This window comes from Pseudomonas sp. Marseille-Q1929, from assembly GCF_017316265.1.
GTDB lineage: Bacteria > Pseudomonadota > Gammaproteobacteria > Pseudomonadales > Pseudomonadaceae > Aquipseudomonas.
On record NZ_JAFLWU010000019.1, the window covers coordinates 1 to 56,485 of the forward strand.

At 58.6% G+C, this 56,485-nt stretch carries 55 protein-coding genes, 1 tRNA gene and 1 pseudogene (1 of these 57 cut by a window edge); 30 read left to right on the top strand and 27 right to left on the bottom strand.

Annotated features, from left to right (window positions below; translation table 11 throughout):
- Positions 1-160 precede the first annotated feature (160 nt).
- Both J1G37_RS19395 and J1G37_RS19400 read right to left on the bottom strand, forming a co-directional pair.
- Positions 161-1,381: a hypothetical protein gene (locus tag J1G37_RS19395; RefSeq protein WP_207044612.1), complete on the bottom strand. Its 1,221-nt coding sequence runs from the start codon at positions 1,379-1,381 to the stop codon at positions 161-163.
- A gap of 13 nt (positions 1,382-1,394) precedes the next feature.
- On the bottom strand, positions 1,395-1,844 hold the full coding sequence (locus tag J1G37_RS19400; RefSeq protein WP_207044615.1) for a YcgN family cysteine cluster protein: 450 nt from the start codon (positions 1,842-1,844) through the stop codon (positions 1,395-1,397).
- Positions 1,845-1,997: 153 nt separating this feature from the next.
- Here J1G37_RS19400 and J1G37_RS19405 point away from each other — a divergent pair, with 153 nt between their 5' ends.
- Positions 1,998-2,582: a nitroreductase family protein gene (locus tag J1G37_RS19405; RefSeq protein ID WP_207044617.1), complete on the top strand. Its 585-nt coding sequence runs from the start codon at positions 1,998-2,000 to the stop codon at positions 2,580-2,582.
- Between the two features lie 54 nt (positions 2,583-2,636).
- Here the strand turns inward: J1G37_RS19405 and J1G37_RS19410 are convergent, their stop codons facing one another.
- On the bottom strand, positions 2,637-5,573 hold the full coding sequence (locus J1G37_RS19410; protein ID WP_242551657.1) for a hypothetical protein: 2,937 nt from the start codon (positions 5,571-5,573) through the stop codon (positions 2,637-2,639).
- Positions 5,574-6,256: 683 nt separating this feature from the next.
- Here J1G37_RS19410 and J1G37_RS29040 point away from each other — a divergent pair.
- Positions 6,257-6,349, top strand: a pseudogene (locus J1G37_RS29040) (nitroreductase family protein); the annotation flags it as partial.
- A 30-nt stretch (positions 6,350-6,379) separates the two neighbouring features.
- On the opposite strand, the gene J1G37_RS19415 reads toward J1G37_RS29040, so the two are convergent.
- The 7 genes from J1G37_RS19415 to cynR all read right to left on the bottom strand — a co-directional run bounded on the left by J1G37_RS19415 (position 6,380) and on the right by cynR (position 16,728).
- Positions 6,380-10,813, bottom strand: a complete 4,434-nt coding sequence (locus tag J1G37_RS19415; RefSeq protein WP_207044619.1) for an SET domain-containing protein-lysine N-methyltransferase — start codon at positions 10,811-10,813, stop codon at positions 6,380-6,382.
- Between the two features lie 146 nt (positions 10,814-10,959).
- Positions 10,960-11,892 carry a D-2-hydroxyacid dehydrogenase gene (locus J1G37_RS19420; RefSeq protein ID WP_207044621.1) on the bottom strand — a complete coding sequence of 311 codons (933 nt, stop codon included), beginning with the start codon at positions 11,890-11,892 and terminating at the stop codon, positions 10,960-10,962.
- A 107-nt stretch (positions 11,893-11,999) separates the two neighbouring features.
- Entirely contained in the window at positions 12,000-12,293 is a 294-nt protein-coding gene (locus tag J1G37_RS19425) for a YcgL domain-containing protein (protein ID WP_017736294.1), read from the bottom strand.
- Positions 12,290-13,423 (bottom strand): ribonuclease D, encoded by a 1,134-nt coding sequence (gene rnd / locus J1G37_RS19430; protein WP_207044623.1) that lies wholly within the window; start codon positions 13,421-13,423, stop codon positions 12,290-12,292. The genes J1G37_RS19425 and rnd overlap by 4 nt, the downstream gene beginning before the upstream one ends.
- 123 nt (positions 13,424-13,546) lie before the next feature.
- Positions 13,547-14,146, bottom strand: coding sequence for a class I SAM-dependent methyltransferase (locus J1G37_RS19435; RefSeq protein ID WP_207044625.1), 600 nt, complete (start codon positions 14,144-14,146; stop codon positions 13,547-13,549).
- A 101-nt stretch (positions 14,147-14,247) separates the two neighbouring features.
- Positions 14,248-15,618: a glutamine synthetase family protein gene (locus tag J1G37_RS19440; RefSeq protein ID WP_207044627.1), complete on the bottom strand. Its 1,371-nt coding sequence runs from the start codon at positions 15,616-15,618 to the stop codon at positions 14,248-14,250.
- A gap of 246 nt (positions 15,619-15,864) precedes the next feature.
- On the bottom strand, positions 15,865-16,728 hold the full coding sequence (gene cynR / locus J1G37_RS19445) for a transcriptional regulator CynR (protein WP_207044813.1): 864 nt from the start codon (positions 16,726-16,728) through the stop codon (positions 15,865-15,867).
- 112 nt (positions 16,729-16,840) lie between these two features.
- Here cynR and J1G37_RS19450 point away from each other — a divergent pair, with 112 nt between their 5' ends.
- The 3 genes from J1G37_RS19450 to J1G37_RS19460 are packed head-to-tail and all read left to right on the top strand — an operon-like array spanning position 16,841 to position 18,866.
- Positions 16,841-17,473, top strand: a complete 633-nt coding sequence (locus J1G37_RS19450) for a carbonic anhydrase (protein WP_207044630.1) — start codon at positions 16,841-16,843, stop codon at positions 17,471-17,473.
- Positions 17,474-17,501: 28 nt separating this feature from the next.
- On the top strand, positions 17,502-17,972 hold the full coding sequence (cynS, locus tag J1G37_RS19455) for a cyanase (RefSeq protein ID WP_207044632.1): 471 nt from the start codon (positions 17,502-17,504) through the stop codon (positions 17,970-17,972).
- A gap of 54 nt (positions 17,973-18,026) precedes the next feature.
- On the top strand, positions 18,027-18,866 hold the full coding sequence (locus J1G37_RS19460; protein WP_207044634.1) for a cache domain-containing protein: 840 nt from the start codon (positions 18,027-18,029) through the stop codon (positions 18,864-18,866).
- Positions 18,867-19,007: 141 nt separating this feature from the next.
- Here the strand turns inward: J1G37_RS19460 and pobA are convergent, their stop codons facing one another.
- Positions 19,008-20,192: a 4-hydroxybenzoate 3-monooxygenase gene (pobA, locus tag J1G37_RS19465; RefSeq protein WP_207044814.1), complete on the bottom strand. Its 1,185-nt coding sequence runs from the start codon at positions 20,190-20,192 to the stop codon at positions 19,008-19,010.
- A gap of 189 nt (positions 20,193-20,381) precedes the next feature.
- Between pobA and J1G37_RS19470 the strand changes: the two genes are divergently transcribed.
- Entirely contained in the window at positions 20,382-21,260 is an 879-nt protein-coding gene (locus tag J1G37_RS19470; protein WP_207044636.1) for a helix-turn-helix domain-containing protein, read from the top strand.
- A gap of 132 nt (positions 21,261-21,392) precedes the next feature.
- Here J1G37_RS19470 and J1G37_RS19475 read toward each other — a convergent pair whose 3' ends face one another.
- On the bottom strand, positions 21,393-21,569 hold the full coding sequence (locus tag J1G37_RS19475) for a hypothetical protein (protein WP_177325328.1): 177 nt from the start codon (positions 21,567-21,569) through the stop codon (positions 21,393-21,395).
- 100 nt (positions 21,570-21,669) lie between these two features.
- The gene (locus tag J1G37_RS19480) at positions 21,670-22,575 is read right to left on the bottom strand and encodes a LysR family transcriptional regulator (RefSeq protein WP_124527999.1); all 906 of its coding nucleotides are present in this window, start codon (positions 22,573-22,575) and stop codon (positions 21,670-21,672) included.
- A 107-nt stretch (positions 22,576-22,682) separates the two neighbouring features.
- Here J1G37_RS19480 and J1G37_RS19485 point away from each other — a divergent pair, with 107 nt between their 5' ends.
- A complete protein-coding gene (locus J1G37_RS19485) occupies positions 22,683-23,549 on the top strand; it encodes an MBL fold metallo-hydrolase (protein WP_207044638.1) in 867 nt (288 codons plus the stop codon).
- A 34-nt stretch (positions 23,550-23,583) separates the two neighbouring features.
- A complete protein-coding gene (locus tag J1G37_RS19490; protein WP_207044640.1) occupies positions 23,584-24,198 on the top strand; it encodes an NAD(P)-dependent oxidoreductase in 615 nt (204 codons plus the stop codon).
- Positions 24,199-24,815: 617 nt separating this feature from the next.
- Here J1G37_RS19490 and J1G37_RS19495 read toward each other — a convergent pair.
- On the bottom strand, positions 24,816-25,688 hold the full coding sequence (locus tag J1G37_RS19495) for a LysR substrate-binding domain-containing protein (protein ID WP_207044642.1): 873 nt from the start codon (positions 25,686-25,688) through the stop codon (positions 24,816-24,818).
- A 111-nt stretch (positions 25,689-25,799) separates the two neighbouring features.
- Between J1G37_RS19495 and J1G37_RS19500 the strand changes: the two genes are divergently transcribed.
- From J1G37_RS19500 to J1G37_RS19515, 4 genes are all read left to right on the top strand, one after another.
- The gene (locus tag J1G37_RS19500) at positions 25,800-27,425 is read left to right on the top strand and encodes a 5-guanidino-2-oxopentanoate decarboxylase (protein ID WP_207044643.1); all 1,626 of its coding nucleotides are present in this window, start codon (positions 25,800-25,802) and stop codon (positions 27,423-27,425) included.
- A complete protein-coding gene (locus J1G37_RS19505; protein WP_207044644.1) occupies positions 27,422-28,852 on the top strand; it encodes an aldehyde dehydrogenase family protein in 1,431 nt (476 codons plus the stop codon). Before J1G37_RS19500 ends, J1G37_RS19505 begins: the two co-directional genes overlap by 4 nt.
- A 255-nt stretch (positions 28,853-29,107) precedes the next feature.
- Positions 29,108-30,295, top strand: coding sequence for a cyanate transporter (locus J1G37_RS19510; protein ID WP_207044646.1), 1,188 nt, complete (start codon positions 29,108-29,110; stop codon positions 30,293-30,295).
- 137 nt (positions 30,296-30,432) lie between these two features.
- Entirely contained in the window at positions 30,433-31,368 is a 936-nt protein-coding gene (locus tag J1G37_RS19515; protein WP_207044648.1) for a LysR family transcriptional regulator, read from the top strand.
- A gap of 4 nt (positions 31,369-31,372) precedes the next feature.
- Here the strand turns inward: J1G37_RS19515 and J1G37_RS19520 are convergent, their stop codons facing one another.
- Together J1G37_RS19520 and J1G37_RS19525 are read right to left on the bottom strand one after the other, a co-directional pair.
- Complete coding sequence (locus tag J1G37_RS19520; protein ID WP_207044650.1) at positions 31,373-31,735, bottom strand: 5-carboxymethyl-2-hydroxymuconate Delta-isomerase; 363 nt, start codon at positions 31,733-31,735, stop codon at positions 31,373-31,375.
- 55 nt (positions 31,736-31,790) lie between these two features.
- Entirely contained in the window at positions 31,791-32,714 is a 924-nt protein-coding gene (locus tag J1G37_RS19525) for a LysR substrate-binding domain-containing protein (RefSeq protein WP_124525826.1), read from the bottom strand.
- A 128-nt stretch (positions 32,715-32,842) separates the two neighbouring features.
- On the opposite strand from J1G37_RS19525, the gene J1G37_RS19530 reads away from it, so the two are divergent.
- Together J1G37_RS19530 and J1G37_RS19535 are read left to right on the top strand one after the other, a co-directional pair.
- Entirely contained in the window at positions 32,843-33,022 is a 180-nt protein-coding gene (locus J1G37_RS19530; protein ID WP_207044652.1) for a hypothetical protein, read from the top strand.
- A 40-nt stretch (positions 33,023-33,062) separates the two neighbouring features.
- A complete protein-coding gene (locus J1G37_RS19535) occupies positions 33,063-33,455 on the top strand; it encodes a VOC family protein (protein WP_207044654.1) in 393 nt (130 codons plus the stop codon).
- Positions 33,456-33,579: 124 nt separating this feature from the next.
- Here J1G37_RS19535 and J1G37_RS19540 read toward each other — a convergent pair whose 3' ends face one another.
- A complete protein-coding gene (locus J1G37_RS19540; RefSeq protein ID WP_177414022.1) occupies positions 33,580-33,723 on the bottom strand; it encodes a hypothetical protein in 144 nt (47 codons plus the stop codon).
- Positions 33,724-33,921: 198 nt separating this feature from the next.
- Between J1G37_RS19540 and J1G37_RS19545 the strand changes: the two genes are divergently transcribed.
- Both J1G37_RS19545 and J1G37_RS19550 read left to right on the top strand, forming a co-directional pair.
- Complete coding sequence (locus J1G37_RS19545) at positions 33,922-35,226, top strand: MFS transporter (RefSeq protein WP_207044657.1); 1,305 nt, start codon at positions 33,922-33,924, stop codon at positions 35,224-35,226.
- Entirely contained in the window at positions 35,226-35,984 is a 759-nt protein-coding gene (locus tag J1G37_RS19550) for a substrate-binding domain-containing protein (RefSeq protein WP_207044660.1), read from the top strand. The genes J1G37_RS19545 and J1G37_RS19550 overlap by 1 nt, the downstream gene beginning before the upstream one ends.
- Here J1G37_RS19550 and J1G37_RS19555 read toward each other — a convergent pair.
- Entirely contained in the window at positions 35,976-36,878 is a 903-nt protein-coding gene (locus J1G37_RS19555; protein WP_017736319.1) for a LysR family transcriptional regulator, read from the bottom strand. The genes J1G37_RS19550 and J1G37_RS19555 overlap by 9 nt on opposite strands.
- Before the next feature lie 129 nt (positions 36,879-37,007).
- Here J1G37_RS19555 and J1G37_RS19560 point away from each other — a divergent pair, with 129 nt between their 5' ends.
- From J1G37_RS19560 to J1G37_RS19600, 9 genes are all read left to right on the top strand, one after another.
- Positions 37,008-37,877, top strand: coding sequence for a hypothetical protein (locus J1G37_RS19560; RefSeq protein WP_242551658.1), 870 nt, complete (start codon positions 37,008-37,010; stop codon positions 37,875-37,877).
- A gap of 589 nt (positions 37,878-38,466) precedes the next feature.
- A complete protein-coding gene (locus tag J1G37_RS19565; RefSeq protein WP_207044662.1) occupies positions 38,467-39,693 on the top strand; it encodes an MFS transporter in 1,227 nt (408 codons plus the stop codon).
- A gap of 433 nt (positions 39,694-40,126) precedes the next feature.
- Positions 40,127-40,366 carry a type II toxin-antitoxin system RelB/DinJ family antitoxin gene (locus J1G37_RS19570; RefSeq protein WP_124525834.1) on the top strand — a complete coding sequence of 80 codons (240 nt, stop codon included), beginning with the start codon at positions 40,127-40,129 and terminating at the stop codon, positions 40,364-40,366.
- On the top strand, positions 40,356-40,643 hold the full coding sequence (locus J1G37_RS19575; RefSeq protein WP_207044665.1) for a type II toxin-antitoxin system RelE/ParE family toxin: 288 nt from the start codon (positions 40,356-40,358) through the stop codon (positions 40,641-40,643). The genes J1G37_RS19570 and J1G37_RS19575 overlap by 11 nt, the downstream gene beginning before the upstream one ends.
- A 218-nt stretch (positions 40,644-40,861) precedes the next feature.
- Positions 40,862-42,391 carry a tyrosine-type recombinase/integrase gene (locus J1G37_RS19580; RefSeq protein WP_207044669.1) on the top strand — a complete coding sequence of 510 codons (1,530 nt, stop codon included), beginning with the start codon at positions 40,862-40,864 and terminating at the stop codon, positions 42,389-42,391.
- A 1,958-nt stretch (positions 42,392-44,349) separates the two neighbouring features.
- Positions 44,350-45,744 carry a hypothetical protein gene (locus J1G37_RS19585; RefSeq protein ID WP_207044672.1) on the top strand — a complete coding sequence of 465 codons (1,395 nt, stop codon included), beginning with the start codon at positions 44,350-44,352 and terminating at the stop codon, positions 45,742-45,744.
- Positions 45,745-45,915: 171 nt separating this feature from the next.
- Positions 45,916-46,140, top strand: a complete 225-nt coding sequence (locus J1G37_RS19590) for a hypothetical protein (protein ID WP_101159643.1) — start codon at positions 45,916-45,918, stop codon at positions 46,138-46,140.
- Between the two features lie 12 nt (positions 46,141-46,152).
- Positions 46,153-46,614 (top strand): hypothetical protein, encoded by a 462-nt coding sequence (locus tag J1G37_RS19595; protein WP_207044677.1) that lies wholly within the window; start codon positions 46,153-46,155, stop codon positions 46,612-46,614.
- Positions 46,615-46,637: 23 nt separating this feature from the next.
- On the top strand, positions 46,638-46,886 hold the full coding sequence (locus tag J1G37_RS19600; protein ID WP_207044680.1) for a hypothetical protein: 249 nt from the start codon (positions 46,638-46,640) through the stop codon (positions 46,884-46,886).
- 780 nt (positions 46,887-47,666) lie between these two features.
- On the opposite strand, the gene J1G37_RS19605 is transcribed toward J1G37_RS19600, so the two are convergent.
- Together J1G37_RS19605 and J1G37_RS19610 are read right to left on the bottom strand one after the other, a co-directional pair.
- On the bottom strand, positions 47,667-48,626 hold the full coding sequence (locus J1G37_RS19605; protein ID WP_207044683.1) for a hypothetical protein: 960 nt from the start codon (positions 48,624-48,626) through the stop codon (positions 47,667-47,669).
- Positions 48,627-48,648: 22 nt separating this feature from the next.
- A complete protein-coding gene (locus J1G37_RS19610) occupies positions 48,649-48,852 on the bottom strand; it encodes a hypothetical protein (RefSeq protein WP_207044686.1) in 204 nt (67 codons plus the stop codon).
- A gap of 103 nt (positions 48,853-48,955) precedes the next feature.
- On the opposite strand from J1G37_RS19610, the gene J1G37_RS19615 reads away from it, so the two are divergent.
- Positions 48,956-49,174: a helix-turn-helix transcriptional regulator gene (locus J1G37_RS19615; RefSeq protein ID WP_207044689.1), complete on the top strand. Its 219-nt coding sequence runs from the start codon at positions 48,956-48,958 to the stop codon at positions 49,172-49,174.
- A 135-nt stretch (positions 49,175-49,309) separates the two neighbouring features.
- Positions 49,310-50,032 carry a recombinase family protein gene (locus tag J1G37_RS19620; protein WP_207044693.1) on the top strand — a complete coding sequence of 241 codons (723 nt, stop codon included), beginning with the start codon at positions 49,310-49,312 and terminating at the stop codon, positions 50,030-50,032.
- Between the two features lie 230 nt (positions 50,033-50,262).
- Here the strand turns inward: J1G37_RS19620 and J1G37_RS19625 are convergent, their stop codons facing one another.
- A complete protein-coding gene (locus J1G37_RS19625) occupies positions 50,263-50,652 on the bottom strand; it encodes a hypothetical protein (protein ID WP_207044696.1) in 390 nt (129 codons plus the stop codon).
- Between the two features lie 217 nt (positions 50,653-50,869).
- Here J1G37_RS19625 and J1G37_RS19630 point away from each other — a divergent pair, with 217 nt between their 5' ends.
- Complete coding sequence (locus tag J1G37_RS19630) at positions 50,870-51,064, top strand: YegP family protein (RefSeq protein ID WP_207044699.1); 195 nt, start codon at positions 50,870-50,872, stop codon at positions 51,062-51,064.
- Between the two features lie 82 nt (positions 51,065-51,146).
- Here J1G37_RS19630 and J1G37_RS19635 read toward each other — a convergent pair.
- From J1G37_RS19635 to dapA, 5 genes are all read right to left on the bottom strand, one after another.
- Positions 51,147-51,236: transfer RNA gene (locus J1G37_RS19635), tRNA-Ser, on the bottom strand.
- A gap of 84 nt (positions 51,237-51,320) precedes the next feature.
- Positions 51,321-52,034 (bottom strand): phosphoribosylaminoimidazolesuccinocarboxamide synthase, encoded by a 714-nt coding sequence (purC, locus tag J1G37_RS19640; protein WP_017736329.1) that lies wholly within the window; start codon positions 52,032-52,034, stop codon positions 51,321-51,323.
- A 27-nt stretch (positions 52,035-52,061) separates the two neighbouring features.
- Entirely contained in the window at positions 52,062-52,820 is a 759-nt protein-coding gene (locus tag J1G37_RS19645) for an MBL fold metallo-hydrolase (protein ID WP_207044702.1), read from the bottom strand.
- A 4-nt stretch (positions 52,821-52,824) separates the two neighbouring features.
- Entirely contained in the window at positions 52,825-53,940 is a 1,116-nt protein-coding gene (gene bamC, locus J1G37_RS19650; RefSeq protein ID WP_207044705.1) for an outer membrane protein assembly factor BamC, read from the bottom strand.
- Positions 53,941-53,957: 17 nt separating this feature from the next.
- Positions 53,958-54,836 (bottom strand): 4-hydroxy-tetrahydrodipicolinate synthase, encoded by an 879-nt coding sequence (dapA, locus tag J1G37_RS19655; protein WP_124525838.1) that lies wholly within the window; start codon positions 54,834-54,836, stop codon positions 53,958-53,960.
- A gap of 273 nt (positions 54,837-55,109) precedes the next feature.
- Between dapA and J1G37_RS19660 the strand changes: the two genes are divergently transcribed.
- Together J1G37_RS19660 and J1G37_RS19665 are read left to right on the top strand one after the other, a co-directional pair.
- Positions 55,110-55,670, top strand: coding sequence for a glycine cleavage system protein R (locus tag J1G37_RS19660; protein ID WP_017137336.1), 561 nt, complete (start codon positions 55,110-55,112; stop codon positions 55,668-55,670).
- 10 nt (positions 55,671-55,680) lie between these two features.
- Positions 55,681-56,154, top strand: coding sequence for a peroxiredoxin (locus tag J1G37_RS19665; protein ID WP_124525839.1), 474 nt, complete (start codon positions 55,681-55,683; stop codon positions 56,152-56,154).
- A 45-nt stretch (positions 56,155-56,199) separates the two neighbouring features.
- Here the strand turns inward: J1G37_RS19665 and J1G37_RS19670 are convergent, their stop codons facing one another.
- A protein-coding gene (locus J1G37_RS19670; protein WP_124525840.1) for an AI-2E family transporter crosses the window boundary here: on the bottom strand, positions 56,200-56,485 show its final stretch. The gene runs 785 nt beyond the window's last position; 286 of the gene's 1,071 nt are visible here — the last part of the coding sequence; the start codon falls outside the window, past its right edge; it ends in the stop codon at positions 56,200-56,202.

Genomic DNA, 56,485 nt, shown 5'->3' on the forward strand with positions numbered 1-56,485 from the left:
ATATGTGGCGCGATACAACAGCGTAAGGCGCCACAGCTACAACGGTTATCACTCACCGATAGCGGCGGAAAAGCTAGCAGCGTGAGAACCGAAAAGAATGTCCGAAATTACTGGACCAGTTCAAGCCCGCTCCCACATTGGGCTTGTGCAGGCCCTGAGATCAGTGCAATAACTTGGTATCCAGCACCACCGACCCTTCGCCGATCACGCTTTCTGCGAGCTGCACAAACTCCGCCGTCGTGATGCTATTGGCCCGCATCACCGCCTGCACCAAGTCATCCAGCGAGCGCTTGTTGTGGGTCTTCACGCGAATCTCGCGATCCAGCTCCTGCAACACCACCACCGCCCGCGACACCGTGGCGCCGCTGACGTGTTCGCCGCGCAGGGTGGTCACGTCCTTGCCTTCCTTGGTCAACCGCGCCTGGAGCGCCTGATAGCGCTCATCGGTAATCCCACCCGCACGCCGCACCAGCTCGATGGCGTAATACTCCGCCAGGCCTTCGCTGATCCAGTCGCTGGTGTCGTGATCGTTGAAGCGCCCAATCGCCTGCACCACTTCACGGATCAACGGGCTGCTGCCGTTTTCGCTGATCAGCGGCGTGCGGCTGTTGAGGTAGATCGAGTCGCGCGCCGAAAACGCCCCCCGGCGCATCGGGTCGCTGGCACCGACGATCAGCAACTTGGCCGGATGCCGTGGGAACGCGGCCTCCACCTGCGGCCAGACGAAGGTCAGCAGCGTCAGCACATCCATGCGGCGCATGGCCTGGCCCTTGGGCGAGGCCACGGTGACTTCGGTTTCGCCCAGGCGCACGCGGCGGCTGCCGAGGGTGCCGGCGAGCATCCAGCCGGTGGGCCGGTCGAACAGGCGTGAGACGTTGTCGATGCGGAACTTGTTTTTGCCAATGCGCGGCCAGGCCGTCTCGATGCTTTTCCAGCCGGCGGGCAATTCGAACACCAGCCGCGACACCAGCTCGACGCCGTCCTGCTGGTCGAGCCGCGCGGTGGGCACCAGGTCTTCGCCGCGAAACAGCGCCCAACTCGGCGTCATGCGCGCTTCGTAGAGGCCTGCCTTACGCGCGTGGGTGAGGCGTACGCGGTAGGTCAGGCTGGCCTTGTCGGCGCTGGGTTGCCACAGGCCACGGCTGTCGTTGACCTGCCACTGGCCGTCGGCCTTGAAGTCGCTGTAGTCGCCGTCGTGGCCCAGGTCAAAGTCCAGGCTGCGCACCGCCGAACCCTGGGACAGGCTCACCCGCACTTCGGCCTGATCGCTCTGGGGCAGCAACTTGACGTGATAATCCAGATCGACTTTCTTCGCGCACCAGCCCGGCCCGCTCAGCGCCAGCAACACCAGGGTGGCGGCCAGCTTGACTGCGATCGTCATGGCGACTCCTTTATCAGCCTGCGCGGAAGATCAGGTAATCCTCCCAGTCGTCTTCGGGCACGCTGCCTTCGGCGAGCATGCGCCCGGACTGGGAAATACGTTCGTGGTGCACCGCGTCGCGGTCGCCACAGACCAGGTGGTGCCACAGCGGCAGGTCCTTGCGCTCGCTGACCAGGCGGTAGCCGCAGGTTGGCGGCAGCCATTTGAACTGGTCTGCCTGGCCGGGCGTGAGCTGGATGCAATCGGGCACCGAGTCGCGGCGGTTGGGGTAGTCCGTGCACTGGCAGGTTTTCAGGTCGAGCAGTTTGCAGGCGATGCGCGTGTAATAGACGCTGTTGTCGTCTTCATCCTCAAGCTTTTGCAGGCAGCACAGGCCACAGCCGTCGCACAACGACTCCCACTCCTCCTGATCGAGGTGTTCAAGGGTTTTGCGTATCCAGAAAGGTTCGACTTTGGCGGCCATGGCTCTACATCAGTATCGGTAGGTGAAAAGGCCGCCAGTCTAGTGCCCAAGCCCCCGGGAACCAAGCGCTTACGACTGGCGGTGTAACAACACTTGTCAGTCTAGTGGCCGCGCAGTAGCTTTGAACGCCGAATTGACCCTCAGGAACCGCCCATGACACGTGTTGCCGATTACCCGATCCACACCCAGTTCACCGACCGCTGGTCGCCCCGCGCCTTTACCGGCGAGAGCATCCCGCAAGAAACCCTGCTGAGCTTCTTCGAAGCCGCGCGCTGGGCGCCGTCGGCCTACAACTCGCAGCCATGGCGGTTTCTCTACGCGCGCCGCGACACGCCGAACTGGGAACGTTTCCTCGGCCTGCTCAATGAATTCAACCGTGGCTGGGCGCAACACGCCTCGGCGCTGGTGATCATCGCCTCGAAGACCGACTTCACCGCCCCCGGCGCCAGCGAAGAAACCCCAGCGCTGTGGCACACCTTCGACACCGGTTCGGCCTGGGGCCACCTGGCGCTGCAAGCCAGCCTCAGCGGTTATCACACCCACGGCATGGCCGGCTTCGATCAGGAACTGACCCGCAAAGAACTGAAAATCCCGGAAGGTTATGCACTGCATGCCGCCGTGGCGGTGGGCAAGCTGGGGGACAAGTCGACCTTGCCGGAGTACCTGCAAGGTCGTGAAGTGCCAAGCCCGCGTCGGCCGTTGAGCGAGTTGGTGTCTGAAGGTGATTTCAGCCTCTAAGGGCCTCCCGACGGTGGATCAATCGTGAATCACCGTCGGCGCATCACCGGGGAGTTACGCTGATTTCAACAGCTTGTTGAAATCGTTATACAAGTCAGCTTTATACAGTTCGTAGTCATCCATAAGATCATCCGGCAGCGGGTCGCCGACAGTGAGGTCGCTACGCGAGTTAGGGCTGATATCCACCGGATAAATTTTCTTGTCTCGCGCAGAGTACAAAAAATTCCCCAGATGCAAATCACCCTGGAAGATATTTTTCTCCTCCAGGGATCTGAAGGCATCATCCAAAAGACTGCGTGCTTGCACCGGTAAGCTATCGGGTTGAACACTTGCAAGGCTGACACCATCGAGTTTTTTCATCTTGATATAGGCGTCGCCCATGCTGGTAAACGCCTCTGCAAAACCCTCGCCGTAGTATAAATTCAGGGCATCGGCCTGATTGATGACGGCATTGATATCAAATGACTCGACATCGGCGTCGAAGCATTTATACACACTGGCGCCATCGCGACTCTCATACAGTACAGCCTCCGCACCCGAACCAATCTCGCGTCCACAATCACTGTTCACTCGCGCTGGATGACCGCCCTTGGCGCCCAGACGTTGCCATTGGTCACCCTGGACATGCTGCACCAGCAACTCGGTTTGTCGATTGTTGTGATAAATCCGCGCCTGGGTCATCCCGTCTTCGCTGCGCGCGACTTGCCGAACCTCATATACGGCCTGCTGCCCCAGTTGATCGGTGTGGCGTATATACGATTGATGCCCGTTCGCCGCGGTATAAACGCTTTGGCTGTTACGCGACAGCCCGGTGATCGTCGATTCCGGCACTTTGAAGGCGCTATGCAGCGCATTGTCTAACTGAGCGCCCTGCGGAATTTCCTTCGCGCGGATCACCCCTTTCACTGCATGGGTGTTAGGCACAAACGCTGCAAGCGGACTGCCATAGGGCTGCAGTTTTTCCACATCCAGCGCATACCACTGGCCCTTGTGTAACACCGCCGCACCGTCAACGGTTTCTCCTGCCACCTTGAAGGTGCCTATTGCTGCGGCGCCATGTTGCTGGCTTGCAGCTTTGAGCAAGTCGTAGCTGGCGCTTGCCCCCTTGAGCCGGTTGACCCCATCAGTACTTTTGGAAATCAAGCGGCTGGCGCCTTTTTGGATAAGCCTGCCAACGCCCTGGGCCAGGTCACCGGCACCACTTAAGGGGTTGAATACCTCGATAACCGTCGCGCCGACAAATCGCATGGCCTTGGCGGCTCCGCGCACGCTGGAAATACCCTTTGAAAAAGCCTTGCCCGCCTGCGCCACCTTGCCCGCACCCAAGGTAACCAGGCCGATGAAATCCATGCCCAAGTCGAACAAACCGGCACCAATATCACCCTTGGAGAAGTTGACAATGGCCGACCGCAAGGGAATCAGGTTGAGGAAAAACTCGCCGGCCGCCTTGAGGCTGGCCGCCTCCTTGTCAAAGGACGTCACACCGCGGGCCTGGCCCGACAAGTCCTGGTTGCGCAAATCCAGGGATTCGGCAAACACCCTGCCGATGTATTCACTGCGCGCCGAACCGAAGGTCAGCTTGCCGGTGCTGGCGTTTGGCTGGGCCTTGGCCAGGTCCGGCTGTTCATCCTTGAAGGGCTTGAACAGCACGGTTTTATGGATGATGTCCCCGTGCTCCTCGCGCAGTTTTTTATCCGTGTAGGGCGGCGTGTAGCGTCTGATCAAGAAGTTTTGTTTTTCAACCGTGCCCGCCTTGGTATCGATCTCATAAATGTTCACCTCGCCCCCCAGCGTGGTTTTCACCCGCAGGGTGTGCCCCCTGCGCTTCAAGGTTTCCGACGGCGCAATGACCATGCCAAAGCCCATTTTGTACTCGTTGGTATGAAAGAACTCCAACTCACCGTACTCAAGGTTCTTGCGATCTTGCGGCGGTAACGTCGCCAGCAGGGCCTGGGTCAAGCCTTGATGGCCTTTTTTTGCCGCCGTGATCGCCTGCTCATAGTCGCTGGCAAAGGTTTCGGCGACCTCCAGCTTGCCGCTGTCACGCAACGTACAAAACGCTAAGGCAGGAATACGCGGGTCCGCAGACATCCAGTGTTCATGGTCACCCAGCTTTTTACCGTGCATGACAATGTCCAGCATGGAACGCGGGCCATCGACCCTGCCAGCCCTGCCGGGAATCCGAAACACCCCGACCACGCTCTCAACCTCAAATAGCGCGGGGTCAACGTCTGGAAAAGCCGCCTTGAGCGCGTCCAGCGCCATCTCCCGGCGGCTCGGGATAGGCGTCTTCGCCTGGCTGCTGGCCGTGGTCAAGGCGAGCATCTGCCGGTTGTACTCGACCCGCACGGTCTCCAGCTCGGTGTCCGTGGGCGTGGCGTGGGTGAGCAAGTCGTTCGCCACAGCCCAGTCCGCCATGGCTTTGTATTGAATGCCTTGGAGCACCGCGTTGCCGGTATTGAGCTCGGCGGCATACGCCAGCACTTCGGCATAGCTCATCGAGAGCGCACGGCCGGGCGTGTCCGCCTCGATCCTGGCGGCAGCAATCGCCAGTTGGGCCCAGGTGAGGCTGCCGTAGGTGACACTGCGCGGGATGCCTTTGACCAGAAACTCCGGGGCTGCTTTGGCCAGCAGCAGGCGCGCGCCCAGGCTGGCTGTTTGTGCCGTGACCCGGCCTTTATCCAGCAAGTGCTGGGCGAGGTTGTCGATGACCGCCTGCGCCCCTTGCCCTCTGTGTGCTTCACGCGCCAGGTCAAAGCCGGCGACGCTGCTCGGCGCCGGGGCCTCCAGCAACTCCGGGTCCAGGCCCAGGTGGATAGCCGCCAGCAGGTATTCATTGAGGCTACTGTTCGTCGCATAACCGCCCAGTTGCGTCTGTATCGCCTGCCCCAGCGCCTGGGCCTTGGCCGATCCGAGCAGTTTTTCGATGGCGACTGTGGGCTTTTTCAAGTCGGATTCCGACACCGCACTGCCACTGAGCAGATAACCCAAGGTGCCTTTTCGCTCATCCGCCAATGGCAGGCCAGGCAATTGCGCGGTGGTACCTTGCAACAGCGCCACCATCGAGCGCTGGTCCTCGGGGCTGGGCGGCACAGGCCAAGACAGCGCGCCGCTGAAATTCCCCAACGGATGGGCTTGCGCTTGTAGCAGAACCCGTTGATTCAGGCTGGCCAGCTCTGCAGGGTTGGTGGGCACACTCAGGCCCTTGCCTTGAATAAAGGCGTCGAGGCTTACCCGCTCGTTGGGCGCCAGACCATGTTCACGGGAATACGACGAATCTTCGCACACGCTCATCAACGTACTTTTCAAGCGGGTCGCCAGGACGACGTCCGCAGAGCGAGGATCGTCATTGAGCGTTTGAAGGATTGCCTGCAAGTGCTTGAGCAACGCTTGCCAATCGCAGCTGTCACCGAATGCAAGCTTCAACGCCGCCGGGTTGTCGAGAGTCTGCGTGGGGTTGGCTGAGTTTGATCGCGCCACTTGGCTTGTCGTCGGGGCGGGCTTGGTATGCAGCTCGGGGTTGGCGTTGGGGGTTATCGAAGGGATATAGGCGCGCGAAGGCGAAATGACCGTCATGAAGTTACCTGTCCATAGCTGAGAAAGTCGTCCTGCGAGGGCTCCTGTGGGTGCCCCCGTTTTCAATGAGTGTAAAAACCCAATGACGAGGTTCCAGCTTGATTGTCAGGGTTTGAGTCAGCGGCTGGTGCACCCACGGCATGGCGGGCTTCGATCAGGCGCTGAAAATCCCGCAAGGGGATGCACTGCATCCCGAAGGATGCAGCTTCAGCCCGTACGGTTCAGGCGTCGGGATCGGGCTTGATCGCGATGTTGGGAACTGGCTGGTAGAACGGGCCATAGTCCAGCAACAATTCATCACCGGCCTTGATGTCCTTGAGCGACACGTAGAACGTCAGGTTTTTACCGACCGAGATCGACGCCACGTTATTCGCCTGCCACGCCGGCCCATTACGCAGTTGCGAGGTGTTCACCAGACTTAAGGTATTGCCGCTGTTCAACGCACTCACCGTACGCTGACCCGAGCGAGTGCCGAACAGGTAAGTCAACACGGCCCGCGAACCGTGCTTGCGCTGCTCCTGAAACAACGACGCCTCCGATGCGTGGTATTTGCCCGAGTACGGGCCGAGCACTTCAAATTGGGCAATATCGCGCTTCGCCCACACCGAAGCCCCCCGCGCTGGCCCGCCATCGTCCAGCGGTGTGACCACTTCCAGCATTTCATCGAATTTCGACCCGTGGCTGCCTTCGGTGCGCAGCCAGTCCTTGATCGAGGCTTTGATACGGTCGCCGACTGACTTTTTCTGCGCCGTATCGAGCCCTTCCAACAGGCCGTTCCAGCTAGTAATCCGGATGTCCTCGATAGGTCCTTCCAGCGCTTGGGTCAGGCTGACCTTCGGGTCCAGCGGGTCTTGCAGGATTGGCAGCGAATTATCCACCTGATGAGGCGCGAGCGTGCGCAGCGGTGGTGCATCCGGCTCGATCTTGATGATCGGTGTGACAGATGAAGAGGGCCCAGGGATCTGTACGCCCGGCGTCGTACTTGATTGGGGGGTGGACAGGTCCAGCGGCTCCTTTTGTGGCGGGTTGATGGGGTCAGGCGCCGGCCGTTTGCGGGACGGGTTCGCGGTGGAAGGGCGCGGTTGTAGCGTGCTGATACGTTTTAACGCCTCCGGCTTCAACGAACCGTCAACGAACATCCACTGGCTCCAATCCACTGGATTGAGGTTGTGTTGGCGCCGATACAGCGCTGGCGTAACCCGGTTGTTCGGCTGCTGGACAAGCTGGCTCCACTCCTGCAAATGGTAGCCGTCGATCCGCGAATAGTCCCCTCCTGCAGCCCGGAACAAAAACGCCTCCCCAGGCCCCAACAGGTCTCCGTTTTGCTTCACATAGCCTTTGAAGTCCCGGATATCGAGATTATGGACGCTGGCAAAGCCTTCCATCGTGGTTGCATCACGCGCTTGCTGCGTCATCGCCTGCCAGTCGCGAATACGCGACGGTGTGATCGGGCTCAGTGGCACACCTGCGGCGCGGTCCCGCAGCAAGATGCCTGCCGCGCTCAGCCGCCCGTCAGCCTGCACGTAATGCGCCAAGGTGGGGGGATTAAGCCGATGCCGCCTGGCGAAACCCGCCACGGTGAGCTTGTGCTGTTCCCGGATGGGCAATGCCTCCCACGCCCGCAGGTGATCGGCATTGATATGGACGCCCCCCATCGCCCCCAGACGTTGCCACTGGTCTCCCTCGACATGCTGGAGCAACCACTCGGTTTGCCGGTTATTGTGATAAATCCGCGCCTGGGTCACGCCGTCTTCCGTGCGGGTCACCTGGCGCACTTCATACACCGCCGATTGGCCGGCACTGTCAATGTGGCGGATATGGGATGAGTGCCCATCCACGCCGACATACACGCCCTGGCTGTTACGGGATAAGCCGTGGATGGTCGCCTCAGGTACCTTGAATCGGCCAGACACTGCATTGCTCAGTTCACTCGCCGGCTCGATGGACGCCTTGCCGAGCACACCGTCCACGGCGTGGGTGTCAGCAATGAATCCTTCAAGCGGCCCGCCGTAAGGGCGCATCTGGTCCGCATCAAAGGCATACCATTGGCCTTTGTGCAAAACCGCCGCCCCTTCAACAGGTTCGCCCGCCACCTTCAAGATCCCGGTGGCCACTGCCTCGTGGCTCTTGCTCGCCGCTTTCAATACGTCATAACTGCCACTCGTGCCCCTGAGCTTGCGGACCGCTTCCTTGCCCTTGGCCAGCACCCGCCTGCCGCCTTGTTTGATCAGGCGGCCCGCACCTACCGTCAAATCCCCCATTCCACTCAACGGGTTGAACGCTTCGATCGCCGTCGTGCCAACGAACCGCGCGACCTTGGACACTCCGCGCAGGCTGCTGATGCCCTTCGAGAACGCTTTGCCAGCTTGCGCCGCCTTGCCCGCGCCCAAGGTAACCAGGCCGATGAAATCCATGCCCAAGTCGAACAAACCGGCACCAATATCACCCTTGGAGAAGTTGACGATGGCCGACCGCAGGGGAATCAGGTTGAGGAAAAACTCTCCGGCAGCCTTGAGGCTGTCTGACTCATCGTCGTAGGCCGTCTGCCCACGGGCCTGCGCCAATAAGTCTTCATTACGCAAATCCAGAGACTCGGCAAACACCCTGCCGATATATTCACTGCGCGCCGAACCGAAGGTCAGCTTGCCGGTGCTGGCGCTTGGCTGGGCCTTGGCCAGGTCCGGCTGTTCATCCTTGAAGGGCTTGAACAGCACGGTTTTATGGATGATGTCCCCGTGCTCCTCGCGCAGTTTTTTATCCGTGTAGGGCGGCGTGTAGCGTCTGATCAAGAAGTTTTGTTTTTCAACCGTGCCCGCCTTGGTATCGATCTCATAAATGTTCACCTCGCCCCCCAGCGTGGTTTTCACCCGCAGGGTGTGCCCCCTGCGCTTCAAGGTTTCCGACGGCGCAATGACCATGCCAAAGCCCATTTTGTACTCGTTGGTATGAAAGAACTCCAACTCACCGTACTCAAGGTTCTTGCGATCTTGCGGCGGTAACGTCGCCAGCAGGGCCTGGGTCAAGCCTTGATGGCCTTTTTTTGCCGCCGTGATCGCCTGCTCATAGTCGCTGGCAAAGGTTTCGGCGACCTCCAGCTTGCCGCTGTCACGCAACGTACAAAACGCTAAGGCAGGAATACGCGGGTCCGCAGACATCCAGTGTTCATGGTCACCCAGCTTTTTACCGTGCATGACAATGTCCAGCATGGAACGCGGGCCATCGACCCTGCCAGCCCTGCCGGGAATCCGAAACACCCCGACCACGCTCTCAACCTCAAATAGCGCGGGGTCGACGTCTGGAAAAGCCGCCTTTAGCGCATCCAACGCCATCTCCCGGCGACTGGGAATGGGCGTCTTCGCCAGGCTGCTGGCCGTGGTCAGGGCGAGCATCTGGCGGTTGTACTCGACCCGTACGGGCTCGAGCTCCGCATCCGTAGGCGTGGCGCTGCTCAGCAGGCCGTTCGCCACTGCCCAATCCGTCATGGCTTTTTTCTGGATGTCCTGGAGCAAGGGCTCCGGGGTATCGACCTCTTCGGCACTCGCCAGCGCTTGCGCGTAGCTCAGGTTGAGCGCGCGCCCCGGTGAATCGGCCTCTATCCGCGCAGTGGCAATCGTCAGTTGGGCCCAAGCGAGGCTGCCATACGTCACGCCTGGCGGGATGTCTTTGACCAGAAACTGCGGCGCGGCCTTCGCCAGCACCAGGCGAGCCCCCAACAGCGCCGTTTGTTCGGTGACCCGGCCCTTGTCCAACAAATGCCGGCGCAGCCCTTCAATCACCGTCGACGGCCGTTGCCCCCAATGTGCCGGTTGCGCCAAGTCGAACCCGGCGACATGGGTACGCTCGGGCGCCTGGCACGACTCCGGGTCCAGGCCCAATTGGATCGCGGCCAGCACGTACTCATTCAGGCTGCTGTCGGTGGCAAAACCACCCAACGCAGTCTGTATGGCCTGCCCTAGCGCTTGCGCCTTGGGCGAGCCGAGCAGTTTCTCGATGGCCAGGGACGGGGTGCGCAAGTCGGCATCGGACACCGCACTGCCACTGAGCAGATACCCCAGGGCACCTTTGTGCTCATCCACCAGCGGCAACCCTGGCAACCCGGAGCTGGCGCTTTTCAGTAGCGCGATAATTGAACGCTGGTCCTCATTGCCCAGCGGTATGGGCCACGCCAATGCGCCGCTGAAATTACCCAGTGGGTGGACCTGCGCGCGCAGCGTGGTGTGCTGGTTCAAATCGACCAACTCCGCCCAGGTTGTCGGCACGCTCAAACCACAACCCTGCAGATAGGCCTGAAGGCTGACCTGGCTTTGCGGCGTCAGCGCATGCTGGCGATAGTAGGTGGAATCCTCACACACAGGGATGGAAATACGGTTCAGACACAGCGCCAGGTCGGCGGCAAAGGATGTGGGGTCTGGGTACGCGCCTTGGGCGAAGCGCTGGCTCAAGGACTCCAGGATTGTCTGGAGTTTTTGCGTGAGGGTTTTCCAGTTGCAACTGTCGCCAAAGGCCGTTTTCAGCGCTGCCGGGTTATCGGGGCTGACGGGGTTGTCTTGCACAAGAGACGGCTGGCGCTGAGGGTCAACCGGCAATGAAGACTGGATCTCAGGTGCCGATGAAGGCGTGGAGCGAAATGCACCTGGGGCACTGATAGCGTTCATATGAATACCTGTCCATAGCTGAAAAATTCGTCCCGAGGGAGGCGCTTGTCGGCGTCTCCCTGAGTGCCTGAGTATCAAAACCCAGGGACGAAGTTCCAGCATGGAGTGTCAGGCATTATGTCAATGGCGAAAGGCTGAAGAGTGCCTCAGTAACCGCGCTCGAAATCCACGTTGCCGCGCAAGTCTTGCTTGGCCTGATACGCCCGCAGGTTGTGCACGAACAACTCCACCATCAATGCCGGCGATGTCGGCGCCGAGCTATGCCCGGTCAACAGCAGGCCCCAGGCGGTCCAGAACGGATGCCGCTGGGGCAAGGGCTCCTGGCGGCACACATCAATCACCGCACCGGCCAGATGCCCCTCCTTCAAGGCCTCCACCAGATCGGCATCCACTACCGACACACCGCGACCCACGTTGATAAACAACCCGGTCGGCTTGAATTGCTTGAACAGCGCCGCGTCGTACAGGTCATGGGTGGCTGGGGTGTTAGGCAGCAGGTTGATCACGTAGTCCACCTCCCCCACCAAGCGGCCCAACTGGTCCAGGCCGGCCACCTCGACAAACGGCGCCTGCTCCCGCGCCGTGCTGGCGATGCCATACAGCTTGACGCCAAACGGCACCAGGAACTCGGCGACGCTTTGGCCGATATTGCCAGTGCCGACAATCAGCACCTTGCGCCCCGCCAGGCTTTGGCCCATGCGGCTGTCCCACTTGCGCTCCACCTGGCTGACCAGCCGCGCCAGCACTTCGCGCTCGTGGCCGAGCATGTAGGTGAGGACAAATTCGGCCATGACCTGGCCATAAATACCCACCGCGCGAGTCAGGCGATAGTGGCGCGGCAAACCGTCGGCCAGCAGCGGCGTGATGCCCGCCCAGGTCGATTGCAGCCACTGCGGCTGATGGCCTTGGCGCAACAGGGTGGCCAGCAGGTCAGGCTGGCCCAGCCAGACCGGGCAATCGGCGGCCAGGCGTGACAGTTCGGCCGAGTCGCCGCTGGTCAACACCTCAAGGTCCGGTGCCGCTTCGCCCAGCAATTGGGCGTAGAGCGGGTGATCCTGTTCAGCAATCAGAACACGCATGCTTAAAACCTTTCAAAAACAGTGCAGACGGCCGCCCGCATCCTTACGGCCACCGCCCACCAATACGATTGCATTGAAAAATGTGCCCCGAATGGGGCACTGACCGATCACATCGGGTCGTTGCGGCGCAGCAGTTCTTCGGGCAAGTGTTCGATGTACTCGTCCTCGGGCGGCGGCATTTGCAGGTGGTAGCCCTGCTTGTCGAGGTTTTCCAGGACCTGTGCGATGTCTTCCTGTTGCAGCTTGCGCTCGGGCGTCAGCACCAGATTGAACGCGAGCAGCGGTTTGCCGAATACAGCAAGCAGGCCTTCGGGCACCCGTTCCAGCTCGTCGCTTTTCAGCACGTAGAGGTACATGCCGGCGCGTTTGGAGCTGCGGTAGATGGAGCAAATACGTTTCAAGGCTGTTCTCCGGCAGTGGCCAGGCTGTCGAGCAGCGCCTGGCCCATCAACTCGCGGCGCCAGCCACGCAGCGAGTCTGGCAATTTATAAGGCCCATCGGGGTAGCCACTTTTGACCAGGGCTTCGAGGGTTTTCTTGCGCAGCATCAGTTCCGGGGCCATGTCCAGGCGCTCGGCTTCGGCCTGGCCCAGGGCACGCAGTTGCTTGATCAGCGTGGCGGCGTCCACCGGCAACGGTTCGGCGACAGCCGGCGGCCATTGGTCGATGGACACACTGCCGGCACGCTTGATCAGGTCCAGCAGGAACTGGCCGTCCTGACGCACGGTGCGCGGGTGCATGTCTTCGATCTTGCCCAGGGCGGCGAGGTTATCCGGCTGGGTCTTGGCCAGGGGCCACAACGAATGCTCGCGAATGATGCGGTTGCGCGGCAGGTCACGGGCACGGGCTTGCTGCTCGCGCCAGGCGCACAGTTCACGCAATACGGCGAGCTGGGCGCGGGACAGTTTCCACGCCAGCTTGGCGTCGCGGTACACCTCGTACGGGTCGGTTTCGCGGCGCAGGTTGGCCACCAGCTCCGCACCGTCTTCCAGCACCCAGGCGTATTTCTCGTCGGACAGCTGCGGGCGCAGGCGCACGTAGACTTCGGCCAGGTGCACCGCGTCTTCGGCGGCGTAGCTGATCTGCGTCTCCGACAACGGCCGCTGCAACCAGTCCGAGCGGGTCTCGCCCTTGGGCAGTTCGATATCCAGTACCGCTTGCACCAGGCGCGAATAGCCCATGGAGAACCCGAGGTTCAGGTACGCGGCAGCCAATTGGGTGTCGAACAATGGCACCGGCAAGCTGCCGGTCAGGCGCAGCAACACTTCCAGGTCTTCGCTACAGGCGTGCACCACCTTGATCACTGCCGGGTTCTCCAGCAAAGCGGCCAAGGGTTGCCAGTTGTCGATGGTCAGGGGATCGATCAGGTAAGCGCGCACGCCATCACCAATCTGGATCAGCCCGGCAATGGGATAAAAGGTGTCGACCCGCATGAATTCGGTGTCGAGGGCGACGAATGGCAACTGCTGCCATTCGGCGCAATGCTGGCCGAGGCTATCGTTGTCGCAGATCCAGTGAATATCGATGGCCACACGGCTCTCCCTTGAAGAATGGCGCGCAGTATATATCGCGAAAGGGCCTCGCGAGCACCCGCAGTACACCCGCCATCATGAAAACTCCGACAAGAGACGAAAGAATAGTCCGACAGGCGGCAGTTATCCTCTCTTACGCAGCACGTAGACCCGCCACAGCTTGGAGCCGGGCATGAATTCCTGGTGATTGAGCACGCTGAAACCGGCCTGACGAAATTCATCCTCCACGGCCACCGCCGAAGTGACCGAGACAATCACCGTGTCGCGGCTGACCCGGTGAAACTCGCGCAGCAAGGCCAGGCGCCCTTCGCTGCTGGGCACATGGCGAAACAGCTCCAGGCAGAAAATGCAGTCCACCGCATTCGCCGACAAGCCGATGGAAAACGCCGAGCCCTGGAACGTCTTAATGCGCTTGAGCAGCGCCGCCGGATGGTGGGTGCGGGCGTGGTCGAGCATGGCCTGGGAATTGTCCGAGGCCAGGATCACCCGGTTGACGTGCTCGGCCAACACCGGCCAGAAGCGCCCGGAGCCGCACGCCAGGTCGAGGATCAACCCCGGCTCGCCCGCCACCTTCAGCGCATGGCGTACCAACCGCTCATCACGCCACGCCGTCAGGCGCTGCAACAGGCCAGGCGGACGCGTGTCGCCGCAGACCCGTGCGTGCTCACGATCACAGCGCTCGGCGTATTCGATCTCGATGGAGGATGGAGGTTGTGGCGACATCACGGGCCCATATGAATGAAACGGTAGTGAACGACCTTATGCCGCAGCTTAACCACTGCAACGTGAAAAAAAGGTTGAAGCCTTCACTACCGCCAACCCGATCAGGCTTGATGCAGATACCAGCGCCAATCCTGCTCGCCGACCTCGCCCATGAACTGGCGATATTCGGCGCGTTTGACCGCGAGGTAGACGTTGAGGAACTCGCTGCCAAACGCGTCCCGCGCCCAGCTGGAACCTTCCAGCGCGCGCAAGGTGGTCAACCAATCGGTGGGCAACAATTCCTTGGCCTGGGCGTAGCCGTTGCCTTCCACCGGCGCACCGGGGTCGCGCTGTTCGCGGATGCCGCGATGGATGCCGGCGAGGATCGCGGCGGCCGCCAGGTAGGGGTTGGCGTCGGCGCCGCAGATGCGGTGTTCGATGTGCCGGGAGTTGGCCGGGCCGCCGGGCACGCGCAGGCTGACGGTGCGGTTGTCCACGCCCCAGGTGGCGGCCAGCGGCGCGTAGCTGTTGGTCTGGAAGCGCCGATAGGAGTTGGCGTTGGGGCAGAACAGCAGCAGCGAGTCGAGCAAGGTGCTGAGCATGCCACCCACCGCCTGGCGCAGCAGCGGCGTGCCATCGGCGGCCTCGCTGGCGAACAGGTTGCGGCCCTCGGCGTCCGCCAGGCTGACGTGCATGTGCATACCGGTGCCGGCCAGGTCGTCGAACGGTTTGGCCATGAAGCAGGCGGTCATCCCGTGTTTGTGCGCCACGCCCTTGACCAGGCGCTTGTAGCGCACGGCTTCGTCCATCGCTTGCAGGGCGTCGGCGCGGTGCTCCAGGGTGATTTCCACCTGGCCCGGGGCGTATTCGGAAATCGCCGTGCGCGCCGGGATGCCTTGCAGTTTGCAGGCACTGTAGAGGTCGGCGAGGAACGGCTCGATCTGCTCCAGCTCACGCAGGCCGTAGACCTGGGTGGAGCGCGGGCGACCGCCGTCCACATCCCGCGCGGGTTGCGGGCGGCCATGGCTGTCGGGCTTCTGGTCGAGCAGGTAGAACTCCAGCTCGGCCGCCATCACCGGGTAATAACCGTCGGCCTTGAGCCCGTCGATCACCTTGGCCAGCAAATGCCGGGGATCGGCCACGGTGGCGGGCAACCCTTCTGTCGGATGCATGCTGACTTGCACCGCTGCCGTCGGTATCAGCCGCCACGGCATGCGCTGCAGACTGCCGCTGATCGGGTAGGCGCGGCAGTCGATATCGCCAACGTCCCAGACCAGCCCGGAGTTTTCCACGTCATCGCCATTGATGGTCAGGCCGAGGATGGTGCTGGGCAATGGCCGCCCACTTTCGTACACCGCCAACAGCTCATCGCGGTGCAGCAGTTTGCCGCGCGGCACGCCGTTGTTGTCGAGGATAAACAGCTCGAACATCTCGATGTCCGGGTGTTGCGCAAGGAAGGTGTGGGCTTCGTGCAGGCAGGCAAAATCACTCATGGGAATTCTCATACGTGTGTGTCAGGCAGGCGCGCAAGTGCACGCCCTACGGGGGGCGGATCAACGTAGGAGAACGGTGTCTGGTGGGCGCGCGTGCCGGCAGTGGAACAGTGCCCAGAAAGCCAGCTCGGGAAGCGTGTCGGGGGAACCGTCCATGGGGGATCACAGTGAGGTCGATGCCCGGCAGCGTCACACGCGCGGATAGTTGGATAAATTCAGGGTTGACGGAGTTTGGTTGCAGTTTGGCTAAACATTCGCCATCGCCTTGATCAGTTCGACAAACGCCGTGCAGGCAGCGCTGCGATAGGCGCCCTGGCGACTCAACAATGCCACCGTGCGCTGCGGCAATGCTGGGCTGATCGCCACCGCCTGCAAACCCGAATGGGCCGAGGCAATCGCACTGGGCAGGATGGTGGCCAACGCGGTATGGCGCACGATTTCAATGATCGCGCTGATGGAATTGGCCTCCATCGCGATGTGTGGTTTCACCCCCTGCTGGCGGCAATAGTCATCGATATAGCGGCGGGTCGCGAAGCCTGGGTTCAACAACACCATGGGCTGTTCAAGCCACGATGGCGCATGCAACGCCGGATGGCTGGCGCTGACGACCACGCTGAGCGCCTCGACAAACAGCGCTTCGCAGGCGATATCCGGCAGGTGCTCGCCGGTAAAGCCGATGCCGATGTCCAGCAGGTCCTCGGTCAGCGCGGTTTCCATGCGGTCTTGGGTCAACTCTTCAACACTGATCGTGATGCCCGGGTACAAGGCGTTGAAGCGCGCCAGCAGCGGGCCGATCAGGTACGCGGTGAACGTCGGCGTCATCGCCAGGCGCAGGCTGCCGCGGCTGAGGTCTTGCACGTCATGCATGGCGCGGGTGCCGGCCTGCAAGTCCTGCAAGGCCAGGCGCGCAAAACGCACATAGGCCTGCCCCGCGTCGGTCAGGCTGACGCTGCGCCCGGAGCGGTCCAGCAGCGGCGCGCCGAGGGTTTCTTCAAGCTGCTTGATCTGTTGCGACAAGGTCGGCTGCGATACGTGCAGCGCTTCGGCGGCGCGGGTGAAATTGCGATGCTCGGCAACGGCCAGCAGGTAACGGATATGGCGCAACAACATCGACGGCGCTCCAACTATAGGCATGACTTATAGGAACCATAATAAGCCGGTCTTGGACGCTATAGCTGAAAACTTCCATCCTTGCCCCATCAGCGACGCAAGGAGAACCACCATGCAGCATCTCATCGACGGCTTCCGCAAATTCCAGAGCGAAGCCTTTGCCCAACGCAGCGACCTGTTCAAACACCTGGCGACCACCCAAAGCCCCGGCACCTTGTTTGTGTCCTGCTCCGACAGCCGTGTAGTCCCGGAGCTGCTGACCCAGCAGGAACCTGGCGACCTGTTTGTAATCCGCAACGCCGGCAACATTGTGCCGTCCTACGGCCCGGAGCCTGGCGGCGTGTCGGCCACTGTCGAATACGCGGTGGCGGTGCTGAGGGTCAGCGACATTGTGATCTGCGGCCATTCGGACTGCGGCGCGATGACCGCCATCTCCACCTGCAAATGCCTGGATCACCTGCCGGCCGTGGCCAATTGGTTGCGCCACGCCGAGTCGGCCAAGGTGATCAACGCCGCCCGTGACCACCTCTCGGACGCCGCACGCTTGAACGCATTGGTGCGCGAAAACGTGGTGGCGCAACTGGCCAACCTCAAGACCCATCCCTCGGTCGCCTTGGCGCTTGAACAGGGCCGGCTGACCCTGCATGGCTGGGTCTATGACATCGAAACCGGCGCCATCGACGCCCTCGACCACCGCAGCGGGCGCTTCGTCGCGCTGCTGGATCAACCCCAGGTTCACGCCTGACACCTTTCCAAACCCAGAGGACATCACCATGTTGCAAGCTCAATTCGCGCAAACCCCACGCCTGGCCCTGGCCGATACCGTTATCGACCTCAAGGCGCGCAAGAACCTGTCCTGGCAGGACCTCACCGACGGCACCGGCCTGAGCCTGGCGTTCGTCACCGCCGCCCTGCTCGGCCAGCATCCATTGCCTAAAGAAGCCGCCGACGTGGTCTGCGCCAAGCTCGGCCTGGACCAGCACGCCAGCCGCCTGCTGCAAAGCGTGCCCCTGCGCGGCAGCTTCCCCGCTGGCGTGCCGACCGACCCGACGATGTACCGTTTCTACGAAATGCTGCAGGTCTACGGTTCCACCCTCAAGGCCCTGGTGCATGAGCAATTTGGCGACGGCATCATCAGCGCGATCAACTTCAAGCTGGACATCAAGAAAGTCGCAGACCCGGACGGCGGCTCCCGCGCGGTGATCACCCTGGATGGCAAGTACCTGCCCACCAAACCCTTCTGAATCGGCGCCGACCGTCTACGCTCTTGGCACACAAACAAGAACGAGGGACGGATCATGAAGGCAATGCTGCGCATCACCTGGCTGCTGCTGTTGTGTTTCAGCCAGGTACACGCCGCAACCGTTGAGGAAGCGGACGCGCAAGCCGCCAAGGCTTTGCTGGAAAAAGCCTTGGCGTATTACCAGACCCAGGGCGACAAGGCGTTCGCGGCCTTCAGTCGCCAGGGCGAATTCATCGACCAGGACCGCTATGTGTTCGTGGTCGATACCCAGGGCGTGCTGCTGGCCAGCGGTGGGCCTTCTTCCGCGTTGATCGGGCGTGATGTGAGTGAAGTGCTCGGGCCGGATCTGCGCCAGTCGTTCAAGGATGCGCTCAAGGTGCCCGAAGGCCAAGGCATCCAGCAGGCCGACTACCGTTGGCAGAACTGGAACGACGGCAAGGTCGAGCACAAGCATGTGTTCTACCAGCGTATCGGCGAACGCATCCTCGCGGTGGGTTACTACCTGCCACGGGCTACCCCGGAACAGGCGCGGGCGCTGCGCAACAAGGCGGTGGACGCGCTGGTCAAGGACGAGGCCGGTACGCTCAAGGCGATCAATTCATTGCAGGGCGGTTTCCTGCAGGATGACCTGTATGTGTTCGTGGTCGATCTCAGCACCGGGCGCTACGTGGCCCATGGCACCAACCTGCGGCTGATCAACACCGACTTCAGCAAGATCAAGGACCCCGACGGCAAGCCGGTGGGCGAGCCGATCCTCAAGCTGATGAGCGAGCAGGACCAGGGGGAATACAAGTACCGCTGGAAGAATCCGGTGACTGGCAAGGTGGAGAACAAGCATGCTTACTTGCGCAAGAGTGGGCATTACATGGTGGCGGTCGGGTACTACAGCCCCTGAGGATGAAATACGGTCAAAAACTGTGGGAGCGGGCTTGCTCGCGAATGCGGTGGATCAATCGAAATAGCTTTGACTGACACACAGCATTCGCGAGCAAGCCCGCTCCCACAGGGGGCCATGTTCCTACAGTTGGAATGTTGGTTATTCGATGGCTTCGTAGGGCAGTCCGACATAATTCTCGGCAATGGTCCTACGCCCAGCCTCGGAATGAATGAAGTACTCCAACTCACTCTCGGCAATGCGCTGGCTAAACCCATCCGCCTCGGGAAACTGATGCAACATCGAAGTCATCCACCAGGAAAACCGCTCCGCCTTCCACACCCGCCGCAGGCAGATTGCCGAGTATTTCTCCAGCAGGTCCACGCGCCCCTCGCCATACACCTTGAGCAAAATGCGGTACAAGGTGCTCACGTCACTCGCCGCCAGGTTCAAGCCCTTGGCCCCGGTGGGTGGCACGATGTGTGCCGCATCGCCGAGCAGGAACAGGCGCCCGTACTGCATCGGTTCCACTACGAAGCTGCGCAAGGGCGCGATGCTTTTCTCGATGGACGGCCCGGTCACCAGTTGCTCGGCCAATTCGCCGGGCAGGCGGGTTTTCAGTTCATCCCAGAAACGTGCGTCCGACCATTCATCCAGCGCTTCCTCCACCGGCACTTGCAGGTAATAGCGGCTGCGGGTCGGCGAGCGCATGCTGCACAGGGCAAAGCCACGTGGGTGCTTGGCGTAGACCAGTTCAGCGTGCACCGGCGGGGTATCGGCGAGGATGCCGAGCCAGCCGAAGGGGTACACGCGCTCGAAGATTTTCAGCGACTCTTGCGGAATCGACTGACGGGCAACGCCGTGAAATCCATCGCAACCAGCGATGTAGTCGCACTCCAGGCGAAAGGCTTCGCCCTGATGTTCAAAGGTGAGCCACGGCCGATCACTTTTCACATCGTGGGGCTGCACGTCGCGCGCTTCGTAGAGGGTGCTGGCGCCTGCTGCGGCGCGGGCGTGCATCAGGTCGCGGGTAACTTCGGTCTGGCCGTAGATCATCACCGACTGGCCGCCGGTCAAGGCCTTGAGGTCGATGTGGGTGAGTTGGCCGTTCAGGGCCAGTTCAAAACCATCGTGCACCAGCCCTTCGCGGTCCATGCGCTGGCTCACGCCCGCCTCGCGCAGCAGATCGACCATGCCTTGCTCCAGCACCCCGGCACGGATGCGGCCTTGCACGTAATCGGCACTTTGCCGCTCGACAATCAGGGTTTGGATACCGGCGTTATGCAGCAGTTGGCCAAGCAACAGCCCAGAGGGACCGGCGCCAATAATGGCGACTTGGGTTTTCAGGATTTTCATTATTGTTATCGCCTGCAGATTCCACCCGAACGGATTGAGTGAAAGAGTTGTCATTGGTCTTGTGGCTGACATTTTTCACTTGAGTCGCCGGTATAAGAAGGTGAAAACTGAGCCAAAGCCTGCGCTTTTTGCCAATCGGGGCGATTACCGCACCACTTTCCTGGGTATCGGATTGAAACCATGACCAAAACCGCGATTCCGGTCTTCAAGCTTTACGGGGAGGACCAGCAATGGCCGACCCCCGATTTGTTGCACTGCGAAACCATTTCCCGGCGCAGTCGGGAATACCAGTGGGAAATCCAGCCCCACCGGCACGCGGATCTGTGCCAATTGTTGTATGTGCACAAAGGCCAGGCTCACCTGGAAATCGAAGGCCAACGCACCACGATCAACGAAGCGACGCTGCAAGTACTGCCGCCGCTGTGTGTGCATGGGTTTCGGTTTGCCGAAGACGTCGAAGGTTATGTGGTGACCCTGGCGGCGCCACTGGTCAGCCACTTGCAGGCGCAACTGGGGGACACGGTAGATGGCCTGCACGCGCTGGGAAATTATCCGGCAGGCAAGGACAGCGACTACCTCAACCACCAATTCGCCCGCCTGCAGGACGAATACGCCGATGAACAACCGGCGCGAGACATGATGATGCACGCCCTGGTCAGCGTGCTGCTGGTGTGGATCAGCCGCCAGGCGATCCAGCGCCGCCACCCACGGGCGCCGCGCGGGCGCGAGTATTTCCGGCGGTTTACCCAACTGGTCGAGCAGCATTACCGCGAGCATCCGAAGATCGAGGACCTGGCCCACAAGCTGGGGATCTCGGTCTCACACCTGAACGGCACGTGTCGGGAATTGGGCGGCCAACCGGCGTTGCAGATCATGCATGACCGCCAGTTGCTGGAAGCCAAGCGCCTGCTGACTTACACCAGCATGAGCATCAATGAAATGTCCGAGGTGTTGGGGTTCTCCGACCCGACCAACTTCTCGCGGTTGTTTCGTCGACGGGTGGGGTTTTCGCCGAAAGCGTTTCGTGAGCAATTGAAGGCCGAAGCAACGCAAATCTAAAAGGTGAAACAGGCCTATGTGGGAGCGGGCTTGCCCGCGATAGCGGTATTTCAGTTGGAGCAGCGTCGACTGGCACACCGCAATCGCGGGCAAGCCCGCTCCCACAGTATGGAGTGCTGCATCACCCCGGTTTTAGCGCAACGCGCTGAAACTGCCGGTATGCGGAACACATTGGTCCTGATGACAGCTGATCGCAAAGCTCGGCTGCATGCGGGTTTGCTCGACGCGGTAGGCGGCAGTGCCGTACAGCGCGCTGGCAACCGCGCAGAGGGAGAAAATCATCAGGTACTTTCTGGTTTTGATGCTCATGGCACAGACCTCTGAGCGGGACTACAAGGTGCTGTTTAAAGCATAGGCCAGCCAGGGCAAGTTGCCATTATTGGGCGACATTCAACCGGTTTATATCGGCCTACAAACCGACGTCCCACGCCGGTTCCTGCGGAAACCTCACCACCAGAAAATCCAACAGGCTGCGCAACGCCGACGGCATGTGCTTGCGCGAGGCGTACACCGCGTAGATGTTCATCTGCCGGGGCTCGGCCTCGGGCAGCAGGCGCACCAGTTCGCCACGGCGGATGTGATCGCCCGCCTGATAGCTGGGCAGCATGCCCACACCGGCCCCGGCCAGCGTCACGCGCAACAGGGTGCTGGCCTCGTTGGCGGTGATATTGCCGTGCACCGGCACCGACACGTGCTCACCGCCCTCTTCGAAATGCCACAGGCTTTTACCGAAGTAGGAATGGGTGAGGCAGTTGTGCCGCGCGAGGTCTTCGACTTTCTGCGGCGCCGGATGCGCCAGCAGGTACGCGGGGCTGGCGCACACCACCGAACGACAGACGGTCAGGCGCCGGGCGATCAGGTTGGGGTCCAGGTCCGTGCTGGTGCGAATGGCCAGGTCGATCCGTTCATCCACCAGGTTCACCGTGCGGTCGAGCATTTGCATGTCCACCGTCACCAGCGGGTAGCGCTGCACGTACTCGGCGATGGCGTCGGCCAACTGCGCCTGGCCGAACGAGGTGCTCACGCTCAGGCGCAACAGGCCACGGGGCGCGTCATCGGGTTCGCTGACGGCGGCCTGCATGTCGCAACTCAACTCCAGCAGTTGCCGGCAACGCGGCAGGGTTTCGCTGCCGGCGGCGGTCAGGCTGAGCTTGCGCGTGGTGCGGTGCAGCAGGCGTGCGCCGACCCAGTCTTCCAGCTCCGCCAGGTAGCGCGAGACCACCGGGCGCGACAGGTCCAGATGATCGGCGGCGGCGGACTGGCTGCCCAGGTCCACCACGGTGACAAACACGCGCATTGCTTGAAGACGATCCATGATCTGCCCGATTTTAGAAACAAACTATGTCCCAGCATCGCATTTTTAGTTGCGTTTGGTGCAACTAAGCTCTGTGCATCCTTTGAATCGACTGCTGGAGCTGCCCGATGCTGTCCACCCTCAAGCGCTTGACCCTGGCCACCGCCGCCCTGGCCTTCGCCGCCCATGCGGCCGCGGCCGACCTGACCCTCGACGTGTACAACCCCGGTGAAGCCGCGATTTTCCCGGTCAGCTCGGTGCTGGTCAGCGGCGCGAAAGACGCGATCCTGGTGGACGCGCAATTCGGCAAGGCCCAGGCCGAACAGCTGGTGCAGAAGATCCGCGCCAGCGGCAAGCACCTGACCACCATCTACATCAGCCACGGCGACCCGGACTACTACTTCGGCCTCGACACCCTCACCGCCGCCTTCCCCGACGCCAAGGTGCTGGCGCCACAACCGGTGGTCGATCACATCAAGGCCACCGTCGCCGGAAAACTGGAATTCTGGGGCCCGAAAATGGGCGCCGACAAGCCGGCTAAAACCATCGTGCCGGACGTGCTGCCAGGCCACAGCCTGACCCTGGAAGGCCAGCAACTGGAGGTCATCGGCCTCGACGGCGCGCAGCCGGACCGCAGCTTTGTGTGGATTCCGTCGATCAAGGCCGTGGTCGGTGGCGTGGTCGTCGCCGAGAACATCCACCTGTGGATGGCCGACACCCAGAGCGCACAGTCCCATAAAGACTGGCTGGCGACACTGCAACGCATCCAACAGCTGAAACCGCAGACGGTGATCCCGGGCCACTACCTCGGCACACCGACGCTGAAATCGGTGGCCTTTACCGCCGACTACATCAGGGCCTTCGACATCGAAACCGCCAAGGCCAAGGATGCCGCCGCCCTGATCGCGGCCATGAAAAAGCGTTACCCGACCCTCGCCGACGAAAGCTCGCTGGAACTGAGCGCCAAAGTCGCCAAGGGCGAAATGAAGTGGTGAATGGTTTTAAACCCTTAACGAACTGGAGAACGTCATGAGCAAGATTGCAATCATCGGTGCCACCGGCCGTGCCGGTAGCCAACTGCTGGAAGAAGCGCTGCGTCGTGGGCATACCGTCACCGCCATTGCGCGTAATACCGACAAGCTCGCCCCACGGCCGGGCGTCACCGTCAAACAAGCCGATGCGCTGGACGCCGTGGCCCTGCAACACGCGGTCAGCGGCAACGATGTGGTGATCAGCGCCGCACACTTCGCCACCCTGCCCGCCAGCGCCGTGATCGGCCCGGTGAACAAAGCCGGGGTGAAACGCCTGCTGGTGGTGGGCGGTGCGGGTTCGCTGTTGCTGCCGGATGGCAGCCGCGTGATTGACAGCCCGGGTTTCCCAGCGGAGTACAAGACTGAAGCCAGTGCGGGCGCTGATTTCCTCGCGGCGCTGCGTCAGGAGCAGGAACTGGATTGGACCTTCCTGTCGCCGTCGGCGGAGTTTGTGGAGACCGAGCGCACGGGCACATTCCGCGTGGGCCAGGATGATTTGCTGGTGAGCAGTGAAGGCCGCAGCTGGATCAGCTTTGCCGACTATGCGATTGCGTTGATCGACGAAGTGGAATCGCCAAAACACTCGCGCCAGCGTTTCACTGTGGGCTACTGACACAAAGCGGTCAAAACCTGTGGGAGCGGGTGTGACTGATACACCGCCATCGCGGGCAAGCCCGCTCCCACAGGGGATTGGGTTCACACGCCAGATCAGGTTTGCACCGCTCAAACTGTGGGAGCTGGCTTGCCTGCGATGGCGGTGGGTCAGCTGCCTCTGGGTTGACTGACAGGCCGCCATCGCGAGCAAGCCCGCTCCCACAGGGGATTGGGTTTGCAGGCCAGATCAGGTTTGCACCGCTCAAACTGTGGGAGCTGGCTTGCCTGCGATGGCGGTGGGTCAGCTGCCTCTGGGTTGGCTGACAGGCCGCCTTCGCGGGCAAGCCCGCTCCCACAGGGGATTGGGTTTGCAGGCCAGATCAGGTTTGCACCGCTCAAACTGTGGGAGCTGGCTTGCCTGCGATGGCGGTGGGTCAGCTGCCTCTGTGTTGGCTGACAGGCCGCCTTCGCGGGCAAGCCCGCTCCCACAGGGGATTGGGTTTGCAGGCCAGATCAGGTTTGCACCGCTCAAACTGTGGGAGCTGGCTTGCCTGCGATGGCGGTGTTTCAGTCACACCGCTATCGCAGGCAAGCCAGCTCCCACAAAAGCCAGTTCCCACAGTTGGATCTGCGGTGTCAGGACTGTTGTGCCTGGCTGACCAGCCAATCCATCAACGCTTCAAGCCCCTCCGACGGTGCCGTCCCCGGCGGATACACCAGGAAATACCCCATCCCCGTCGGCACCCGCAGCGCAAACGGCATCACCAACCGCCCCGCCTTCACATCCTCGCCAATCAGCGCACTGTCGCCAATCGCCACGCCCGAACCTTGGGACGCCACCGTCATTGCCAAGTCCAGGGTTTCAAAATGATGCCCCTGGGCCAGGTTGCTCAAGTGCGTGTTCGCGGCTTTCAGCCACAGCGCCCAATCCCGCTCGTCCCGCGTAGGGTGCAGCAAGACCTGCTGCTGCAAATCCAGCGGGCGCTGCAAGTCGCCGAGTAGCGCGGGGGCGCAGACCGGTGTGAGTTGCTCGTCGAACAAATGCCGCGCCTCGGCCGGTTGCTCGGCGATGGGCGCGTAGATCAGCGCCGCATCGAATTGTTCGCGGCGAAAATCCACGCTGTAGGCCACGGTGGTGGTGAGTTCCACCGGCACGTCCGGGCGTTCCTTTTGCCATTGCATCAGGCGCGGCAGCAGCCAGCGCATCACGCAGGTGGAGGCCTTGAGTTGGAGGGTCTGGCGACGGCGGCCGATCTGCTCCACGGCGTCACCGATCAGGCCAAATACCTGCTGCGCGCGCAGCGACCATTCGCGGCCTTCATCGGTGAGGCTCAAGCCGCGCGCCTGGCGTTGGAACAGGGCGTAACCCAAATGGCTTTCCAGCCCGGCGATCTGCCGGCTCACCGCACCCTGGGTGATGTGCAATTGCTCGGCGGCGCGGGTGAAGTTGCAGCACTGGGCGGTCACCCAAAAGGTGTGCAGCGCGGGCAGCGGTGGCAGGCGTTTCATCGCGGTTCAGCCATGACGTGAGGACATGGCTAGTATGACTTTTTATCGATTGTTGCCGCTACCGGCCAGCCGCTCCAATACCGCCTCGAATCCATAACAAGAGCGACCTCAATGGCGACCTGCGGCGAAGTATTGGTCAACCTCCTCGAAGGCTACGGCGTGGATCAGGTGTTTGGCATCCCCGGCGTGCACACCGTGGAGATGTATCGCGGCCTGGCCCGCTCGGGCATCCGTCACGTCACCCCGCGCCACGAACAGGGCGCCGGTTTTATGGCCGACGGCTACGCGCGCACCAGCGGCAAGCCCGGCGTGTGTTTCATCATCACCGGTCCGGGCATGACCAATATCACCACGGCCATGGGCCAGGCCCATGCCGACTCGATCCCGATGCTGGTGATTTCCAGCGTGCAATCGCGCAGCCAATTGGGCGGCGGGCGGGGCAAGTTGCATGAGCTGCCGAACCAGGGCGCGATGATGGCCGGGGTGGCGGCGTTCTCCCATACCTTGATGTCGGCGGAGGAGCTGCCCGGCGTGTTGGCGCGGGCGTTCGCGTTGTTCCAGGCTGGGCGACCGCGACCGGTGCACATCGAGATTCCACTGGATGTGCTGGTGGAAAACGCCGATGCGCTGCTGGGCAGTGAGCCGGTCAGCGTGGCGCGCGCAGGGGCCGCGCCGGCGGCGGTGAAGCAGATGAGCCAGTTGCTGGCGGCGGCCAAGCGGCCGTTGATTTTGGCCGGTGGCGGCGCCATCGATGCGGCGCCCGCGTTGACCCGGCTTGCAGAAGCGCTTGGCGCGCCGGTCGCGCTGACGATCAACGCCAAGGGCATGTTGCCGTCGACCCATCCGTTGCTGATCGGCTCGACCCAAACCCTGGTCGCCACCCGCGCGCTGGTGGCTGAAGCAGACGTGGTGCTGGCCATCGGCACCGAGCTGGCCGAGACCGACTATGACGTCACCTTCGCCGGCGGTTTCAAGATCCCCGGCGCCTTGCTGCGCATCGATATCGACGCCGACCAGACCGTGCGCAACTACCCGCCGCAGGTGGCGCTGGTGGCCGACGCGCAGATCGCTGCCGAGGCGCTGCTAGGCGAATTGACCCGCCAGCCGCTGCCTGCGCGTGATGCCGATTGGGGCGCGCCACGCGTCGCCCAACTGTGGGCCGAACTGGCGCCCACCTGGGACGCCGCCACCCGCGCGCAAACCCTGTTCCTCGACACCGTCCTGCAAGAGCTACCCACCGCCATCATTGTCGGCGACTCCACCCAGCCGGTGTACAGCGCCAACCTGACCCTGAACCTCGACCACCCGCGCCGCTGGTTCAACTCGTCCACCGGCTACGGCACCCTGGGCTACGCGTTGCCCGCCGCCATCGGCGCCTGGCTGGGGCGTGGCGACGGGCAACCGGTGGTGTGCCTGATCGGCGACGGCGGCCTGCAATTCACCCTGCCGGAACTGGCCAGCGCCGTGGAGGCACGCACGCCCATCATCGTGCTGCTGTGGAATAACCAGGGCTACGAAGAGATCAAGAAATACATGGTCAACCGCGCGATCGAACCGGTCGGCGTGGACATCTACACCCCGGACTTTATCGGCGTGGCCAAGGCACTCGGTTGCGCCGCCGAACGCATCCAAGGCATTGAACAGTTGCGCAGCGCCTTGCGCGCTGCGACGGATCGCCAGGGGCCGACGCTGATTGAAATCGACCAGACACTTTGGATGCGGGAGGTGACGCAATGAACGGTATGTATATCAACGGTGAGTGGCGTGAAGGCAGCCAAGTGCTGGAGGTGATCAACCCGGCCACCGAAGCGCTGCTGGCGCACGTCAGCGTAGGCGACGCCACAGCGGTGACACTGGCGGTGGATGCCGCCAGCGCGGCGTTTGCCGAGTGGTCGAAAAGCACCGGCCGTGATCGCGCCGCGCTGTTGCGCAAGATCGCCGAGGGCGTGGGCGCGCAGCGCGAACAGCTGATGCACCTGCAGTCGAGCAACAACGGCAAGCCGCTGTTCGAAGCGGGTATCGATGTGGACGACGTGATCGCCACGTTCGAGTACTACGCCGCTGTCGCCGAGGGCATGGACGCCGGGCAAGACCGCCCGGTCGAACTGCCCACTACGGATTTCAGTGCACGCCTGCGTCGTGAGCCGTGCGGCGTGGTCGGGCTGATCGTGCCGTGGAATTTCCCGATGGTGACCACCGCCTGGAAACTCGCCCCGGCCCTCGCCGCCGGTTGCTGCGTGGTGCTCAAACCCTCGGAAGTCACGCCGCTGGCCGAGCTGCAACTGGCGCGAATCATCGCTGAAGTGGGCTTGCCGGCCGGCGTGTTCAACCTGGTGTGCGGCACCGGTCTGGCGGTAGGCGCACCGCTGGTGGCGGACCCTCGGGTGGCGAAGATTTCCTTCACCGGCAGCAACGCGGTGGGCGTGCAGGTGATGCAACGCGCGGCCGAAACCATCAAGGGTGTGAGCCTGGAATTGGGCGGTAAATCGTCGCTGCTGGTGCTGGCGGATGCCGACCTCGACCTGGCCGTGGAGCTGGCGTGTGGCGGTGGTTTTTTCAACGCGGGGCAGATGTGTTCGGCGACCAGTCGTGTGCTCGTGGCTGACAACTTGGCGGATGAATTCCTGCGCCGCTTGCAGCTGCGCGCTGAAGGCATCCGCGTGGCTGATCCGTTTAGCGACGACGTGGAAATGGGCGCGCTGATCAACCGGGCGCAGTACCAGCGGGTGCTCGGGCATATCCGGCGTGGCATCGAGGACGGCGCACGGTTGCTGTGTGGTGGGGAGCGTCCTGCGGGGTTGGAAAAAGGCTTTTTCATTCGGCCGACGGTGTTCACCGATGTGCCGCTGGACAGTGCGCTATGGAACGAAGAGATCTTCGGCCCGGTGTTGTGTGTCAGACGTTTTGCCACTGAAGACGAGGCTGTTGCCTTGGCCAACGACAGCGATTTCGGCCTGGTGGCCAGTGTGGTCAGCGCCAATGCCCAAACCGCAGAGCGCGTGGCCAATGCCTTGCAGGCCGGGCTGGTGTGGATCAACGCGCCGCAGGTGATCTTCCCGCAGACGGCATGGGGCGGCTACAAGCAGAGCAGCATCGGCCGCGAACTGGGGCCGTGGGGGTTGGCGGCGTTTCAGGAGGTCAAGCATGTGATCAGGTCCGTCTGACACCGAAAATCCCCCTGTGAAATGGGGGACAACTGTGGGAGCTGGCTTGCCTGCGATAGCGGTGTGTCAGTCGCCGGAGATGTTGACTGATGTACCGCTATCGCAGGCAAGCCAGCTCCCACATAAGCCAGTTTCCACATTTAGAGAGGTGGTGTGTCGGCCACCTGCAATTTTTAGATAGCGCCTGCGACTTTCTCATTTGCCCCCCTGCCCCGCCCATGGCCTGATTCGCCCTCGCTCATTCAAGGCAGGCCCATGGAAAACGCTCAGGCAAAACCCACCACCGCCGTTTGGCTGATGATCAGCGTGGTGCTGGTCGCCCTTAACCTGCGTCCGTCGATGGCGGCCGTGGGCCCGTTGTTGTCGTCGATTCGCGGCGAGGTGCCGCTGAGTTTCAGCAGCGCCGCGTTGCTGACCATGTTGCCGGTGATGGCCATGGGGCTGGCGATGTTTTTCGGCATGGGCGTGGCCAGGCGCCTCGGTGAGCACCGCAGCATTGTGCTGTCGCTGGTGGTGATTGGCGTGGCGACGCTGTCGCGGTTGTTTCTGGATTCGGCGCTGGAGTTGATCGTCAGCGCGATTGCCGCCGGGGTCGGGATTGCCTTGATCCAGGCGTTGATGCCGGCGCTGATCAAATCGCGGTTCAGCGCCAACGTTTCGCTATTCATGGGTTTGTACGTCACCGCCATCATGGGCGGCGCGGCGCTGGCGGCGTCGTTCGCGCCGTTTGTGCAGGTGCAGACCGGCAGTTGGCGGATCGGCCTGGCGGTGTGGGCCGTGCTCGCCGGGTTGGCGTTGCTGTTCTGGTACGCGCAGCGCGCGGCATTGCCGCCGATGGCGCCGGCCGGTTCCACTCAGCAAGAGTCGTTTTTCGGCAACCGTCGCGCCTGGTTGCTGGCGATCTTTTTTGGTCTCGGTACAGCGTCCTACACCTGCGTACTCGCCTGGCTGGCGCCGTACTACGTGGAGCAAGGCTGGAGTGAACAGAACGCCGGTTTGCTGCTGGGCTTTTTGACCGCGATGGAAGTGGTCTCCGGCTTGGTCACCCCGGCCATCGCCAACCGGCGCCGGGATAAACGTGGGGTGGTCGCGGTACTGCTGGTGCTGATCATCCTCGGCTTCTGCGGCCTGATCCTCAGCCCGCAACACCTCAGCCTGTTGTGGCCTTGCCTGCTGGGCCTGGGCATTGGCGGCCTGTTCCCGATGAGCCTGATCCTGTCCCTCGACCACCTGGACAACCCGCGCCGCGCAGGTGGCCTGACGGCCTTTGTGCAAGGTATCGGCTACCTGATTGCAGGCTTGTCACCGCTGATTGCAGGGATGATCCGTGACCAGTTGGGCAGCTTCGAATGGGCCTGGTGGTCGTTGACGGCGGTGGTCGTGGTGATGCTGCTGATCGTCACGCGCTTCAATCCCCAGCATTACGCGCGGCATATCCGCTGACGTCGTGTTGCTAACAGTATTTGTCCCACACCCAACATAGAAACGACCTACAGATTATTCTAATGGCACGGCCGTTCCGTTAAGCTTTTGCGCTGTCTTGTACTGAGTTCGGTACAACGGGTTTACGGACGAAACCGATGTTAAACAGTAACTTGCTCAGAAAGCTCGATATGCAGGACCTGATGGTGTTTATCGCCGTCTACGACCAGAGCAGCGTTACCGACGTGTCAGAAACGTTGTTCGTCAGCCAGTCCACCGTGAGCTATAGCCTGAAGAAACTGCGCACCAGTTTTGAAGATGAGCTGTTTATCAACACGCGGGCGGGCATGCGTCCGACGTACAAGGCCACCAGCATGTATGGCCATGTGCAGAAAATTCTTGAAAGCATCAACCTGTGCCACGCCGGTGGCCAGGCGTTCGATCCGACGCAAAAGGCGGTGACCTTCAATGTGTGCGCGCCGGAATACTTCGAACAGTTGATCCTGCCGCGCCTGCTGAAGACTTTCGACCGTGCCGACCTGCCGGTGATCGTCAATGTGCAGAAGCTGGAGACCGACATCCCCGCCGACGACCTGCGCGAAGGCCGCCTGGACCTGGTGATCTGCTTCGGCCCGCACTTTCACCGCGCCCATAAAGATTTCAAGACGCAGATGCTGCTGGAAGACGACCTGGTGTGTGTGTTCGACAAGCGCTCAGCGCCGAGGGAGCCGGCGTTCAGCCTGCAATCCTTTGTCGAACGGCGCCATGTGTTCCCCACGCCGTGGACGTCCGACACCAACATGATCGACGGCTGGCTAGGGCGTCAGGCCCACAAGCGCCAAGTGATCGCCCGCGCCAACAGCTACGGCGCGGCGCTGAAGATGATTACCGGCACTGACTTTATCGTGACCCTGCCGCGCCGTGTGCAAAAACTGCTGGCACCGGCCAGCGTGTTTGGCCATTGCGAAGCGCCCAACGGCTTGCCGGGGTTCACCCTGGATATGCAGTGGAATGAAACCAGTGAACAGGACAGTGCCAATACCTGGTTTCGTGAGCAGGTGGTGAAGGTGTGCGCGGATCAGGGCTTGTTGTAGTCCATCAGCCGATGGCGACTTTGCTGTAGGTGTCGCGGTCCATATCCCGCACTTCGACGCTCAGTTGCACCTGCACACCGTCCGGCCAGTCGCCCAGATCTTGCAGCACGGACAGCAGGCTCTCCGACAGTTGCTTCTTGATCTGCGGCGAGCGCCCGCTGAGCAACGCCAAGCGCACCGCGACAAACCCACGCTCGTTCAGGCCGGTGCCTACACGAAAACTGTCGATTTCTATTGCACGGCTTTTGATATCAAACTCGGCGCCGAACTGACCGGAGGCCACCAGCGCATGGTTCAGGCGCAAAAGGGCCTTATCGGTGTCCAGTTGCGTCAGGTTGGCGGTGTATTCCAGGTGCAGGTGTGGCATGGGTGGCTCCGAGACAAACATAGGAAGATTCCTAGGTATATCACGGATAAAACCCTCAGGCTTGGGTTGCCTGCCCTCGGTCACTCATAAACGCTTCCAGCCGCGAGCGCACCCAGCGCTCGGCCGGGTCGGTGTCCACATGACTGAGCCAGACCATGGATAAATCCAGGGTCGGCGTTTCGAACGGAAACGGCTCACAAAACAGGTGGCCCGACACGGCCATGGCCTCGGCGGTGTAGTCCGGCAGGCTGGCAATCAGGTCGGTGCCGGCCAGCAGCGCCGGCAATGCGCTGTATTGCGGCACCGACAACACCACCTGGCGCTTGCGGCCGATTTCCGCCAGCCACTCATCGGCAAACCCCGACACGTTGGCCGTGTGGGACACCAGCACATGGGGGCGTGAGCAATATTCATCGAGGGTCAGCGGTGTGTCGGACGCATCGGCACGCAGGATGCGCGGCAGGATATGGCGCAACAGCTTGCGCTTGGCATTCGCCGGCAGGCCACGGGTCTGGGTGATGCCGACGGTGATGTCGCCGGACGCGAGCAGGTCGGGAATGCGCCAGTAGTCCACATGCTGCACCACGAAGACCACGTTCGGCGCTTCCCGGCGCAAGCTGCGCAACAACGGTGGCAAGAGGCCAAATTCGACATCATCGGACAGGCCGATGCGAAAGGTCATGGTGCTGATGGACGGGTCGAAGTCGTGGGTCAGGCTCAAGGCTGACGACAGCGAATCCAGGGCGGGCGACAGGTGCTGGATGATTTCCTCGGCGCGCGCCGTGGGTTCCATGCGGTGGCCGACGCGAATGAACAGCGGGTCGTTGAACAAGGTGCGCAGGCGGTTGAGCGCCGAACTGATGGTGGGCTGGCCGAGAAACAGCTTTTCGGCAACCCGCGTGACGTTGCGCTCCAGCATCAGTGCTTCGAAGACCACCATCAGGTTGATGTCGGCCTTGCGTAATTCATTGCGATTCATCGGCGCCTGCCCCTTCCCCAAGACAAGCCGCAGTTTAGAAAGCCCGTGGGGCTGCGTCTATGTGCACACTGTTCATCGGAGGGCTTTGGGACTATAAATCAGCTTTCCAGGGTCACAGGAACACCATCGTGCTGGTCATTCTCGCCTTGGCCATTGTCGTGGCCGGGTTCTGCCTATGGGTTATCCGATTTGTCGCACACCCCACGGTGAGGACGTTGCTGCGGGTGTTTGTCGGTTTGTGCCTGGCGGCGGCGGTGGCTTTCCTGGTGCTGGCCTGGGGGTTTCCCATTGCGCTGCTGGTCTCGTAATCCAACGTACAGTCATTCTTTGAGCAAGGACCGCTGAATCATGAAATTTGCCTACACCATCATCTACGTGCCCGACGTGGCCGCCTCCCTGGAGTTCTTCGAAAAGGCCTTCGGTTTCAGTCGCCGTTTCCTGCATGAATCGGGGACGTACGGTGAGCTGGAAACCGGTGAGACCACCCTTTCGTTTGCCGCGCATGAATTGGGCGAGATGAATTTCCAGGGTGGACATGTGCAGGCGCATGGGTCCAAACAACCGCTGGGGATGGAAGTGGGGTTTGTGACTGAAGATGTGCTTGTCGCCCATGCCAAGGCGCTTGCGCAGGGCGCGACCGAGCTGTCGGCGCCGAGCGCCAAGCCTTGGGGGCAGGTGGTGTCTTATGTGCGTTGCCCGGATGGCACATTGGTGGAACTGTGCACCCCAATCCAGGGCTGAACATTGAACCCATGTGGGAGCTGGCTTGCCTGCGATGGCGGAGGGCCAGTCAATGAATTTGTTTCTGACCCGCCGCCATCGCGGGCAAGCCCGCTCCCACATTTGATCATGGGTACCTTTAGAGTCAGGGCTTGAGCGGCCGCTCCTGATCCCGCTCGGAAAGCTCTGTGCCGTCGTCTGGATGCTTCCAGGTCTGTGGCTTTTCTTCCTCACGTCGCCGGGGTTGCTCACCCTTTGGCGCTTCCCGTGGTTTCTGTTCGTCAGTCATGTCCACCTCCTGTCCTTAAGAATGGGTCGCACCTTCAAGCATAGAACAGCGCCGGCATTTTCGACGGGCTCGCCGATTGATAGACAACACGCATCAATCCATCCAAATTTGTCACTTATCATTTCTAAATGTGTCAGCCACTATCCTAGGTCTTAGGCGAAACAAGCACTTTAAAAAGAACGCTGGAGACACAAAACCATGACTAGCCCTACCAGGCCCGACGCTGCCCGCTCGAAAGTTGGCGCGGTATTTCGCGTTACTTCGGGCAACTTCCTCGAACAGTTCGATTTCTTCCTGTTCGGTTTCTACGCCACCTACATCGCTGCCGCGTTCTTCCCCGCCGCTAATGAGTTTGCGTCATTAATGATGACCTTCGCCGTGTTCGGTGCGGGCTTCCTGATGCGTCCACTGGGCGCGATCATTCTGGGTGCCTACATCGATGACGTCGGCCGCCGCAAAGGGTTGATCGTGACCCTGTCGATCATGGCCAGCGGTACGCTGCTGATCGTGCTGGTGCCGGGTTATCACACCATTGGCTTGTGGGCCCCGGCCCTGGTGCTGCTGGGCCGCTTGCTGCAAGGCTTCTCAGCCGGTGCGGAACTGGGCGGTGTGTCGGTGTACCTGGCAGAAATGGCCACCCCGGGCCGCAAAGGCTTCTACACCAGCTGGCAATCGGGCAGCCAACAGATCTCCATCGTGGTCGCCGCCGCGCTGGGTTATGGCCTGAACGTGTGGATGGAACCTGCCGTGGTCGCCGATTGGGGCTGGCGCATTCCGTTTGCCGTCGGCTGCGTGATCATTCCGTTTATCTTTGTGCTGCGACGCAACCTGCAGGAAACCGAAGAGTTCGCCAACCGCAAGCATCGTCCGACCATGCGTGAAGTGCTGGCCACCCTGGTGACGAACTGGACCGTGGTCATCGGCGGCATGCTCATGGTGGCGATGACCACCACCGCGTTCTACCTGATCACCGTGTACGCGCCGACCTTCGGCAAGACCGTGCTGCAACTGAGCACCTCCGACGCGCTGCTGGTGACCTTGCTGGTGGCCGTGTCGAACTTTGTCTGGCTGCCCATCGGCGGCACCCTGAGCGACCGCTTCGGCCGCAAGCCGGTGCTGCTCGCCATGACCACGCTGACTGTTCTGACGGCTTATCCAGCACTGTCCTACGTGGTCAACGCGCCCAGCTTCGCCCATATGCTGGAAACCCTGCTGTGGTTCTCCTTCCTCTACGGCATGTACAACGGCGCGATGATCCCGGCGCTTACCGAGATCATGCCGGTGGAAGTGCGCGTGGCGGGCTTCTCCCTGGCCTATAGCCTGGCGACCGCGATCTTTGGCGGGTTCACCCCGGCGATCTCCACCTGGTTCATCCACATCACCGAAGACAAGGCCTCGCCGGCGTACTGGATGATGTTCGCGGCGGCCTGCGCCCTGTGTTCGACCCTGGCTCTGTATCGCCGCGCCAACACGCGCGGGCAGGTGATGCAGGAGGCTGCGTAATGAAGCCGCTGCTGAACACCCTGACGGCCCTGGCTCTCGGCGCGTTGGCGCTGACGGCCCAGGCCGAAGAGCTCAAGGTGATGACCTCTGGCGGCTTCACCGCTGCCTATAAACTGCTGGGCCCGCAATACGCCCAGCAGAGTGGCGACACCCTGGACACCATCCTCGGCCCGTCGATGGGCAAGGCGCCGGAAGCGATTCCCAACCGCCTTGCCCGTGGCGAACATGCGGACGTGGTGATCATGGTCGGCTATGCCCTCGATGAGTTGATCAAACAAGGCAAGGTTGACAAGGCCTCCCGCGTGGAACTGGCGGACTCGCGCATCGGCCTGGTGGTGAAGGCCGGCGCGGCCAAACCGGCGATCAGCACGGATGACGAGCTCAAGGCCGTGCTGAGCCAGGCTAAGTCCGTGGCGTATTCGGACAGCGCGAGCGGCGTATACGTGGAGAAGGAGTTGTTCCACAAACTCGGCATGCCGGCCAAGGGCAACATGATCGAACGCATCCCGGTGGCCTCCGTGGTCGCCAAGGGTGACTACGAAGTCGGGCTGCAACAGGTCGCGGAATTGTTACCGGTGCCGGGGGTGACTTACGTCGGCAAAATCCCGGAAGACGTGCAATCGGTGACGCGTTTTGCGGCGGGTATTCCGGTCAACGCCGAACACCCGGCCGAGGCCAAGGCGTTGCTGCAATTCCTCGCCTCGCCCGCGGCGCAACCGGTGGTGCAAGCCACCGGCCTGGACTCGGTGTCACGCTGAGCGAAACGGCATCTCCCGCACCAACCGCTCCAACTCCAGCGCCGCCGGTGGCAATGTCCGCCCGCGGCGCTTGATCAAACCCACATTGCGCATCACCTGCGGCTCCACCAGCGGCACGCTGACCAGAATCGGGTGCTCGTTCGCCGGCATGGCAATCGATGGCACCATCGCCACCCCGAGCCCCGCCTCCACCAGGCCGATCATGGTGGTCACGTGGTGCGTCTCGCAGATGCTCGGCTTTTTCACCCGCACGCCACGCAGCGCCTGGTCCAGCAGGAAACGGTTGCCGGAGGTCTTGTCCACGGTGATGTAGTCGTGCTCGTAGGCTTCGGCCCAAGGCACGCTCTCGCGCCCCGCCAACGGGTGATCGCGGCGACAGGCCAGCACGTAGCGCTCCTGCAACAGCAACTCGAACTCCACTTCGTCGGCCAGGCTGCCGCTGAAACTCACGCCGAAATCCGCCTCGCCACTTTCCACCGCATTGCACACCTCGCCGGCACTGGCATCCAGCACACGCAGGCGAATCTTCGGATACAGCTTGTGGAATTCGGAGATCACGTGGGGCATGAAGTAGTACGCGGTAGACGGCACACAGGCGATGGTGACATTGCCCATGCGCGTGGAGGCCACGTTGCTGATGCCCATCAGGGCGATGTCGAGGTCGTCGAGCATGCGCTCCACCTGCGGCAGGAATGCACGACCGACCATGGTCAGGCTGACCCGGCGCGTGGTGCGCTCGAACAGCTTGACGTCGAGGGCGGACTCCAGTTTTTCGATGCGCCGGCTGAGGGCTGGCTGCGAAATCCGGATGGCCTCGGCGGCGCCGCGAAAACTGCCCTTGTCTACCACGGCGCGGAAGGCTTGGAGGTCGTTGAGGTCGAAGTTGATGATCACGAGGAGGGGCCAGTGAGGTCGATTTGCCGGACATTATCGTACGAATGTAACGGCAACAGGCCTACGCGCATTTAAAAAACACCCTCACCTGCGTAGTCTGCATGCCGAATCCAATCGACTGAGCGATCAATGACCACCCCATCCAATAACAAAAACCCATTGCGTTTCTGGCGCCTCGGGGCCTGCCTCGTAGGCGCTCCGGTGATCGCCGCCCTCGGCTTCTTCGCCTGGCAAAGCTTCTACCCCGTGAGTGCGGCGACCGGTTGGAGCGTGCAAGTGGTACACCGCGACGTGGCGAAAGCGGCATCGCTGATGCCGTTGTCGGACGGTTCGCTGGTGGTCAGCCAGGAACTCGACAAGGGCAAGGGCAGCATCGTGCGCATCCACCTCGACGGCTCGCGTGAGGTGGTGGTGGCCAACCTGTCAAAACCCGACGGCATGGTGCCAACCCGTGGTGGCTGGGTGTTCAGCCAGGAGTCCGCCGACTTGCCCGTGAGTTTCTACAAGGACGGCGTGGTCACCGAACTGTTCAAGGGTGACAGCGTGCAAGGCTTGTGGGTTGAGGGCGACGACCTCTACGCCATCGAAGATCGCAAGCCAGCCGGACGCCTGCTGCGTTACCGCTGGAGCGACCAGTCGTTGACCGTGTTGCGCGACCAGGTGCAGGAAGGCGAAGCCATCGTGCGCTGCACGGACGGGCGCCTGCTCTACAACGAGAAGCAAAAGGGCGTGGTGCGCGAGCTGACCGCCGACGGCAGCGACCCGGTGGTGCTGAGCCATTTGAACCAGCCGACCTTCCTGATGTGCGACGAGCGCGGGCTGTGGATCAATGAAGATGCCACGCACCGGGCGCGGTTGTTGCTGATTGATAAGCAGGGGCGCCAGCAGACGATTCTGTCGTTCCTCAAAGCACCCCAGTCGATTGTGCCGAGCGGGCGTGGGACGTATCTGGTGGCTGAGGGTGGGAGAAGTCGGGTGTTGGAGCTGACGCCGGAGTAGCGTCTACCCCGACGCAGATCACGGCGGCTGACATTGCGACGCTGGCGAACGACAATTTTGAGAACGCTAAAACATTCCCCCAAGTCGGTTTGAAATGGAAAAAATTCTAATCGCCTGCGTAATGATCGCCTGCCTGGCCGGCTGTGTCGGTGCGCAACTTTCACTGCCAGATGAAAAACACGAGACTGTTTCAGATCAGCGGGATTCAACCGCGAAAGAAGCTGCACGCGAATGGTGTGGGATGACGCTTTGGATTGGGTTGCCACTGCCGCTGAAACTTCCCGTCTGCCAGTCACGCCCTCCTCCGTCATACCTTTATGCATGCGGTCCTTTCATGTTTCTGGGACCGATCATGCATAGCTATGAGGGGAATGCCTTATGTGGGAAGTTTCTTTAATCGCCACTGGCGTACAAGAAAACTAACGGTTGCATGGGGCAAGCCCTATGCCAGACGCGTCGCATCGATAGCACTGATGATTACTATCGAAACGAGCGCCTGCTCGATATCCGCAACCGATTCATATAATCCTCGCCTGACTCCCTCCCCTCGCCTGGCTTCAGGCGACATGCACCTTGGAACCCCGACACCATGCCAAGCGCCAGCCAGGCCCCTAGCGGCCTTCCCGAACATAATCAACAAAGCGTCAAACAGCAGTGGCTGGCCATTCTCTCGGTAGCCGTGGGCGCGTTCGCCTTGGTCACTAGTGAATTTCTACCGGTGGGCGTGCTCAACGACGTCGCCAGCGATCTGGGCATCAGCGCCGGCCATGCAGGCCTGATGGTGACCCTGCCCGGCATCATGGCCGCCCTCGCCGCGCCTTTGCTGTCGGTGTTTATTGGCACCATGGACCGTCGTTACCTGCTGATAAGCCTGACGCTGATCATGATCATCGCCAACTCGGTCGTGGCCTTCGCCAGCGACTTCAACCTGCTGCTGTTCGGACGCGTGCTGCTGGGCATCAGCATCGGCGGCTTCTGGGCGACAGCCATCGCCCTCAGCGGCCGCCTGGCGCCCAAGGGCGTGGGTGTCGCGAAGGCTACCTCGATCATCATGATGGGCGTGACCCTGGCCACCGTACTGGGCGTGCCCGTCGGCACCTGGCTAAGTGGGCTGATGGGCTGGCGCATGACCTTCCTGGTCACCGCGCTGGTGGGTGTGCCAGTGCTGCTGGCGCAGGTGTTCCTGCTGCCCCGGCTTACCCCGGAAAAGGCCATTCGCGTCAGTGACCTGCCCGCGTTGTTTATCAACCCCCAAGCGCGGGTAGGATTGATCGCGGTGTTGCTCATCGGCCTGGCGCACTTTGCCGCCTACACCTACGTCGCGCCGTTCTTCAAACAGAGCGCCGGCTTCGATGGGCCAACGATTGGTTCGCTGCTGCTGCTCTACGGCGTGGCTGGGGTATTGGGCAATATCTTTGCCGGTTTCGCCGCCAACCGCAGCGTGCGCAATACCTTGCTGCTGGTGGCCCTGATGATCGGCACCAGCACCGCTCTGTTCCCGCACTTCGCCACCGGCATGACCGGCGCCGCAATGCTGATCGCACTCTGGGGCTTCGCCTTCGGCGCCTTCCCGGCGTGCGCCAGCATCTGGATGTTTGTCGTCGCACCCAAGGACGTCGAACGCGGCATGCCGCTGTTCGTCGCCTTGTTCCAGGTGATTATTGCCTTGGGCTCGTTCTTTGGCGGGCGCATCGTCGACCAGATGGGCAGCGCGGTGCTGCTGAGCCTGGCCACGGTGTTGGTGGGGGCGGGGTTTGTGACGGTGTTGGTGTTGGGGCGCAAGGTGAGTAATAGCTTGGTGGCTCAGCCGGCCTAAGCAGAACGTTACCGTCCAAAAAAGCCTGCTGAGCATTGAGCCCAGCAGGCTTTTTCAGTTTTAGGCCGGAGCATCATTTCGGCAATCGCGGTTTCGGCAAATCGTTCGTAATGAGCCCTCACACAATGGAAGGTGTAAGCCCAAGCGCCTGAACTAGCCTTGAAAGAGTCGCTGACGTGGCGACAGGCTGATAAGGAGCTTATATGCCAACGAAGTATCGCGATGCAGTCACCGGCGAGTACGTGACAGAGGGCGAAGCAAAGAAAAGACCGAGGGAGACGGTAAAGGAGACGGATAAAAAACCTTCGCCAAAGCCGAAGGATAAGAAGTAGGTTCGCGCGGGAGACGTGGACGCCATATGTCGAATCAGACTTGAAACCCTGACACTCTTGATCCAATGTAATGACAAACGTCATTACATGAGGAGTCTTCCATGGCATCCATAAACATTCGAATCGACGACGACCTGAAAGCTCGCGCCTATCTGGAGCTTGAGAGACTCGGCGTCACGCCTTCCGAACTGATGCGCCAGGCCCTGCAATACGTGGCAGATCGCGGTCAATTGCCTTTCAAGCCGGTCCTCATGACTGAAGACGATGAAGCCTTGATGGCCACCGTGCGGGAACGTTTGGCATCCCCCCAACGAGTAAGGGTTTCGATAGATGACCTATAGCCTTGATTTTGATGCGCGCGCATTGAAGGAATGGCAGAAACTCGGCAACACCATCCGTCAGCAGTTGAAGAAGAAGTTAGTGGAGATACTGAACAATCCACGGATTGAAGCCAATCGCCTGCATGGGCTGCCGGACTGCTACAAGATCAAGCTGCGCAGCAGCGGTTACCGGTTGGTCTATCAAGTCATTGATCAGGAAATCACGGTGGTAGTGGTGGCCGTTGATAAGCGCGAGCATGATCAGGCTTATCAAAAGGCGGCAGAGCGTTTGAGCTAGTCATGCAATGGGTGGCCAATTACAAAAATCACCAAAACAAAAAAGCCCCGTAGCTTATTCAGCTACGGGGCTTTTTCTATGTAATGGCGGAGAGATAGGGACTCTCTGAAAACGGGCATAATCCCCAATAAAACCAAGCATAGCAACGTTACCATAGACATTTGGGTAGAATATTTGGGTAGAATACCCTCCAGAATCCGCTCCCCTATGGTGAAACTATGGCTGACAATTTGGTGTTGAAATCTGGAATGTGGCACGTCCGGTTCGACCTACCCGCTGATGTCAGACCATATTTTGGCAACCGGAAAATCCTTAGCCAATCTTTGAAGACAGGTTCTCGAACTGAGGCGATGCGGCTTCGGCACCCTATCCTCTCAGACTGGAAAAATCAGGTAGTGAACGCAAGGCGCACCAAGGCAGAAGCCGGGGATCGCTGGAAAGAACAACTCTTTGAAGACGCTGCGAGGCACCATGCCCAAGCGGACACTGTCCTCTTATCTGCTGCCAAAGGGATGTTTATACCGAGCAATCGTCCTAAGCCCACCGTTGATAGCGTTCGTAAGGGTCTGAAGAAACTAGAAACTGACCTATACGATTTCTACCGCGATGTTCTGAAGGTAGAGGCTGAATATTCCATTCCCAATCTGTTCGATGACATCAGTAGCACGATGGCCAACGATGACATCCCTATTACTCAACGGTTGCTCAAATTTTCTGAGTTTCAACAACGAATTTTGGTGTACACCGCGAAGAAAGAGAATTACCTATCTGATACCGAGCGAAGTGAAGCGGAGGAAATTGCAGCCTCTCCTGCCACCTACACACCAAAGAGCCCAATCACCAAGTCGATGCTCGATCAGTGGCACAAGCAGCTTGAACATCAGGTTAAGTCAGAGAAGACACGAGACAGTCACCTCAGCAGGGTTCAGCGTCTGTCTGACTATCTGACATCTGAGAGCAAGCCGCTGACATTTGATTCTGTACACGATTTTCTTGAATCAGTGTCTGAAGCAAGGAAAACACGACAGCAGTACCTATGGAGCGGGAGAGATTTCTGGCAGTGGGCTTGTAAATATCACAAAGGCTTCAGGGGGCAATTCGCGAACGCGGTTTCGCCGTTTGATGGTCACTCACTCCCGAAGGTTGGTGCTGCCGCTGGGGAAAGCTACGTCCCCTTCACAAAGGAAGAGGTTGAGGCACTGCACGCCAAAGCTCTGGCTAAAGAAGACATTCCGCTCGCTAATCTCATCGCTTTCGGCGCTTTCACCGGATGCAGGCTAGAAGAGATGGGACGTCTCAAGCCTGAAGATACAATTCTGGAAAAAGAAAAGCCTGTGGGATTCCGAATCACTGAGGCTAAAACGGCAGCAGGCGTTAGAGAGATACCAATTCACCTTGACCTCCTACCGCTATACGAACACCTCACAAAGCAGGCCCCCTTAAATGATGGGTTTCTGTTTCCAGGTGGGAAGAACAAATACGGCAATCGACTAGATGGCTTATCAAAACGATTCGGACGTTTGAAAAGCTCTTCTTTTTCGGAGCTACACACCTTTCACTCAATCCGAAAAACCATGGTTACGGAATTACATCAGCGAGGCGTGACGCTAGAGATTTTACCGTACCTAGTAGGCCATGAGTCCAAAGCGTTCACCCTCGACATTTACAGTTCAGGTCCCAGCTTCAAGCAAAAGAAAGTGGCTATAGGAAAACTGAAATTTTCTTTCACCGGGATTTACAGCGCTTAGTAACAGCGACGTCGCTGCCTCTCAAACGACGGTATTCCGGTAACTCGACGGTGTTTTTGGGTGCCAAATCGCCGTTCTCTGAAAAGAGCTACCTATTGTAGCCTCTAATGACTACTGCCCCTGCAAGAGTTTTAAAGCCAGTACTACTACTTCCAGTAAAAACGCAAAACTATGATTGAGGTAGTTAGATTTGTACTGTAGAATAGATACCCTCTTGTAAAAAATATAAGATCGGATTGTCCCTAATCAGGCTAAGTGGTCGGCTAGTGTGGTGGATTTGTGTCTTCCTGCACGAACTGGCAGCAACAATCTTAAATAAGCGACCTACTGTGAGATGGGAAAGGTCGATAGGCGAGCTTCAAGTCAACGCCTCCCAGCGGCCCTGCTAAGGCCGTGTGAACTCTAATTGACTAGGTTAGGCATTAACAGTGTCCTAATCCCAAAGGCAGCTACCCACCCGTGTAGACTGTATGAATCTGAATACTCAGACTCAACTCACCTCGTCCCAATTTTGATGGCATCTAATGCTTCACGGGTAATGGAATAGGTAGGGCTTTCGGTTAACGCTCCTGCTCGGTCTTAGGCAGATTCATTCTGTATGACCTGGGTAAGGGTAGCTTTAACCAAAGTTTCTTCCTGAACCCATTTTGATTTTATAAGCATTACAGACAAATATAGATTTAATCAGTAGATCACTACATACAGACGGAATTACATTCTTGTTAAATATCAAATAAGTTATGAAGAAACAAGTAATATCAAGCACGACCCGCAACAAGTAATAAGTTGTTACATATATATAACTAAATAGTCTTAATTACTTTTCCAAAAGCTTGCAATTTGAACATAAAGCTTGCTAAAATCTATCAATAAGAAAAGAACTATTAGTTAAGATTTTCACCAGCTCTACCATCTCGCATACCCCTCGTTAAAAGAACATTTGATCCGATGATGCTTAAATAAGAGTTTGCTCTCATCTGGTCAGTGTAGGCGGTTACTGTTTTCCTTCTTTACAGTAGCCACCATAAAAAACCTATGAAGTTTCAAACACAATTCGCGCTAGAGATTTAGTCCGTGTTGTGTTTGTTTTTTGATTAAAATCTTTTATTCCACCCACAATTTAATTCACCAATCACCTTTGGAGGTGTTCCCGTGGCCGTTACGATTCGCCCTTGTATTGTTTGCCGCTGCCCAATGAAGTGCAACCGCAGTAATAAATACTGCTGTTCAAACCTTTGCCATTCCCGTCTGCATAAACGCCGTGTAAAGCTTGGATTAACAACCAAGGAAATAATCGATCTGTATCGAGAAGAAATAGAAACCACCACTAATCAACAACCAGAGGAAATTTTATGAAGCAGTGCCAAGTATGTCAGCGTGATTTTGAACCAAGTCACAATGGCAATTTTATGTGCAGTAATACGTGCTCTGTACGGCTATTCGCTGCAAGACAGAAAGTCCGCCTAAGCATCAAGGCGGCTTTGAAGGCCCTTAAAACCCCGGAAGATGTAAATAATTTCAATCTATCACTCACAACTATTATTGAAAAGGTAGCCCAATGAAAATGGAAACTCGCTTGGTGAAGGTATTCCTTCCATTAGACCTAATTGAACTGCTCGAAGCCGAGTCTAATGACTATGCATCGTTTAACAAGATGATGACGGCTGTCTGTCGTAGGTATTTCTTGCATCGCGAGCTTAAAGCAGAGTTCGCGAAGCTCAAGTAGTCATTACAAGAGTCCTCTTTAATTAGCTACAGCCCTTGATACTAAAGGCTTTCAAACATCCAGTAGGTGATAAGTATGTCAAAGATAAAGGTCAGTTTGTCTCAAGAGGCAAGCAAGCTCCTATTAGAGCTTATGGAGATGTACGGCCATACATCACCGACCCATACAGCAAACGTCGCTATATTCAATCTAATGCGCCTATTAAAACAACAACCTCCGAGTGAAGGTAACAATGACCAAGACCAAATCAAAGCTCACCAGATTCTATAACTGTTCAGTATGCAATCAAGAATATACAGCAGTAAGAATTAGCCCTAAGAAATACTGTTCTGATAAGTGTCGTAAATCCGCAGGTCGCCTCAGTACTGCTGAAAAGCGAATAGTAAAGCTACCCGTGTCAGAAGAGTGGCTATGGGTTGCTAGAGAAGTTCGACGTGCTGGCACTGTGGAATGCTTACACTCCCACAGTGTTGAAACACTGGAGCAGCTATTTCAGCTACGGAATTATAAATACAAAACCTATGACTTCAACTTTGAAAAGAGGGTAAGCCGCTATCACCTCTGCCACATATCTCCAGTACGAGGTCAAAGCTCGGTAGGTCTACTTCATCCGCATAATCTGTTCATCGGTCCGAGCTTAGCTAATCAAGTTCATGGCACTAAGTGCTACCAGGGCGCAGGATTGAGTATTAGTCGCTTCAATCTGCAATCTCGTTGGTTGATCCCTGATGATATGCCAGATTCGAAGATCTTGGAAAAAGTGAAAAAGTATCTTGGTTCCGTTCTGCTCGACTATGCGAAGGTAAATGCTATTGGTTTGAGCAAGCGGCTGTCTCTCGCTAAGTGGATAAACAAGAACGTCCCAAACTGCGAACATCCACTATCAAAGCTTGAACGTATGGGTATGACAGAGCTACGGAAGATCAGAGCAACTTTCGAAGAAAAAGAGGTCTACCAGATGGACCTATCTACCAAGCGTTCCATTGTGGTGGCTCTGGATGAGGCTGTGAGGCTTTCTAATCAGTTGCCGGACGGTCAGCATCAGTCTGACATAGCTTTCCTAATCCCGGTCCTTACAGTCGCTGGAGCGTGGCTAAGCCGGCAAGACGAGCAAGAGGGGTTATCCTCGATTCTTGATCGCCCTTATGGTGTACGTTGGAACCCTGTAGCGCTACGGAATGACATGGATGAATCAACGTTCCGAGATTTTATTTCTTTTACAACGTTCCAAACCATGCAGGGATGTCCCTTGGACAGGAAGATGGTTCTAAACACCATTCGCAAATATCTGCATGTACCTTCTATGACTCCTGATTACAGCCATAGTAACAGCAGCATACAAGCCTATCATCAGGAGCAATATACAAACTTCTACAAACAGGTTCCAGTAATCCAGAAGGCAATCTTGGCAGTGGGCGTATGCAGCTCTATTCAAGAGTACGAATATCTTGAAAGGGTAAAAGAGGCTGATAGAGAAATTGCCATCTTTGAAAGCTTTGGGTATGAAACGTGTAAAGACGAATATGATTACTCAACGCTCAATATTCAAGTCGAAGAAGATTATACACCCAATCCGAACAATCCACGAATTAGAAGATACGTAGAGCCCATTTACGTTGATTTCTGATAAAGCTATGTAGTTACTACAGCAGTCCGCTTTAAACGCTATACATCAAGCACTACGGCACTCTCAGCCCTTTCAATATTAAAAGAATCTGCTCCTTCAACAAGAGCGATACAAGGCAATCCCTTGCCTTACACAAAGCCAATACGGCATCAATAATAAAAGGAAATAACAATGAAAGAAATGTTTGTATCAAATGCAGGCTTCACAAGCCTTGCTCTTCTCGATGACCAGTCAGTGGAAATGCTTCAACTCAATAACATCAATGTCGTAAAAGCTGATGGTGTAGATATCGTCGCCTACAAGCTATTGAAGAAATTCAGTACAACAGGTGATGTAAAAACCAAAGATCTAATCAAGTCCAGCCCTATCCTCAAATCACAAATCAACGCCCAATAAGGAAAAATAATTATGACTACTCCACAACACGTATCCCTGCAAACCTTTGCTTTCTCTAAAGAAGCACTGGACAAACGATTGGCTAATGCCGAATTCACCTTCCTACGTAGCTACAACGCAGTTGACCGATTCTCTGGCCCTACCTCGATTCTAATGCCGCAACTGGAAAAACTATTCAAAGAAGGTCGTAGTTTGTCCGAACATCACAAACCGGAATCGACAATTTCACTAACTGTCTATCTGCTCAAAACAAATATTGATGAATTGCTGGCTGATTTGGCTAAGCAAACCGAAGCTCTGTACCTCAGCGAATTGGAGGAGGAGAAGAAACGTCAGCAAAGTATTCTTGAGCAGCAGTTGTATCAAGCCCAGAAGGACAAGGAGGCTAAGAAAGAATCAGATAAAGAAGCAAAGCTTCGAGCTGATGCAGCACAGCAAGCCGCAGAATACTTTCAAAACCTCAACACCAATTAATCTAATAAGTACGGAGCTACAATATGATGAAGAACGTTCTATTTCCAAAGACCCGCGAAGAGAAACTTCTAAGCGCCCAGTATTTCAGCAAGACTGCAAAGGCCACAAAGCCTGCTGAACCTGAAGTATCGACAAAGCTATCGGAGGACGAGATTCAGTCTTACATTGACATCCTCCTTGAAGCTTCACCTCCGACTCCTAAGGGGCAAGGTGGCACAGACTTCACTCGTAAGATCCTTGAAGAAAGATATGGTATCAAAACGAACGCGTAGCAGGATAACTAATTAGGGGGTGTTTGAGGACTAAATATCCTCCCATCCCTTGCGAGGCCGATGTTTACTGATCGGATTACTGGTTCCGTTAAACGCGATGCGTTCCTTCGCCAATAATGTAATATTATAACGCCTGGCGGAATAATAAGTTAAAACGATAAAAAATAAGAAGGTTTAAAGATTGAATAATGTTGCAATTGCCGTCCTAGGTCTGTTCGGACTCATAGGTGTTATCTGTATTTCATTGCTGACATTTGCTTTGATCACAACGAAGGCTGACCATAGTAGTGATGATACGATCCGGCAGAGACTGGACTCACTGGTTAACTACACTGAACAGAAAATAAATAATACTACTGAAAGACAAGACAGGATAAATAACGAAGTGGAAGCACACGCAAGAATCTTAGATGCTCGGCTCAAATTACTACAGGGACGTACCCAATGACTTATTTCTATTGGTTTATCTTGAAGGCTTCGGTAGACAATCTAGACAGCAGCACAAAGCCTTCTATTAGCTCGTTCTCGCCACTTAGAGAGCACTGGCAATACTTAGAAAGGTCTGGACGCTGGTCAGTGCAGATAGAATCTGAAGTCACTCCCAGCGAAGCCGTAGGTTTATATAGAGACTTAACTGCCGTTTCCCGTAGTTGGGTAAATGGTGCGGTACTCGTTAAAGGTGAGGCAGTCGGCGGACCTTGGAGCGAAGAGGCGTTTCCTGCATTTGTAGACGGATATGCACTCACATATGCTCAAGCGCCCCTTACCCCGCTGTGATAATTAAACACGGTAGCGAATCAGATAGACTATGAACAAAGCGCACCAAAGCAAAACATCCGCCACAGCTAAAGCAATCGCCTGACTAAGCCATGGCTGAGCAGTTACGCGAGCATACGTAGTTACCGTAGCGAGCATAATCAATAAGACGGGACCACATATTATCGCCAGCCATTGCCAGAAGCTGGATAGGCACTCCCATCTAAATTTCAAATCCGTGAGGAGCGGTAAGCGAGTATTTGTGAATTCTTTTTTCGTTATTTCATAGGCGAGGCTTCGCTCTTCAGCTTCCTTTGCAGCGAGTTGAAGATACGCTTGTTGTTTGGCCAGCTTTTCTTGTAAAAGGTTTACGGCAGCGGTTTGTTCGCGAAGGGAGTCTTGAATGCTCTTGGGAGATGATCCGTAAGCATTTATCAAATCTCTCAGCTCCCGGAATTTGTCAGCATAACCTGAGTGAGCCAAGGCGGACCATGCATAACCAGGTCCCGCGATTTGCAATTCCACTTGTCGCGTGTCTACTTGTTGGACGTGGGTGCTAACCTTGTTTTTCCGTGTCGCGAGCACGCCAGCGGCAGCCCCCAATGGCCCAAAAACTAGGCCGCCGACAATGCCGCCTCCTAACCCGCTCTTGCTGGTGCTGCTAACATTGCTCACATGTTGCAGACTGCCATGCATTGTCATTTCAGCTTTTGCCTTCTGAATACTCCCTTGATAACCGGGGATACTCAGCCAAAACTCAAAAACTTCTATGTTAGGCGCTGAAGCAAGCTTCTTTCCTCTACCGGATTTAAGCTCATCTAAGCGATTGGCCGCATACTTCAGCTCTTCACGTAGCGCCGCCACTGTGCTGGTGATTTCACGATGTTTTGAATTGGCTTCCTTGAGGTTGATCTTCTTCGAACGCATATCTGTGCGAAGCAGCATTGCAGAGTCTTGCCGAAGCTCAATTTCTTGGCTGTCCATCAATCAATTCCTTGTGTCTTGACTAACGCAATCCCTTCGATGCAGTAATTTTCTTCAGCTCGTCATAAATCCCGCTAAGGACAAGCCAGAACCCAGCCATCACCGCCCCAGCTATAAATCCACCGATTGCCCCCCATTCGCCATAGATTCCGTAACCCGCAAATGCAACGGCAACAATGGCAAAGTAACAAAGGTAATCGTTAAGTCTAATGATGCCGTCCTTCATCCCTGTTTTTCCTTCATCTGGTGACTGAGTAGCAGGTGATCTATTCAGCCAATGTCACGATTAGTGTGTTCACGATTAGATCACATCAGCACACGATACGGGAATGCCTTCTCCCTCCCTCCGCCATCGCTTCGGCCATCGAATTCGTGAGCTTCGTCTTGCTACCGGCATGACTCAAGAAGCCTTCGCGGACAAGTGCGGGTTCGCCAGAACCTACATGAGCCGTATTGAGACTGGTGGAGCCAACCCTAGCTTAGACGCAATCCAAACTTTGGCAGACGCATTGAAGGTTGACCTGTCGGTCTTGTTTACTGATATCTAAATCCCCGTCCCCCCTGAAGGTGAAAACTCTACAAACAGATCGACGAATGACAGCATAACAAATCTAGAACGAACGTTGTAGAAGTGTTAATATGGATTCCTAGCCCAGACATTCTGCTGCCAAGGAGCCAAGACGATGAACAAGCCAGTACGTGTGATTGCCTACTACCGTGTTTCTACAAAGTCTCAAGGCGACAGTGGATTGGGTCTCGACTCTCAAAAGGAATACATCGAGCGTGCTGCGCTAGCGAACAATTGGGAAGTGGTCGGTTCCTTCACCGATGTGGTGTCAGGCAAGCTCGCTATCGAGGATCGTCCTGAAGGTGCAAAGGCTTTGGCAGCGTGTAAGAAGGAAGGCGCTGTGCTCGCAGTAGCCAAACTGGACCGTCTATCCCGTTCGGTGCATCACATTGCCCGTCTGATGGAACAGACAAGCTTCAAGGTAGCAACGATGCCAGACGCAACCCCGTTCCAACTGCATTTGTTCGCAGCCCTTGCTGAACAGGAACGCAAGTTCATCAGCGACCGTACAAAAGACACCCTAGCGACTCTGAAGGCCAAGGCGGACAGTGGCAATGCCGAAGCCATGCAAAGTGTTCAGAACAGAGCAGATGCGTTAGCCAAGGGCCGTACAGACGCTAACCGGGCAAAAGCTCAAGACTCTGTTCAGGCGCGTGTAACCGCCTTTACGGCGTCACTCCACGACCCAATCGAACTTTGCATCCGTCGTGGCGCTACTTCGCTACAACAAGTCGCTGAATGCTTGAATGGCAAGAAGGTTGCCACTGCGCGTGGCGGTGAGTGGTCAGCGATGCAGGTAAGCCGTGTTATGCGGACACTTGGACTGACTTTCGCCTGATGCATTCTTCCTTGTTGATGTGTATGACACCGCACCGGATGAAGACTGCCAAAGCATAAGGTGGAATCCCCTCAAGAACCGTCTTTACAAGGCGGTTTCGGGCCCTCTGAAGCGTCCTAGCCCTACTTCCGTCTCTGAGTCAGGGGTAGCTAGTGAGCCACCCCAAGGCTCTCAATATTTCCAGAACGTATCTCATCTATACGTTCTCAGCTGTAGGTGTGCTTGAAAGCTCATCGGCCGCGCTGAGGAAATTGAAGAATTGACGCCTGATACTCTGTCTTTTGGATTTTGCAAAAGGAATAGCCTTCCAGTTCCAGAGTGGGTGGGCTAGTGCGACCAAATTTAAACACAGCATTTCCGATCACATATACGTCGCCGGGCATGTCATCGAATCCGTCTGGCACGTAGCAAAGCTCATCCTCAAAATTGGTTACTACGACCCCCTCAGTGTTGGCGACTTCCCGCAAAGCTCGCTCCAGTCCAAACCGTTGTAAAACGACTTCAACGTCTGTTGTCGCGAATGGAGGTGGTATTCCAAGGTCAATCTGACCCTCTCCTTCCCGACCGTCGAAGCTGTACGAGTAATAAAAAGTCTGACGTTCCAGGGTTTCTCCGTTCATGAGCCGCGCCTCCACAGTGACTGGTCAATGCACTGCATTCAGGTATAGCAGGTCCCTCCCTATGGGGATGTACTGTGCATATTTCCCTTCTATGCAATGGATTTTGCGTAGAAAACTGGTCCATCGATTTCTAGGGGGATGGTGCGGTTGCCCGAAACCAAGACTCGCCTACGCTTCACGCTGGACATGGTGTCCGCTTGAACGAAGGGAGAGAGAAATGGCTGACGTAACTTACCCCTGCTACTGGCAGAAGAAAGACCGCTCGGGGCAGTGGTACTGGATTTACTATGCAAAGAATAAGGAGGAGATAGCTCGCAGCAGTGAGAGCTATGTGGCGCGGGCGGATTGCAAGAATTCGATAACCCTGATGCAAAACTCCGCTGATTCAGCCGTGTTTTACGATAAAGAGTAGAAATATGAGGGGTAGAAACACTGGGTAGAATCGGAAAACAAAAAGCCCCGTAACTCATTGAATTACGGGGCTTTTTCAATAATGGCGGAGAGATAGGGATTCGAACCCTAGGTACCGGTGAAGGTACAACGGATTTCGAATCCGTCCCATTCGGCCACTCTGGCATCTCTCCAACGGCGCGCATCATAACAGTGTGATTCAGGAAAGCAAAGCTCGAAACGAGATTTTTTTCCGTGCTATCAGATGCTTGCGTCGATTAAAGCGGTACGCCGAGACGATTGGCGACTTCTTCGTAAGCTTCGATGACGTCACCGAGGCCCTGGCGGAAGCGGTCTTTGTCCATCTTCTTCTTGGTGTCCTTGTCCCACAGGCGGCAGCCGTCCGGGCTGAATTCGTCGCCCAGGACGATGGAGCCGTCGTGGAATACACCGAATTCGAGTTTGAAGTCCACCAGCAGCAGGCCGGCGTCGTCGAACAGCTTGTTCAGCACGTCGTTGACCTTGAGGGACAACTCCTTCATGCGCGCCAGTTGCTCAGCGGTGCCCCAGCCGAACGCCACGACGTGGGATTCGTTGATGAACGGGTCGCCCTTGGCGTCGTCCTTCAGGAACAGTTCGAACGTGTAAGGATTGAGCTTGAGGCCCTCTTCCACGCCCAGGCGCTTGACCAGGCTGCCGGCGGCGTAGTTACGCACGACGCATTCGACCGGGATCATGTCGAGCTTCTTCACCAGGCACTCGTTGTCGCCCAGCAGTTTGTCGAATTGGGTCGGAATACCGGCCTCTTCGAGTTTCTGCATGATGAAGGCGTTGAACTTGTTGTTCACCATGCCCTTGCGGTCCAGCTGTTCGATGCGCTTGCCGTCGAACGCCGAGGTGTCGTTGCGAAACAGCAGGATCAGGCGGTTGGCGTCGTCGGTCTTGTACACCGACTTGGCTTTGCCGCGGTAGAGTTCTTCACGTTTTTCCATGATGGGCTCCGCTTTGAGTGAGGTGGGCTAGGCGATGTGTCGCCAGTCGAGCCCTGAATCTTGATCGGCCAGTTGCAGCCAGTCCGGGTCGCACCCGAGGGTGTCGACAAAACATTGCCGGGCAAGCGTCGGCAGGTTGTTCTTGCTGCTCAAGTGGGCCAGGACCAGGTGTTGCAGGTCTTGCCAGCCCAACTCGTACACCAGGTACGCCGCCTGGTGGTTGTTCAAATGTCCCAGTTCGCCGCCCACCCGCTGCTTGAGAAAGCGAGGGTAATGACCACGCGCCAGCAGGTCTCGGCAGTGGTTGGACTCGATCATCAACGCATCGAGGTCGCGGTAACCGTCCAGTACCTTGGAGCAGTAGGAACCCAGGTCGGTGAGCACGCCGAAACGTCGCTCTCCGCCACTGAATACATACTGCGTCGGTTCATGGGCATCGTGGGCGACGGCAATCACATCGACGCTCAAGGCACCGATTTGCAGTTGCTCGCCACCGGCCAGGAAACCTGCGGGCTCTATAGGTTTGCGCATCCCGCGCAAGGTGCCGCGACTGAGGTACACCGGAAGATTGTAGCGCCGAGACAGCAAACCCACGCCATGCACGTGGTCGGCATGTTCGTGGGTCACCAGTATCGCGCTCAGCTGCGCGGGGTGAACCCCCAGGCGCAGCAGGCGCCGCTCGGTTTCTTTTAACGAGAAACCACAATCCACCAGCACATACGTGTCGTCATGTGCGACCAGCGTGCCGTTCCCTTGGCTACCGCTGCCGAGAACGGCAAAACGCATCGGATCAGCCCAGGTTGTCCTGAATCACGCCCAACACTTTGCGCGCTGTTTCAGCTGGCGCAACGGTGTTGATGTTCTTCTCGACGGTGACTTGCACGCTTTCGCCAACCTTGCTCAAACGAACCTGGTAACGCTCGGCACGGGTCTCGATCTCTTCTTTGGTCGGCGCACTGCCAAACAATTTGCTGAAGAAACCTGGCTCTTCATCTTTACGCTCAGCTTTTTCAGCCACGTTGATGTAGTAGAGGCCCAGGCTGCGGTTGATGTCTTCAACACGCCAAGGGCCCTGCTCCAAGGCACGACCAACGCTGGCCCATGCACGGTCCAGGTCTTCGCCGAGGTTCAGCACCACGTTGCCGCTGCCGTCTTCAGTGAGGCTGACGCGGCTTGGGGTGTCGTAATCACGTGCCGCAAGCAGGGAAACCGAACCGCCCTTCTCGGAGATACGGCTCATGCTGGCCAGCATCTCGTCGACCAATGCCGAGTCAACACCGGTGTTGACCGAACGGTTGGTGAAATCAACGTTGGCCGCGCTGCCGGCAGGACGCTCGGCGCTGACCACATAGACTTCACTGGTATTACGCTGCACGCCTGGCTCGATGCGTACACGCACACGGGCTTCGCTGTCGGCGGCTACACCACCGGCTTGCAGGCGCTTGGCCATGGTGGCGGACAGTTCGCTGCCCTGCTGCCATGCCGTGGTGAACTCACCAGTCTGCGGGCGCTGTTGGTCGATGCGAAAACCGTTGTCCTGGAAGAACTGCACGGCCACCGGCCAGACTTCGGCAGGTGGGCGCTGCGCTACGATCCAGCGCGAATCACCGCTTTTTTGCAGGCTGTAGTCGCTGGCATCCGCCACGGCCGAGATCGGCTGTGGACGTGGCACGACGTACTCACCCTTGGTGGTGTCGTCGGCAACGTTGCGCGGGATCGGCAGCAACGGGTCAAGGCGCTTGGCGACGTTGACGTCCGGCGGCAGTTGCATCGGTTTGGTTGCTTGTGCTTCCAGGTAATCGCTGCCGCGGTCACGGAAGTAGCCTTCCGGGCCCCAGATCCAACCGCAGCCACTGGTGCTGGAGATAATCAAGGCAAGTGCGGAAAGTCCGGCCAATCGCTTCATGCGTAGTGCTTCCTCAATTAAACCAGGACGCCGGACTGGCGCAGGGCCTGTCGCAGCGGTTCGTGACAGGCTTCGCTGAGACGGGTGAGCGGCAGACGGATACCGTCCGGCATCATGCCCATTTCAGTCAGCGCCCATTTCACGGGAATAGGGTTGGATTCGATAAACAGTGTCTTGTTGAGCGGCATCAGCTTCTCGTGGATCGCACGCGCGGTCACGGCGTCACCGGCGATGGCGGCGGCGCACATTTCGCTCATGGCACGCGGGGCCACGTTGGCGGTCACGGAGATGTTGCCCTTGCCGCCCAGCAGGATCAGCTCGACCGCAGTAGCGTCGTCACCGGAATACAGCAGGAAATCGCTGCTCACGCCGGCCAGGATGTCCTTGGCGCGCTGCAGGTCGCCGGTGGCTTCCTTGATCCCGATGATGTTCGGCACGGTGGACAGGCGGATCACGGTCGCGGCCTGCATGTCGCACGCGGTGCGGCCCGGCACGTTGTAGAGGATCTGCGGGATATCAACGGCTTCGGCAATGGTGCGGAAGTGTTGGTACAGGCCTTCCTGGGTCGGCTTGTTGTAGTACGGGGTCACCAGCAGGCAGGCATCGGCGCCGGCCTTCTTGGCGTTCTTGGTCAGCTCGATCGCTTCACGCGTCGAGTTGGCGCCCGTACCGGCGATCACGGCAATACGGCCCGCAACGCGCTTGACCACGAATTCGATGACCTGGATGTGTTCTTCCACATCGAGGGTGGCCGACTCACCCGTGGTGCCGACGGCCACAATGGCGTTGGTGCCTTCTTGCAGGTGGAAGTCCACCAGTTTGCCCAGGCTGTCCCAGTCGAGATGACCTTGTGCATCCATGGGTGTGACCAGTGCCACCATACTGCCCGCAATCATGCAACCGCTCCTGCCGGAAAAAGAGAGCCGTAATGGTACTGGCGCCAAGATGCTTGCACAAGCGAAGTACCGCCTGAGGATGCGTTCTGGCGCAACTAAACGACGGGCAATGCCATCATTGGGCCAAAGCCTGCCTTCAAGCGGGGCAAAAACCAGCCGTTCACGCAATGAAAACGCCACCTCCTAGCCCTTGGCTGCGCTTTTCGCTACCCTTCAGCCTTTGATCGATACAGCCCACGCGGTATCGACCGCTCATCGCTTTAGGAAGGCTGCATGTCCACCCCCACAGTTCGCGAACAATTCCTTGTTATCAGTGCCCTCGGCGCCAACCCCATGGAGCTGACCAACGTCCTGTGCCGCGCCAGCCATGAGAACCGCTGCGCCGTCGTGACCTCCCGCCTGACCCGCCACGGCGAGTGCAGTGCACTGGTCTTGCAGATCTCCGGTTCCTGGGACGCGCTGGCGCGCCTGGAAACCGGCCTGCCTGGCCTGGCCAAGAAACATAATTTCACCGTCAACGTGGTGCGCAGCGCCGCCCTGGAAAACCGCCCGCAGGCCCTGCCCTATGTGGCCTATGTCAGCTCAGCCTACCGCTCGGACATCGTCAACGAGCTGTGCCAGTTCTTTATCGACCACAACGTCGAACTGGAGAACCTGACCTGCGACACCTACCAGGCGCCACAAACCGGCGGCACCATGCTCAATGCGACGTTCACCGTAACCTTGCCGGCCGGCGTGCAGATCAGTTGGTTGCGCGACCAGTTCCTGGACTTCGCCGATGCGCTGAACCTCGACGCACTGATCGAACCTTGGCGCCCACAGAACCCAATGTAAGGAACGCTCCATGCCGGTTGTCATCGACACACCCGTAGCCGATTTCGAAGCCCAGGCCACCAGCGGCCAGACCTTCAGCCTCGCCGCCCTCAAGGGCAAGCAAGTGGTGATCTACTTCTACCCGAAGGACAGCACGCCGGGCTGCACCACCGAAGGCCAGGGTTTCCGCGACCAGTACGCGGCGTTCAAGGCCGCCAACACCGAAGTGTTTGGCGTATCGCGAGACAGCGTGAAGTCCCACGAGAACTTCAAGGCCAAGCAGGAATTCCCCTTCGAGCTGATCAGCGACAAGGACGAGGCGGTTTGCCAGCTGTTTGATGTGATCAAACTGAAGAAACTGTATGGCAAGGAATACCTGGGTGTGGATCGCAGCACATTCCTGATCGACAAGGACGGCGTGCTGCGTCAGGAATGGCGCGGTGTGAAAGTGCCTGGGCATGTGGATGCCGTCTTGGCGGCAGCCCAGGCGTTGAACAAGGCATAAATTGTGGTGAGGGAGCTTGCTCCCTCACCACAGAAGGCCCTACAGCTACAACAGCGGTGCTACCACTGGCTCTTGCCGAGGCCACGCATCCAGCACCGCCTTGAACAGCGTCGCCAGGGGAATCGCAAAGAACACGCCCCAGAATCCCCACAACCCGCCAAACAACAACACCGCACAGATGATCGCTACCGGATGCAGGTTGACCGCCTCCGAGAACAGCAGCGGCACGAGCACGTTGCCGTCCAGGGTCTGGATAATCCCGTAGACCGCCATCAGGTAGATGAACTGATCGCTCCAGCCCCACTGGAACAACGCGATCAACGTCACCGGC

Bases quoted from the DNA above. Each gene is read 5' to 3' on its own strand.
- J1G37_RS19435 (WP_207044625.1), bottom strand. From the start codon at position 14,146: ATGTCGCCACAACCTCCATCCTCCATCGAGATCGAATACGCCGAGCGC.
- J1G37_RS19405 (WP_207044617.1), top strand. From the start codon at position 1,998: ATGACACGTGTTGCCGATTACCCGATCCACACCCAGTTCACCGACCGC.
- purC (WP_017736329.1), bottom strand. From the start codon at position 52,034: ATGGAAAAACGTGAAGAACTCTACCGCGGCAAAGCCAAGTCGGTGTAC.
- J1G37_RS19540 (WP_177414022.1), bottom strand. From the start codon at position 33,723: ATGACTGACGAACAGAAACCACGGGAAGCGCCAAAGGGTGAGCAACCC.
- J1G37_RS19630 (WP_207044699.1), top strand. From the start codon at position 50,870: ATGGCTGACGTAACTTACCCCTGCTACTGGCAGAAGAAAGACCGCTCG.
- J1G37_RS19620 (WP_207044693.1), top strand. From the start codon at position 49,310: ATGAACAAGCCAGTACGTGTGATTGCCTACTACCGTGTTTCTACAAAG.
- J1G37_RS19585 (WP_207044672.1), top strand. From the start codon at position 44,350: ATGACCAAGACCAAATCAAAGCTCACCAGATTCTATAACTGTTCAGTA.
- J1G37_RS19495 (WP_207044642.1), bottom strand. From the start codon at position 25,688: ATGAAACGCCTGCCACCGCTGCCCGCGCTGCACACCTTTTGGGTGACC.
- J1G37_RS19565 (WP_207044662.1), top strand. From the start codon at position 38,467: ATGCCAAGCGCCAGCCAGGCCCCTAGCGGCCTTCCCGAACATAATCAA.
- J1G37_RS19520 (WP_207044650.1), bottom strand. From the start codon at position 31,735: ATGCCACACCTGCACCTGGAATACACCGCCAACCTGACGCAACTGGAC.
- J1G37_RS19420 (WP_207044621.1), bottom strand. From the start codon at position 11,892: ATGCGTGTTCTGATTGCTGAACAGGATCACCCGCTCTACGCCCAATTG.
- J1G37_RS19545 (WP_207044657.1), top strand. From the start codon at position 33,922: ATGACTAGCCCTACCAGGCCCGACGCTGCCCGCTCGAAAGTTGGCGCG.
- J1G37_RS19485 (WP_207044638.1), top strand. From the start codon at position 22,683: ATGCTGTCCACCCTCAAGCGCTTGACCCTGGCCACCGCCGCCCTGGCC.
- J1G37_RS19400 (WP_207044615.1), bottom strand. From the start codon at position 1,844: ATGGCCGCCAAAGTCGAACCTTTCTGGATACGCAAAACCCTTGAACAC.
- J1G37_RS19500 (WP_207044643.1), top strand. From the start codon at position 25,800: ATGGCGACCTGCGGCGAAGTATTGGTCAACCTCCTCGAAGGCTACGGC.
- J1G37_RS19600 (WP_207044680.1), top strand. From the start codon at position 46,638: ATGATGAAGAACGTTCTATTTCCAAAGACCCGCGAAGAGAAACTTCTA.
- J1G37_RS19660 (WP_017137336.1), top strand. From the start codon at position 55,110: ATGTCCACCCCCACAGTTCGCGAACAATTCCTTGTTATCAGTGCCCTC.
- J1G37_RS19395 (WP_207044612.1), bottom strand. From the start codon at position 1,381: ATGACGATCGCAGTCAAGCTGGCCGCCACCCTGGTGTTGCTGGCGCTG.
- J1G37_RS19535 (WP_207044654.1), top strand. From the start codon at position 33,063: ATGAAATTTGCCTACACCATCATCTACGTGCCCGACGTGGCCGCCTCC.
- J1G37_RS19625 (WP_207044696.1), bottom strand. From the start codon at position 50,652: ATGAACGGAGAAACCCTGGAACGTCAGACTTTTTATTACTCGTACAGC.
- J1G37_RS19525 (WP_124525826.1), bottom strand. From the start codon at position 32,714: ATGAATCGCAATGAATTACGCAAGGCCGACATCAACCTGATGGTGGTC.
- J1G37_RS19580 (WP_207044669.1), top strand. From the start codon at position 40,862: ATGGCTGACAATTTGGTGTTGAAATCTGGAATGTGGCACGTCCGGTTC.
- J1G37_RS19595 (WP_207044677.1), top strand. From the start codon at position 46,153: ATGACTACTCCACAACACGTATCCCTGCAAACCTTTGCTTTCTCTAAA.
- J1G37_RS19665 (WP_124525839.1), top strand. From the start codon at position 55,681: ATGCCGGTTGTCATCGACACACCCGTAGCCGATTTCGAAGCCCAGGCC.
- J1G37_RS19440 (WP_207044627.1), bottom strand. From the start codon at position 15,618: ATGAGTGATTTTGCCTGCCTGCACGAAGCCCACACCTTCCTTGCGCAA.
- J1G37_RS19560 (WP_242551658.1), top strand. From the start codon at position 37,008: ATGACCACCCCATCCAATAACAAAAACCCATTGCGTTTCTGGCGCCTC.
- J1G37_RS19615 (WP_207044689.1), top strand. From the start codon at position 48,956: ATGCCTTCTCCCTCCCTCCGCCATCGCTTCGGCCATCGAATTCGTGAG.
- J1G37_RS19415 (WP_207044619.1), bottom strand. From the start codon at position 10,813: ATGAACGCTATCAGTGCCCCAGGTGCATTTCGCTCCACGCCTTCATCG.
- J1G37_RS19605 (WP_207044683.1), bottom strand. From the start codon at position 48,626: ATGGACAGCCAAGAAATTGAGCTTCGGCAAGACTCTGCAATGCTGCTT.
- J1G37_RS19450 (WP_207044630.1), top strand. From the start codon at position 16,841: ATGCAGCATCTCATCGACGGCTTCCGCAAATTCCAGAGCGAAGCCTTT.
- J1G37_RS19480 (WP_124527999.1), bottom strand. From the start codon at position 22,575: ATGGATCGTCTTCAAGCAATGCGCGTGTTTGTCACCGTGGTGGACCTG.
- J1G37_RS19590 (WP_101159643.1), top strand. From the start codon at position 45,916: ATGAAAGAAATGTTTGTATCAAATGCAGGCTTCACAAGCCTTGCTCTT.
- J1G37_RS19570 (WP_124525834.1), top strand. From the start codon at position 40,127: ATGGCATCCATAAACATTCGAATCGACGACGACCTGAAAGCTCGCGCC.
- J1G37_RS19510 (WP_207044646.1), top strand. From the start codon at position 29,108: ATGGAAAACGCTCAGGCAAAACCCACCACCGCCGTTTGGCTGATGATC.
- dapA (WP_124525838.1), bottom strand. From the start codon at position 54,836: ATGATTGCGGGCAGTATGGTGGCACTGGTCACACCCATGGATGCACAA.
- J1G37_RS19515 (WP_207044648.1), top strand. From the start codon at position 30,433: ATGTTAAACAGTAACTTGCTCAGAAAGCTCGATATGCAGGACCTGATG.
- J1G37_RS19610 (WP_207044686.1), bottom strand. From the start codon at position 48,852: ATGAAGGACGGCATCATTAGACTTAACGATTACCTTTGTTACTTTGCC.
- J1G37_RS19475 (WP_177325328.1), bottom strand. From the start codon at position 21,569: ATGAGCATCAAAACCAGAAAGTACCTGATGATTTTCTCCCTCTGCGCG.
- J1G37_RS19490 (WP_207044640.1), top strand. From the start codon at position 23,584: ATGAGCAAGATTGCAATCATCGGTGCCACCGGCCGTGCCGGTAGCCAA.
- cynR (WP_207044813.1), bottom strand. From the start codon at position 16,728: ATGTTGTTGCGCCATATCCGTTACCTGCTGGCCGTTGCCGAGCATCGC.
- J1G37_RS19460 (WP_207044634.1), top strand. From the start codon at position 18,027: ATGAAGGCAATGCTGCGCATCACCTGGCTGCTGCTGTTGTGTTTCAGC.
- J1G37_RS19470 (WP_207044636.1), top strand. From the start codon at position 20,382: ATGACCAAAACCGCGATTCCGGTCTTCAAGCTTTACGGGGAGGACCAG.
- bamC (WP_207044705.1), bottom strand. From the start codon at position 53,940: ATGAAGCGATTGGCCGGACTTTCCGCACTTGCCTTGATTATCTCCAGC.
- cynS (WP_207044632.1), top strand. From the start codon at position 17,502: ATGTTGCAAGCTCAATTCGCGCAAACCCCACGCCTGGCCCTGGCCGAT.
- J1G37_RS19550 (WP_207044660.1), top strand. From the start codon at position 35,226: ATGAAGCCGCTGCTGAACACCCTGACGGCCCTGGCTCTCGGCGCGTTG.
- J1G37_RS19505 (WP_207044644.1), top strand. From the start codon at position 27,422: ATGAACGGTATGTATATCAACGGTGAGTGGCGTGAAGGCAGCCAAGTG.
- J1G37_RS19575 (WP_207044665.1), top strand. From the start codon at position 40,356: ATGACCTATAGCCTTGATTTTGATGCGCGCGCATTGAAGGAATGGCAG.
- J1G37_RS19645 (WP_207044702.1), bottom strand. From the start codon at position 52,820: ATGCGTTTTGCCGTTCTCGGCAGCGGTAGCCAAGGGAACGGCACGCTG.